This is a genomic window from Shewanella sp. ULN5, from assembly GCF_030731885.1.
Lineage (GTDB): Bacteria > Pseudomonadota > Gammaproteobacteria > Enterobacterales > Shewanellaceae > Shewanella > Shewanella holmiensis.
In genome coordinates this window covers 57,672-115,342 of record NZ_JAPJEE010000011.1, presented here as the reverse complement: position 1 = coordinate 115,342, position 57,671 = coordinate 57,672, and the positions used below count along the sequence as shown (strand labels likewise).

Sequence of the window (57,671 nt, the reverse complement as noted above, 5' to 3'; positions counted from 1 at the left end):
CTCACCTTGCTCACTACGTTGATAATATTGATCGACCACAGCAGTTGCCGCATCAACTAACGCATGTAGTTTGGCTTCCTTTTCGGCGATCAGTACATTATCTATACGGCTAAGGGCAAATAGAAACATTAAAATGGTTGCCACAATGCTGAGTACTAACATTCCGAGTAATCGTTTCGAAATGCTCATTTTTCGTAATAGAAGGTTTATAGCGTTCATATAACCACCTGACAGGATTAAAAAAATAAAGTAAAGTATTTTTTACCTTAAAAAGTTGTGACACTCTAGAGACTATATCGTTAAAACAAAACTCACCTTTAGTCTGATGTGTTGAACTGTTTAGTTATTATTATCTTTCTAAATTTGGGTCAATTCCGACAGTTTGTCAAATGTAAAACACAATAAATCAGTATGTTAGATAACTCTAAAGTGGTATAAGTACCATTGATGAACAAGTGTATTCGAGGTGTTTTATATCACCTTTAAACTAAACGTATTAAAGGAACATTCATGCACAGAACCAACATCGTTATCACAGGTGCAAGTTCAGGTCTTGGTCTTGGTATGGCAAAACAATTTGCGCTAAAAAACCATAATCTGGCTTTATGTGCCCGTCGTGTCGAACAACTAACGTTACTCAAAGAAGAATTACTATTAATCAACCCAAATATAAAAGTGCATATTTATCAGCTGGATGTAAATGACCATGAGGCAGTTTTTTCTGTATTTAAACAATGTCAAAAACAAATGGGATCAATTGATAGGATTATTGTCAACGCAGGCATTGGCAAAGGCGCATCAATTGGAACAGGTTTTTTTAAAGCGAACTTAGCTACTGCTCAAACCAACTTTATTGCCGCCATTGCCCAATGCGAAGCTGCAATGGAAATATTTAGACAGCAAAACAGTGGTCATCTAGTGACAATATCATCAATCAGTGCCGTTAGAGGGTTTAGACGAGCAATGACCGTTTATGCAGCAACCAAAGCTGGACTCACCTCTTTATCTGAGGGGATAAGAATTGATGTGATGCACACACCAATCAAAGTGACCTGCGTTCATCCAGGTTTTATTCGAACGGAAATAAACGAAAACGTCAAAACAGTTCCTTTCAGGGTAGATTTAGAAACTGGCTGTAAAGCTATTGTTAAGGCCATCGACAAAGAAAAAGGTAATGTGTATGTCCCAAGTTACCCTTGGGCTTTTTTACACTGGATACTTCGGGTTTCGCCTTTACGCTTGATCAGAAAAATGAGTTAACCGCTTTCTTCAAGGCTGTAATTGCAAAAAACCAAACATTACTATTTGGTTTTTTTGAGATGATTTTACCGCTTTTAAGACATTATCTTTTATAGAAAAAACCAACAACATAAGCAAGCGCTAAGCGGCGACGACTTGCTTAGCCTTACGTAATGGATGTAAGCGGTTATGCATCACTTTAATGGTATCAAATTGATTGAGTGTCTTGGTATCAGATAAAGCACAAGACTTAGATAGAAGCATCACAGTAGCGGCTTGTAGACTGTCTTCAACCACTAAAACTAACACACCTACACCATTGCAATTAAGTTGAAATAATTTACCTGTGCTGCAAAATACACATTCATCACTGGCACTGAAAAACCATGATTTTGGCATTTGAGGTTTAAGTAAGAAATGTGCAGCTGTAGCATTGAGTGCTGTTTGAACCACCCCTGCATCGGAAATGTGTAACACCTTAGGTAAAATTTCAAGCAAGCGAATATAATATTTAGCGTGTTCAACACTAAATTCTGTCATTCCTAACGCATCAGGAATAAGTAGCTTTGTCTTATATGGGGTTAAGAACTCCATCTCGGAACCTAACGATATACTTAGCTGCTGATATCTTGTGTTAAATTCCCAATGCCAGTCCTTATTTGGCATTAATAACATGATGCAATTTCACCTAAAAATTGAATACTTTTTGATAATAGATGATATTTCGTTCAATATCAAAATTATTTTATAAATTTTTATCTATATTTCATCATGTTAGAATCATGTGCGATCGCTATGTTGCGATCGCGGCATGATTTTTGATCAGTAATTTGACAAATCAGTCGTTATTTTGAACGATAAGCAGAAACGATCTCTGACACTAATTTTGGTCCTTGGTAAATAAAACCACTATAAATCTGCACCAGCGTTGATCCTGCAGCAAATTTATCATTTGCATCCTGTGCAGAATTGATCCCACCCACACCAATGATCGGGATCTGGCCATTTAAATAACCCGCTAAGGTTTTGATCACTTTTGTAGAAAGATCGGTTAATGGCTTACCACTTAACCCACCCATCTCTTCTGCATGTTCAAGCCCTGCTACTGCATCACGACTTAACGTGGTGTTAGTCGCTATCACACCATCAAATTGATTTTTAATCAGTGAATCAGCAATAGACTTAATTTCTTCATCAGTTAAATCTGGCGCAATTTTCAATGCAACTGGCACATACTTACCATACTTTGCCGCTAATTCAGTTTGCTTAGCTTTAATTGACCCCAGTAAATCATCTAATAATTCACCGTACTGTAAGGTACGTAAACCCGGGGTGTTAGGTGATGAAATATTCACTGCAATATAAGCACTGTACTGATATACCTTATCCATACAAATTAAATAATCGTCTTTACCCTGCTCTACTGGAGTGTCTTTGTTTTTACCTATATTAACGCCCACTAAGATATCAGACTTTTTTGCCATCAAATTACGGACTAAATTATCAACACCTTTATTGTTGAAGCCCATTCGGTTGATGATGCCTTGTGCAGGCTTTAGACGAAATAATCGTGGTTGGTCGTTACCAGGCTGTGGACGAGGTGTGACTGTGCCAACTTCAACATGACCAAAACCCATTGCATGAAAAGCATCAATAGACTCGCCGTCTTTATCTAATCCTGCCGCTAATCCAACGGGATTTGGAAAGGTAATCCCCATACATTCTACTGGTACTTGGGCAACATTTTGACGATAAAAGCAATTAAGCGGCGTATTGCCAGTCATTTTTAAACTGCCAATAGCGACGTTATGAGCCAGCTCAGGGTCAATCTGAAACATGACTTTTTGTGCGAGTTTGTAAAACATGTTTTCTCCTTGGCCTAAAAAAAGCCCCGGCAATCGCCAGGGCTAGTTCGTATTATAAAGAATTACTTCTGACCTTCGCAATGCAAAATCAGTAAGTTAAGTTCACGTAAGGCGACTGAGAACTTAGCAAATTCATGTGTTTGAGATACTTTAAAGTCAGCTAACATATGATACCAACGCTGGAGTAAAGTTTTATTACTCTTTATCCACTCATTAATCACAGTGTCCGCATCACAGGTATCACTACAAGTACGCAGTACCGCTGAACTAAGCGCACGTTGTTGCCAATCCAATTCTTCACGGAATGCCGCACGTGCTAATGCTTGCCAATGGTTAGCGACTGGTTGAGCACTAATTTGCTCTAAGAACCAGTGCAGTTCAACTTTTGCACCTAACTTAAAGTAAGTTTCAGAGACTAAATCTACTGATTTATTCTCAATTTCAGCAATTTGAGCAATATCTAACGCAGAGAATAATGTACTCATTTTAGCAACGACTTTAGCGACAGCCATTGGTACATTTTCTTTGGTTAAAGAATTAATCTCTGCTGAAATCGCTTTCACTTCAGCGGCAATCATATATTGATCAACGTTGTCTTTGAGCTTTTCAAACACAGGCTTAAAGAATTCAACTGTTTGTTCAATGTTATGACTACGGTTACGATGACGAATAAACCAACGGCAAGCACGGCGCATATTACGGCGTAATTGATGTAGCATCTCACCTTGAACGATTGCTGGAATAATCCCGTTCAAATCGGTTATTGATTTAGTTAACTCATCTAAACCAAATACTTCACGTGCCATAGTGTAACAAATGGCAGCTTCAGCAACTGAGGCACCAGTCTCATCTTGCATACGTTGAACAAAATTGAAGCCCATGTCATTGACTAATTCATTCGCCAGTGAAGTTGCAATAATTTCTCCACGTAGTGGATGATTTACCATCTTATCTGCATATTTGGCTTGTAATTTCTTAGGGAAGTAAGCCACCAATAATTTACTTAAGAAACTGTCTTCAGTAATTTCTGGTGTCACTAACTGCTCTTTCAATACCATTTTTGCGTAAGCAACCAAAACCGATAGCTCTGGACGTGTTAATGCACGGCCATTTGCAAGACGTTCTGCGAGATCATCATCCGTTGGTAAGAACTCTAATGCACGATCTAACTTACCGTCTTTTTCAAGATAATGAATGAAGCGTATTTGCTCTTTTAACTGAGATACACCATGTACTTGAGTCACAGAAATCGTACGCGTTTGGTCTTTACAGTCTTGAAGTACAATTTCGCTCACTTCATCAGTCATTTCTTCAAGTACACGGTTACGTTGTTTCACGGTTAACTCACCGGCAGCAACTAATGTATTTAAGAAAATCTTAATGTTTACTTCGTTATCTGAACAGTCAACACCCCCCACGTTATCGACGAAGTCAGTATTCATGCGACCGCCATTGGCTGCATATTCAATACGACCAAGTTGGGTACAACCTAAGTTACCACCCTCACCGATAATTTTCGCGCGAACTTCGTTTCCGTTTACACGCAGTGCATCGTTGGCACGGTCGCCCACTTCAACATGAGATTCTTTGCTTGATTTAACGTAAGTGCCAATACCGCCATTCCATAACAGGTCGACAGGCATTTTCAATAATTCTTTTAACAACTCAATCGGATTCATGGTGTCTTTATCTGTAGACAACATGGCTTTGATTTCAGGAGTTAATTTTAATGATTTAGCCGAACGTAAGAAGATCCCACCGCCCTTGGAGATTAACTTGGCGTTATAATCTTCCCAACTAGAACGTGGTAATTCAAATAAACGTTTACGTTCAATGTAGCTTTCAGCAACATTTGGATTTGGGTCGATAAAGATATGCATGTGGTTAAAAGCAGCCACTAGCTTGGTGTGTTCTGATAACAACATACCGTTACCAAAAACATCACCCGCCATATCACCTATACCTAAACAGGTAAAATCAGTGGTTTGACAATCAACACCAATTTCGCGGAAATGACGCTTAACCGATTCCCAGCCGCCTTTAGCAGTAATACCCATTTTCTTATGGTCATAACCATTACTACCACCAGAAGCGAACGCATCACCTAACCAGAAATCATATTCAATTGCGATTGAGTTAGCGATATCTGAGAAAGTCGCTGTACCTTTGTCAGCAGCAACAACTAGATATGGATCATCTTCATCGTGACGAACAACATCAACCGGTGGCACAACTTCGCCATTTTTAATGTTGTCAGAAATGTCTAACAAACCACGAATGAATAAACGGTAACACTCTTGACCTTCAGTGAAGAATGCCTCACGACCGCCCTCTGTTGGCAACTGTTTACACACAAAGCCACCTTTTGCACCTACAGGTACAATTACGGTGTTTTTAACTTGTTGTGCTTTAACTAAACCTAACACTTCAGTACGGAAATCTTCACGTCTATCAGACCAACGTAAACCACCTCGAGCAACTTTACCGCCACGTAAATGAACACCTTCAACTCTTGGCGAGTAAACAAAGATTTCGAATTTTGGCAGTGGCTTTGGCATTTCTGGAATTAAATTCGGTGCAAATTTAAATGACGTATAAGCTTTATTATTACCATTGGCATCAGTTTGATAGAAGTTGGTACGCAAGGTTGCGTTAATTAAATCTAAATAACGACGAATAATACGATCATCATCAAGACTTGAAACATCATCAAGCTGCTTGTTTACTTGCTCTAAAAACTTGCTTAGTGTGCGAGTTTTTAATTTAGGGTTAAACTTGCGAATAAACATCTTCACAAGTAAATCGGCAATTTTCGGATAACGACTGAAGGTTTCTTCAATATAAGACTGGCTAAAGGTTGCATCGATTTGACGCATATATTTAGCATATGCACGTAAAATTGATACTTCACGACCGTTTAATCCAGTTGAAAGCACCATGCGGTTGAAGCCATCGTCTTCCAGCTTTTTCTGCCACACAAGTGATAATGCCGTTTGGAAACGTTCTTGGCTATCAGCTAGGTTTTCGATTGCAGCACCCTGGACTGTCATTAAGAAGTCAAGGATCCAGAAGGTGTGCCCATCGCCAGTTTTAACTTCATAAGGACGCTCATTAATCACGCGTAAACCAAAGTTTTCAAGCATTGGTAATACATCAGATAAATGAATAGGCTCATCTTTATGGAACAGTTTCAAACGTACTTTGTTGTCATTCAGCGCTGTTTCTTGCGGTTGATAGAACAACATACCCAATTTGTGATCGTCGTCTAATGCTTCAAGGTGCTGAAGATCAACTACAGCAGAACTGGGTAATACATCATCTTTGTAACTTTGTGGAAAGGCGTTCGAGTAACGTTTAGTTAAGCCTGTACCAGCTTGTTCGCCTAAGGCATTGTTTAATGCCGAATGTAATTTATCATCCCATGAGCGAGCAGCTTCTATAAGGTTGTGTTCAATAGCGGCCACATCTACATCCATATTATTGTTGTCGACTTTGATAATGTAATGCGTGCGAGCCAAAGTAGACTCTGAGAAATATGTTGTAAATTCAACATCTTCATTACTATTAAAGTGCTGGGCAAGAATTCGTTGCGTATCTTGACGGAACTTGGTGTTATAGCGGTCTTTAGACACATACACTAAACACGATAAGAAACGACCAAATCCATCTTTACGTACAAATAACTTCAACTTATCTCGGTCTTGCATCTGCAAAACACCATGAGCCATATGCGAAAGTTCTTCAACTTTTGCTTGTATTAACTCATCACGGGGCAAGTTTTCAAGAATATTCAGCAACGCTTTGTAATCGTGCGAACGTGGTGCAAGACCTGACAGGTCCAGTACACGTTGTACTTTCTCAGCAAGCAATGGAATTTCACGTGGGCTGCGATTATAAAGATTAGATGCATATAAACCGATGAAACGATCTTCACCAATGACATTGCCTTTTTTATCGAAACGTTTGATGCCGATATAATCAACATACGCTGGACGATGAACACGACTTTTTGCAGAGCTTTTAGTCAAAACCAGTAAACTTGAGTCTAATGCCTCTTTTCGTGCACTGTCTGATAGGGTCGATAGTAACAAACCTCGATCACTCGAAGCATTTTTAGAACGGCTCATTAAACCTAAGCTCGTTTCTAGATCAGGTACTAATTCCACATCACCTTCAACACGTTTTAAGTCATAGTAACGATAACCTAATAGGGTAAAGTGATGGTTATTTAAGTAAGTTAGATAATTAACTGCTTCAGCCAACTCAGCTTTATCACCTGGAAATGGACGCTTAGGTAATTGCTTAATGGTGTCAGTCAACTTCACTGACATTTTTTCCCAATCAACAACTGATGCAACAACATCGGCAAGCACTGACTGAATTTCTTTTTCAATCGCTTTTATATCAGCATCGCTACTTTGCTTATCAATTTCAATTAAGAAAACTGCGATATTATCGCTGTTTTTAGGTGCGTTATTTACAAAACTCACCTGGGTTACTGATTTTTTATCACGCACAACCGCTAATGGCGTATGCAGCATGACATGAGCGGTAATTCCCATTCTGTTTAATGCCATAGTCAAAGAGTCGACTAAAAACGGCATATCAGGTTGAATCACTTCAATCACACTGTGGCTTGACTGCCAACCATGCTTAGACTGTGTTGGATTAAAAACTCGTATATGGGTGTCAGTTGGTGCAGTTTTGTTTAAGGCATTCCAAAGACTAACTACCGCGCCATATAAATCACTGTCATTTCGGACATTGAGGTCGTCACGTGACATATGGGTGTAGAGACATTGGGCAAACTGTTCAACTTGCTTTGCTTGTGAATTAGGGATTTTTGAATGAATCAAATTGACTACATTTTCTAGTAGTACAGAAGGCATTGCATCTTTAAAGGCCATGTTGCAGATTCCTTAAGCGTCTATGGCAGCGCTTTTATCATTTTATGGATGCTTCGGCTTGTTTGGCTCAGTAATTTGGTTACTGAGATCTGCGGCAAAGTTTATTACTAAATTGCTGCTATATCGAGGAAAATTTTAGTGGTAGATCCTCTATTTATCCAGTTTCATAGCTGATATTTTGTTTAAAATGCAATTAAACGCGCCGATTTAGATTAACTATGCAAAAAAAAATGGAGAGCAATGCTCTCCATTTTAATTAAGCTGTTGTTTTTAATTTGGTTTACGCCAAAACAATGCAGAAAGTGCTGGCAGGATAATAATCGCTCCTAACATATTTACTAAAAACATAAATGTTAACAAAATTCCCATGTCCATTTGGAATTTGAGCGCTGAAAAGAACCAAGTACTCACACCAATAGCTAAAGTTAATCCAGTAAAGATTACAGCACTGCCTCGTTCAACCAATGCTTCGAAATAAGCTTGTTGTACCGCCATACCATTACTGAGTTTATTAGACATAGTGGATAAAATATAAATACCATAATCCACACCAATACCCACACCCAGTGCAATAACGGGTAAAGTACTGACCGCAAGACCAATATCAAGCATGGTCATAAGCGCTTGAGCTAAAGTTGATACAACATATAGAGGAATAATAACCGCAATCGTTGCTTTCAGAGATTTAAAGCTAATTAAACACAGGAAAAACACCGCACCATAGACATAAATCATCATAGGTAATTGCGCTTCGCTGACCGCTTCATTTGTCGCAGCCATAACCCCAACAGGACCAGATGCCAACTTAAACTGCAACTTATCGCTATTAAGTTCAGCTGCCACTTGCTTAACCTTATTAACAACAACTTCAATGGTTTCTGCCTTGTGATCTTTTAAGAAAAGATACACAGGCATCACAGAACAGTTACCGTTTAATAAACCTGAAGTAGTTGGTACTTGACCCACAGCTTGCACCAAACTAGCTGTTGTACGGGGTAAAATTTGCCATTTAGGATTACCTTCGTTAAACCCAGCATTTACCGCTTTGGCAATGGACGCCAAGCTCGCTGTCGATTCTACCCCCGGAGTATTGCCTACCATCCATTCAAATTGGTCAATTTGACTAAGCATAGAGTGATAAGTACAGGCCTCTGGCTCAGCTTCAACAATCACTGTCATCACGTCTGTGGTGATAGAAAAATGATCCGTGATAAAAAATGTATCAAGGTTATAACGTGAATCTTGATGAAGCGCGGGCGCGCCACCTTTTAAATCACCAATTTTCATTTCGGTTGCTTTCATAAAGCCCACACCATATAAAACGGCTGTGCAGCTTAAAACAATCACCGCATATTTGGGTGTCGCAAACTTAGACAAGCTACGCCAAATATTCTCAATTTTTTGCTTTTGAACAGGATCTTCTTCGGCATTAGATAAATTGGTGTAAGAGATCACCAAAGGAAGCAAAATAAGGTTAGTAAGGATAATCACCCCTACTCCTAAAGAAGCTGAAATCGCTAACTCACGTATAATACCAATATCGATTGCAAGCAAGGTTAAAAATCCTACGGTATCGGAGAGCAACGCGACACCACCAGGAACTAATAAGCTACGGAACGCTGAAGCTGCAGCTGCTTTAGTGGCTTGACCATCAATAACTCGACGTCGTACCGCATTGATCATTTGTACGCCATGACTCACGCCAATCGCAAATACCAAAAATGGCACCAAAATCGACATGGGGTCGAGACCAAAGCCAACGACGGTTAATAATCCTAATTGCCAAATCACCGCCATTAAACTGCACATTAACGGTAAAATGGTAAGCATTATTGACTTGGAGAAGAGATACACCATCACTGCGGTTATGAGGATAGCAATGAGGAAAAACAGCAATACCCCTTTAGCACCGTCTGCAACATCACCTGCCATTTTAGCAAAGCCGATAATATGGATTTTAATATTGTCGTTTTCAAACTGGCCACGAAGCTTTTCTTCGAGTTGATTAGCAAATTCAATGGTATTTAATGCTTCACCGGTATCAGGATTAAAATCCATCAACTGTGCTGATACCATCGCGGCTGAATAGTCATTAGCAATTAACCGCCCAACAATACCTGCTTTTTCAATATTATCGCGTACAACAGTTAAACCATATTCGTCAGTTCTAAAATCGGCTGGAATAACTGGACCGCCCGCAAAACCATCTTCAACCACTTCAGTAAAACGAGTTGAAGGAGAAAAAAGTGATTTAACCTGCGAACGCTCGACTCCATCGATAAAAAACAGCTCATCGTGTACTTTTTTCAAAGTGTCAAAAAATACCGGGTTAAAAATATTACCGCTGGTATCTTCAACCGCCACCATAATGCCATTGGCACCACCAAACTCTTTTTGGTGCTTAGTGTAGGTTTGCATGTAAGTGTGATTTAACGGGATATTCTTACTAAAGGCCGCATCCATTTTAAGCTGGCTGGCTTGGTATCCTAAAAATACCGTAATAAAAATAAAAGATATGATCACCCACATGCGATTGCGGAATAAGTGAGTTTCGAAACTATTGACCAGTTTTTCTAACATCTTGTCGGCCCTATTATTGTTGTTTTAATCTTAATAGTGGCTACTAAAAAAACAGTAGCTTTAAGGATGAACAAATCATCTTTTATGTTATCAAAATGAATTAGATAACATCTTATTATTGTCTTTAAACGATTTGGTGCAGTGAGTATGAACATTGATTGCCTTGGTGAAACAGTATCAACATTTACCCATAAACACGGTTACTTTGGCAATTGGAAAAGCCCTTTAGTACCCGCAAACCAAACTTCACCTTTATTATTTCTAGCCACTGAAACGATATTTTCTCCTTGACGGCGAGCAACCAACTCTGCTTTATCACCATCAACTTTCAAAATAATTCCAGCATTGCCAACAAGATATAAATCATCACCATTAACTAAAGCACCATTGATTGATGATTCAACCGGTAATTCAATTTGTTGCCAATCATTTAATAAACTAGATGCCTTAAACACATGACCGCGTAACCCCATGACATACACATCATCACCATGGGTAATGGCATTAAACATTGAACCATCATAATCAAACTCTACACGTGAGAATGTTCGCCCCATATCATCGGATACAGCGACTAATCCAAGTTCACCCACCATGAGTAAACGATCATCATCAAGGTTAATTATTCGATTAAAATGAGGTAGTAATGCGGCACGTTCAGACAAATATAACTGTTCATCTTGTTGCTTTATTTCATTTAAATATGCAACGTCTTCTTCAAATAGTAATTCTTGATGAAACTCATCTTGCCATGTTTTACCGCCATCTTCTGTACGATAAAATAAACCATAAGCCCCAATAGCCACTCCATGTTGTTCAGAGAAAAAACGGACATCTAAAAAAGGTTTTTCTAATTCGATTGACGCCATCTGTAATGACCACGTTAAACCGCCATCATTAGTGTGGATGATCGTCGCATCATGTCCAACTGCCCAACCTAATTTTTCATTCAAAAAAAACACGTTATTCAATTGGGTGACTACAGGTGTAGGAACTTGTTGCCATTGTTGCTCTAACACTAAAACATGGCCACGTTGGCCAACGGCAACTAATTTATCACCCGCTTTGGCAATATCAACTAACAATGACGATTGCGCTTGTGGTTGTATTTGTACCGTTAAGGGATCAAGTTGTGCGTTAACTGAAGCAGTATATAAACATGCACTTAATCCTATCGCGACAGCACTGCGAAGCATGCTAACCTTCATACAAACTTCCTTAGATTTAAGGGCGCTAAGCGCCCTTTTATTTAACAAATTCGACTCAAACGAATGAATTAACGAATACCAGCTCGACGCAGTGCATCAGGGGTAAAGTTAGACTCAGATAAGTTTGCATCAAAGTTATACATGCGGCCTTCGTTATCTAATCCCATCGCTAAATAACGACGTGATTGAAGATCATGGAATACTTCTAACGTACTCCATAATGTTGGCACTTCATAATAGTTAATACTATGTGCTGTACCTACGCGATATAACTCATCACGGTTATCGTACATATCTGTTAAAGACACCTGCCAAGAATCTTCATCAATGTAGAACACACGAGTCTTATAAATATGACGCATGCCATCTTTTAATGTCGCTTTGACTTCCCAAACACGGTGTTTTTCCCAACGAGCATATTCTGGATTGATATGACCAGGTTTCAGAATTTGGTCATACTTAAGTTCATTTGAGTGCAACTTATAATCATTGTAAGGAATAAAGATTTCTTTCTTACCTACCAGCTCCCAGTTATATCGAACAGGCGATCCGTTGAACATGTCAAAATCATCTGTTGTTCTTAGACCATCAGACACTGTACCGGGTGTATCGAAGGCAACGTTTGGCGCTTTACGTACACGACGCTGTCCAGTGTTATAAGTCCATGCCTGTCGAGGTAATGCCTCTTGATCCATGGTCTCTTTAACAAGCAACGCAGTACCAGCTAAACGTGCTGGTTGGGTCACAACTTGCTTAAAGTAGAACAAAGTATTGGTTTCTTTTAACTTGTCCAATGTGATTTCAGGACGAGTATACTCAAAACGAATTTCTTCAGCGTTTTCTACTAAAGTGTATGAACCACTTGAAGTTGGAGCCGCTTGGCTACGATAAGTCTCAACATCAACACCACGGTAACGCAAAATATGGTTCCAAATAACTTCTAGACCATCTTTAGGAATGGGGAATGGCACGCCAATTGTTGCACCAGAAATACCATTGCCTTGCGCAACAAGTTCAGCTGAAGTTGCATTGACTTTAATAGCATCATAAACATATTGAGGTACAGATGCGGTACGGCGGGTTTCATAAACATTCATTTGATATGTATCAGGATACAATTCAAAAAGCTTGTTTTGACCAGGCGTTAAATACTCTGCGTACTGTGCTTTATTCGCATTAGTGATTGTGAATAAAATTTTGTCGTTAGGAAAAGGATTTAAGTGATGCATGCCTTTTTCATAACCCGCAACAGGCTTAGTAATACCACCGTCCCATGCGGGAATAGAGCCGTCGGCGTTTGCAGCTTTTTCAGCACCCATTGGTGTTAAGCTTGTACCTAATTTAGCAGCATCAGCTTCTGATACTTTCGCCATCGCAACAGGTGCGCCTAGCGCCATTATCACTGCTGCCGATAATATCGTCAGTTTTTTCATTATTATTATCCTTTTAAATCGAATACTTGACGTTAAACGAGACATAATCTCGGTCTTCCATCACGTTCGTTGTTCCCACGCCACCGAAGAAGCTGTTGTAAGAAAAATCAACGCCCCAACGGTTTTGGTAATCAAAATTCACACCTAATGCTACAGATTTTTTACCTTCAGTGAATAAGAACATTGGGTCTGGCGTAATACCGTCGACATCGTGAGAGAAAATAACTCGTGGTGCCACGTTCACACCCGCAAATACGTTATTGAAATCCGCTTTAGCGACTAAACGATATCCCCAGGCGAAATCAGTTGGGAATGGATTGGTTTCAGGACCATTATGTAAAGCTTGAATAATACCAGTCATATCTGGATTACCACCAGAACGTCCGGTGCCAGGGCCATTTAAGCGTAATTCATCAAAGCCTGGCATATCATGGATCCACACACCGCCAACTTCCGCTAACATAGTAAGGTTATCAGTTCCCAAAGTAGGACCAAATAAGTGAGTTAATGTCATTTGAGCTTGAGTGGTATCTAGCTGAATAAAACCATCAACCGTTGCACCAGGTGCAACAACATCCATTTGCGAAATACCATCTAAATCTGGTCTATAATATGGAAGATTTTTATCAATATTTGCTAGCTGCTGAGGCATAGCCGCGAAAAGTAATTCAACGTCATCAATCTGCAAAGGCTCATCAACACGGTGAGCTATTTCACCCGCTACAGAGGTATCACCGACTAAAGTGTTAAAACTAAAGCCATATAATTGGATGTCTTCAGGGTAAACAATTTGTGCTTTAGTGAAGGTTTCCATGCTTAGCAGTAATTCACGGTCAATTTGACCTTGGCTTGCTGCCAACTTAGCATAATCACCACCAACTGCGGCAGCAGTGAAGTTAGACGCGGTACCACTGATTAATGGGCGGCGACTATGGTAGTTCATATAGTACAAACCAAATTCAGTTTCATTGAGTTCAGGTGAATAAAAACCTAATTTCACACCGTACTGACCATCGTCACTTGGTTTAGCTTCATCTTGAATTAAAGCCGCTTTAGTTGAATAAGCTAACATTGCCGAAGCCATCGCAGGGTTGAAACCAGTGGCTGCAGCATTTTTATAAAGCGCTTGATATTCAGAGATTAAGAAGTCTAAATTAATATCAGGGTTAGCATTAAAGCCTAACTGCGCATTTTGGTTATAACCACCAAATCCAGCGAAATCGTTAGTCGCAAAGTTAGAGCCAGGCGTTGGAACCCAAATAGGCTCCCACTGATACTGATAGAATGCTTCAACGTTGAGGTTTTCTGTTAATCCCAAAGATGCCCACACCATACCTTGCGGACGGAATGCTTCTTTAAGCTCAGCACCTGGGGCATTAAGAATGTTTAAATCGACTGGGTTTATCACACCAATACCATGCGGGATTAAGGTGCTTTCGCCCCACGAAACGACTTGATTACCAACACGAACAGACAATGGGTTTTGACCATCGTTTAAATCCCAGTTAGCGTAAACAAAAGCATCTAATAAACGTACATCTTTACATTGAACTTCTGAAGCACGGTTATCTGCACACGGGTCAAATTCTTTACCCGTAAGAGGATCGTTGAAATCATAACTACCATTATTCAATTTGCGGTCGTAAAAATACATGCCACGAACGAACAGACCGTAGTTTTCATATTTCAATGATAATTCATGAAGTCCTTTAACAATTTCAGAGGTGGTGTCACCTTGAGAGTAAAGTAAGTTACTTAAATCATTGTTGCTTGAATAAGAGCCTGGTTGAGCCCAGATTTCTGCTGAGGTGTATTTAGTGTTTGAGAACGCTGAGTAGCCTGACCAGTCAAATTGAGGCTGATTAACCTTACCAATTTGGCCTTCCCAATCACGCTCCCCAACACGCCAGCTAGCACCAACGGTCCAGGTAGAATCAAATGTACCCTCTACATCTCCCCAATTGAATGAGAAAGCGGAAACATTTGGACTCATTCCTAAACACAAAGCCGACATTACCCCCAAAGTAATGGCCGACTTGTTAAATTTTTTCTTAACAATATTCATTTTAGCTCATCTCCGTAACCTGCTGGAATCGTTGTTATAGGAATTTAAACCAACATCTTGTTAGCCCACAGGCAACACCATTGTTACAGCATTTAACCTTGTTGAGCAAGGCCAAAACAGAGAAAATATGCAATAAAATTAACGTGGTTAACCATATCGTTACAACTAAAATAGGCCAGATATTTGAATTAACGAATAAGGAATGAAAACAGATGGGAAGCAAGCGATTAAAAACATTTTATTTCAGTAGTTTATTTGAAAAAGCGATAATCACCTTCCCATAAATTTAATAAATCAAACGTTTGAAGTAATTACTCTAACTTGGTAAGCGATTTATAAGCACCTTTGCTGTCTAACTCCAATTTAAAATTGCCTTGAATGCCATTTAAAGTCAAAAAGGGCCTAAAGTACTTTGCGTTAATTTGTAAATGCCGCCCGTCAACATCAGTTAACGCGACTGAATCACTATACCCCTGATAATATGAAGAAAACTTTCTATAACTGATAAATATATTGAAATAAAACACCATAGTATCTCTTCCACAGTAGACACCGACCACGTTAAATACGTGATTAAAAAAAGGGAAGAGAAATCCTCTCCCCTTCATAGATTAACGACAACTTAGTTCAGCGCTTTATTGACCTTCTCATAAAGATCTTTAGATAAATCGGGTAAATTCTGCAAAGTCACCAATGCCTGCTTCATTAAATCTTGTCTAACTTGGTCAAATTTAGCAAATTGGATCAACGGGGTGATCATACGAGATGCAACTTGTGGATTGGATTTATTTAATTTGATCAAAATCTGCGTCAAATATGCGTATCCAGCTCCATCTTTTCGATGAAATTGATAAGTATTGCCTGCTGCAAATGCACCAATGAGCGAACGAACGCGATTAGGATTACTAAAACTAAAGCTATTATGGTGAGTAAGATGCTTTATCGAATCAATAACATCGTCTGTATTTGATAAAGCCTGTAATGTAAACCACTTATCCATAACTAACGGCGTGGTATGCCAAGTCGCCTCAAAATCGGCTAATAACTTGCTGAGGCAATCAAACTGCCCTGTCATCGCAGCTTTTAGGGCTGCTAGGCTGTCGGTCATATTGGTAGAGCAGTTAAACTGTTCAACAACCAATGTTTCATATTCTTGTGACACTGTAGAGAGTAACGATAAGGCTACGTTTTTAAATGCCCGCGCCGATGGGTTATCAATCACGGTTAATTCACGATACCTTGCAAGTAATTCGTCTTGTGTTGCCGATGCAATTTCTTCAATGACAAATTCACGTGCCATTTGCAAACCATCTAAATCTACCGATGATACTTGCTCAATTAAAGCTGAAGCCGCTGGAAAACTTAGGATTTCAGACACTAAAGCTTGATCTAACCCTGCATCAAGAATAACGCCTCTAAATGCTTCTAATACTCTTGGATCAACCGACATGACTTCTTTGGCTGAAAGCTGCGCAACATTTTCCCAAACCGACTGACTGAATAATTGCACTGACGCTTCCCAACGTGCAACTTCACTGCTAGCAAAACGCATAATATGAACAAGCTGGTCAAAGCTGAATTCATATTGAAGTTTAACTGGCGCAGAAAAGTCTTGCAGTAATGATGCAACAGGTTTTGCTGCAAATCCGTCAAACGTAAATTGTTGTGTGGCTTTCTTCACGTCTAAAACTTTATTAATTACTGAAGCGCCCTCGGCGTTTAATATCTCAATACTAAAAGGAATATGAAGTGTTTGACCTTTAACACCATGACTCTCTACCGATTGCTTGATCGTCAAGGTGTATTGCCCCGACTCAGGATTGAAATCATCTTCAACAATAACTACCGGTGTACCAGCTTGTGAATACCAACGACGGAATTGTTGTAAATCTTTGCCACTCGCCTCTTCCATTGCATTAACAAAATCATCGCAGGTTACGGCTTGACCGTCATGGCGTTCAAAGTAACACTTCATTCCCGCCTGAAAAGCTGCTTCGCCTAAAATGGTATGCATCATTCTAATGACTTCAGCTCCCTTGTTATATACGGTCACGGTATAGAAGTTATTCATCTCGATCACTGATTCAGGACGGATGGGATGTGACATTGGGCCAGAATCTTCAGCAAACTGTTGGTTTTTCATAACTTTAATGGCATGAATACGATTAACTGCACGAGAACCTAGATCTGAGCTAAATTCTTGGTCACGAAAAACGGTTAACCCTTCTTTCAAACTAAGTTGAAACCAATCTCGGCAGGTAACACGGTTTCCAGTCCAGTTATGGAAATATTCATGACCAACAACAGATTCGATGCCATGATAGTCTTCATCTGTTGCACTGGCTTTATCGGCTAAAACATATTTGGTATTGAAAACGTTTAAGCCTTTATTTTCCATTGCTCCCATATTGAAAAAATCAACGGCAACAATCATATATATATCAAGATCGTATTCAAGCCCGAAACGTTCTTCATCCCATTTCATCGACTTTTTAAGCGAAATCATTGCATGATCGGCTTTATGTAAATTGCCTTTATCCACAAAGACCTGCAAGGTTACATTGCGACCTGACATAGTGATGAAATGATCTTCAAGTAAATCAAAATCTCCAGCCACTAAAGCAAATAAATAACTTGGTTTTGGAAAAGGGTCTTGCCAGCGAACAAAGTGACGTCCAGAGCGCGGCATCTCACCTCGTTCGATTACATTTCCGTTACTTAATAGAAATGGAAACTCTGCTTTATCCGCTTCTATTCTTACCGTATAGGTGGCTAATACATCGGGGCGATCTAAAAAATAAGTGATTCGTCTAAAACCCTCAGCTTCACATTGAGTACAATATGCGCCATCGGACATATACAAACCTTCTAGACTGGTATTAGCCTCTGGATTTAATGCGGTAGTGATTTCTAATTCAAACTCTGATTCACTAGTAGCGATGACTAATTGGCTATCTGTTTGACGATATTCACACCCTTTGCCATTTAATTTTACAGAAACTAAATTAAGCTGTTCCCCATCAAGGATCAGATCTAATTGATGCTCATTGCGTCGAGAGACCTTACTTAAAGCTACAACTTTTGTATTCTCACCGTCTAAAATGACATTTAAATCAATATGATTGATAGTAAACGTTGGTGCAGTGTAATCTTTTAAATGTTTGACTTGAGCTTCAGACATTATCATCCCTTAACAATTTTAATTTTTATAACAAAAAACGCGCTAATGCGCGTTTTTAATTGAGTGTATTTAACTATTGAGTAGGCGCTTTGGCTAGCTTTTCTGCGTCAACCATATCCAACATGATAAGTGCGGTTTCATCTAAAAAAGGATCTGGGATTTTTGCATCTTTATCATCTTCAATATCATCTAATGATTTAACCACCTCAAGCCCTTCAGCAACTCGGCGCTCATTAGTTCTATCAAGTGCACGCTTATCATCATCTTCACGAGATTTAATGCGCTCACTCTCAACTAATGAAATGGTTTTATCATCATGGTGTTTTTTAAACTCCGCGATATCGTCATTAATATAGCCAAATTCAACGTCAGCACTAATACGTTGTTGATGCTTAGTTGTTAACTGGTTTACTAACTCAGGAGCGATATTGCCTAAAGTACTGTATTGCGCTACAGGAACTTTGTCCCAAGGCAACGCATTTTTCTCTTCAGACTCACCATACTCACCTGGCTCTAACGCACTTGGATAAAGAATGTCAGGGGTAACACCTTTTAACTGTGTGCTGCCACCGTTAATCCGATAAAACTTTGCAATCGTATATTGAACATGGCCGATTGGCTTCTCATACATATCATAAATACGACCTAAGCTCTTATGCTGCTGTACTGTCCCCTTACCAAAGGTAGGCTCTCCCACAATTAAAGCTCGTTCGTAATCTTGTAATGCTGCAGCAAAAATTTCAGATGCTGAAGCACTGTAACGGTCAACCATCACTGTTAACGGGCCATCATAAGCACTCTTACCGTCATTATCTCTGTTTTGGTTAACTCTACCGTTAGCATCACGAATTTGAACAACGGGTCCCATGTCGATAAATAAACCCGTCAGTAAGGTCGCTTCGGTTAATGCTCCGCCACCATTACCACGTAAATCGATTATGACACCTTCAACTTGTTGCTCTTTTAACTTGGTCAGCTCTTTGGCGACATCTTCAGATAGGTTCATATAAAAACCAGGGATCTGAATCACGCCCACTTTGCGATTGGCAAATTCGCCTTCTTTTGGCTCAACCACTTTAGAGGTTGCTGCGCGATCTTCTAAGCGGATTTTATCGCGTACAATTGTGACATTAAAAGGTTGAGCATTTGCGCCACCTTTTTTAGGCAATATTTGCAGTACAACTTCACTGCCCTTTGGCCCTTTGATCAGTTCAACAACATCATCTAATCGCCAGCCAATAACATCGACTATTTCTTTATCTTTTTGGCCTACGCCAACAATTTTATCTTCAGGAGATAATTTCTCACTTAATGCTGCAGGGCCGCCAGCAACCAAGCTTTTGATGACGGTATAGTCATCATCCATTTGTAATACCGCACCTATACCTTCAAGGCTAAGGTTCATCTCCATTTGGAAACGTTCTGCATTACGAGGAGATAAGTAGCTAGTATGAGGCTCAACCGTTCTAGCAAACGAATTCATAACGGTCTGGAATACATCTTCGCTGTGAGTTTGACTCAAACGTTTGATGGCATTGTTGTAACGCTTAGTTAGGATATCAACAATCTCATCCCATTTTTTACCCGTAAGCTTAAGATTTAGGGCATCGTATTTGACTCTTTGACGCCATAACTCATTTAACTCTTCACCATCTTTAGGCCATGCGGCCTCTTTACGATCAAATTCGTAAGCATCACCCTGCTGGGTAAAATCAAACTCTTGTTCAAGTAAAGTTAACGCGTAAGCAAAACGTTCATATCGACGAGCTTGCAATACATCAAACATTTTATAAGCTGGAGAAATATCACCCGATTTGACCATATCATCAAACTGATCTTTATATTGTTCAAAACCATTGATATCAGCTTGGGTCAAAACGTTACGGCGATAATCAAGTTGCTCTAAAAACCGTGCATAGATTTGTTCAGAGAAAGCGTCATCTAAATCAAAACGATGGTAATGGGCGCGAGTAAATAAGTTAGTGACTCGTTTACTGGCAACTTGATGTTGAGGTTCCTGGGCTAGTTTGGGTAACTCGCTGATTTGAATCGTTGGTGAAATTGCCCATGCAGAGAATCCTGCTAATGCACAAGCAATTGAAGCGGCCAATGTGAGTTTTCGCATCAACAAGTTACTCCTTTAAAATTTATAATAGTATGTGGTCTACACGTACTTTGATGCTCAAACCAGAATCTAACTGGACGTGTACATCTTCTTTTTTAATGTCGGTAATCGTGCCAGCCACTGGAGAAGCACCTAATTTAACGTTGACACGTTGATTAGTTGATAAATCTGCCATTTTTGCAGGAACCAAATTCACGACTGGTGCTGCAACTACTGCAGGCTTTTCTTTCTTAACCACTGGACGAGGCTTAGAAGCCGCATTTTTAACTGGTTTCTTAGCCGCTGCTTTTGGCGCTTGCGCTTGGCGCTTTGCTTTGGCTTTGTCTTGGCTTTCTTTCAACGTAGATTGAGCATGATCAATATGCTCTTGCTCTAACTCACCGCAATCGTTGCCATCTAAATCGACACGTTGCACGCCAGCTTTAACACCCTTTAGGTATCTCCAGCTGCTGGTGTAACGACGTAAAGCTACACGAAGTTGTGTTTTACTGACTTTAGAATCATCAGCTAACCGTTCAGCCAAATCTTGAAATAAACCAATTTTTAATGGCTTTGTGTCGCCTTCCGCAATGAAACATGCAGGAAAGGTTTCATATAAATACGCTAAAATTGCGTTGGTGTCGGTCAACTTGTCTGTTGATTCCATTTTTACTTCCACGTTAAATAAGGGGACTAAAGTTGGCAAAAGGTTATTTGGCCAATAGTCGTTCATCTTTTGCTAAGTATTTCAGTATATCTGACACTTAACCTATAAATTAGCACTAACAACTGCATTGCTAAAGCCTTGGAAACAAAGCTTAACAAATTTGCAGCGGTTTAGACTAGTCTCTCTTTGGGACTATTACAAAATAGCACTCCATCGTCATAGGCTATTATAAAGCTCGCTGCGGCGATTGCGACAATCATTTACCTCATATTGCTTGGATTTTAACCAAATAAGCAATTTTCAAACTGTTTTACTAATAATTCAATCCCTACTTGATCATCTTCATCGAAACGATTGAGCAATGGACTGTCGATGTCGAGCACGGCGATCACCTGACCATTTTGTCTTACTGGCACAACAATTTCAGAGTTACTCGCTGCATCACAGGCTATATGCCCGTCAAATTGATGTACATCTGCCACTCTTTGAGTGGTATTTAATGCCGCGGCAGTACCACAAACGCCTTTACCAAATTCAATTCTGGTACAGGCGACCTTACCTTGAAATGGCCCAAGAACTAATCGTCCATTCTTGACAATATAAAAACCTGCCCAGTTTAAGTCGGCTAAATTATCATTGATCAATGCAGAAAAATTGGCCATTGCTGCAATTAAATCATCTTCATCAGCCAGCAAAGCTTCAGTCTGGCGAATGAGAGTATCGTAAAACCCTGCTTTCATTTATATTCCTTGAACCTAAAATCATGTCATTCTTTAAAGCACACAGACTACCAGTAGTTGTCGCTAAAAAAAATTAATCTTGTTTAACAGTCTTCTTTTTAGGCTTTGGCTCAACGATGGATTTAGGTTTCACCACCCCTTTTAGTAAATTCCCAAGCTCGTCTTTGTTTGTCGCAAGGTAAAATGCTAACTGTTCGCAAGTGTTTTCATCTAAATTAAGCTCAGAAGCTGACAGGAAAGGCACTAAACTGTCTACAACATCAAGCATTTTATCGTAGGCATCGGCTTCTTTCTTTGATGTAAATGTCATCTTCTCAACCCCTTCTCTTACCACGACAAACTGGGTAATCACTGCCATGAACACATCTCCACTGTTTTTATATACAGTGCAAAGATTGACATAAATAAAGGGTTAGACGCAATAGCAAATTGACTTGTTTTAACATTTACATCGATATTATTAATATATGTTGGCATTTTCGTATAATATAAAGCGCTTATTGATGATGGATAGCCTTAATAAAAACCATAATGCCTGAACCCAAATCATTTAAAGCGGTGATACTTTGCCGTTCCTGTGACTTTGTCATTAGAAAACGGGCTTTGCCTTCTAATGTAAGAGCACTGTGCCCAAGATGTGATACAGCCTTGTATGACACACCTTATTGTTCCTTAAATGGTCTACTCGCCTTATGCATTACCGCGCTTATTGTTTTTTTTCCCGCTAATTTATTACCAGTTCTCGAAATCAATTTTCTTGGTAGTGTGCGCACAACCACTGTTTACCAAACAGCTGTTGAAGTTTGGGGGCAAGGTTATTGGGTCGTAGGTTTGGCCGTACTCGCGTCTGCGGTTATCGCACCAGCGTTATTGATATTGTCAATTTTACTACAAGTGTTAATCATCAAATTGAATTTGAATTCATCTTTTTGGCAAAACGTTTATCGTCGTTTGCTCAAAAATCATGGCCTGTTATCACAAATGACCATGTTAGAAATTTATGTGATCAGTTTTCTTGTCTCCGCGTTTCAATTATCCGATTTCTCTGATGTCTATTTTGGCATGGGCACCTTAAGTTTCACCTTGCTTTTTTTAGCAATTCTTTTTTTGCAGCGCGAATACAACCTCGAACATATGTGGAGTTATGTCCATGTCGAAAAATGATAATGTGTTACCCGAGTTGCTTGTTCAAGTTGACAATGCTAATGACGAACCTGTTAATACAACACCACAAGGGCTTAAAATGGGTCTTTGTCTTTGTGCAACGTGCAAAAAAGTTAACGCATTAACTGAACAAAACTGTAGTCGTTGTCACTCGCCATTAAGCGCAAGGAATTATGCTAGCATCCAACAGAGCTGGGCCTTGCTGGTTACTGCGACAATTTTATTGATATTGGCGAATATTTACCCAATCACCTTATTAACAAATCGTGGTGTTGTTACCAATGACACTATCTTTAGTGGCATTTCACATCTAGTTAAATCTGGCATGTTCCCTATTGCCATCATCGTATTTACCGCCAGCATTCTTGTCCCTTGGCTAAAAATATTTGGCTTAGGACTGTATTTATGTGCGATTAGTTTTAATATTCCAATTTCTAAACGCAAAATGATGGTTGGTTTTCACATTATTGAATGGATAGGACGCTGGTCAATGTTAGATTTATTTGTCATCTCTTTGACGGTCGCATTGGTTAATATGGGGCAGTTGCTAGATGCAAAACCGGCTCCAGCAGCAACTGCATTTGCATTAGTTATTTTACTCACTCAACTCGCAGCAAAAGTGTTAGACACTCGCTTACTATGGGACCGTTTGGAAACGCATAATGACTCAAATTGAATCTCCAAAAGTTGTAAAGAAAAAACTTTTCTCACCCATCTGGTTATTGCCGATTGTTGCGTTAATGCTAGGTGCTTGGTTAGGCATAAAAAGCATTCAAGAATCTGGTGTAGAAATAAGTATTCATTTCCCTAGTGCGACGGGTATTGATGTAGGTAAAACCTTAATTAAATACCAAGGGTTAACGGTGGGTAAAGTCACTGATGTTAGCCTGGATAAAGATTTGAATGGCGTCAATGTTAAAGTGGTTATGGATTACCGCGCTGATCCTTTTTTGAATGAAAACACCCAATTTTGGCTGGTTAAACCTAAAGCGAGTATCACGGGTGTTGAAGGCTTAGAAACATTGTTTTCAGGTAATTATATCGCCATACAACCTGGCGATGGTAAATCTCGCTATAATTTTGAAGCCCAAAGAGAAGCCCCAGCTATCACCCCAGGCAGCGAAGGAATTGTGATTGAGTTACACGCGGATAAATTAGGGTCAATTGACGTAGGCTCATCGATTTTTTATCGTCAAATCCCCGTAGGAAGCGTTGTAGGTTATCGATTGTCCGGCAGTGAAAATGTCATCATCAGTGCCTTTATACAAGAACAATACGCACACCTTGTTCATGCTGACTCGCACTTTTGGAATGTCTCTGGTTTAAAAATTGATGCCTCTTTAGCCGGGGTCAAAATTAATACTGAAAGTCTGGCTTCAATTCTGGCAGGCGGGATCAGCTTTAATACTGGAACTGAAATCGAACAAGCGGAAAACGGCGATGTATTCACTTTATATGCAGATGAAGAACAAGCTAATGGCGGATTAGTATTCAATTTGCATCTAGATCAAGCTGAAGAGATTAGCAACAATGCCAGTTTGATGTATCGCGGAGTGGAAGTAGGTAAAGTTGAAAAAGTATCATTAACAGAGGCGGGAGTGTCGTTGCAGGCATCGCTTGAACAACAATATCATTCGTTACTGGCATCAGATAGTCGTTTTTGGATTTCTGGCGCCGATGTATCACTAAAAGGAATAAAGAATTTATCACGATTAGTTACGGGTAATGTTATTAATATACTTCCGGGAACCGCTACCGATGCATTACCTACAAGTTTCTTATTAGAACAAACACCACCCGATTTATTAACTCAACAAAAACTGTCTCTAACCTTATTGTCTGACTCACACACTGGTATGTCTATTGGTGCTCAAGTTAGATATAAGCAGTTGCCGATCGGCACCGTCATTTCAAGCCGCTTAAGTGATGATTTCTCTGCGGTACAATATCAAGTCGAAATATTCCCTGAATTTAAATCTCTTGTCACTCAAGGAAGCTATTTCATCAGTGAACAAGCGATTAAATTAGATGCCTCTCTTGACAGTATTAAGTTTGAAACCCGCGATGTCGCAACGCTATTAGAAGGCGCGGTGACCTTGGTTCCAAGCAAATCTAAAAGCTTAGCCAAAACAGGTAGCCAATTTAACATTTATGACAGTATTGAAACCGCCCAGAAGCTATTTACTGAACAACAAAAAATCAAGTTAGTGTTAAACAGTCAAGATGGTGCAGGCTTAAGCGAAGGGGCACCCATTTACTACAAAAAAATGCAAATTGGTCGAATTGCAAAAATTCAGTGGCAAGCCGCAACTGATCTCTTTTCACTCAATTTAGCGATCGATAAACAATTCGAACAGTTGTTGCAACCGAAAACCGTTTTTTGGCGTAATGATGCCATGTCCGTTAACGCCAGTTTAGCTGGTGTTAAAATAGATGTTGCACCACTTGCTGGAGCCATTAAAGGCAGTATTTCGTTAGGGTTTATCGATGATGAAATTTTTAAATCGGTCAATATAAGCAGTTTGTCGTCACAAACTGGCATCACCATTAATGATCAGCTTTATGATAACCAGCATTTGGCCTTAACCCAGGCTAAACCGATAACAATCACCTTACCTGCAAGTGCAAAAATAGAAGCTAACTCCCCTATCCGCTTCCGCGGACATAAAATAGGTGAAGTGAAACAAGTTAAGCTGGCAAAAGATTTATCAAATCAAATAGCCAGTGCGTATTTGTATGGTGAATATGCAACACATTTTAGTAAACAAAATACCGAATACTTTGTCGTTGATGCTCAAGTCTCTTTAGCGGGCATTCGAGATGTAGATACCCTAATCACTGGTGCTTATATTAGTGTATTACCTGGAGATGCTGAATCAACAAATAACCAGTTTGAAGCAAAACTTGCCGCTCGTTATGATGCAAATACCCCTAAAGATGCACTCACTTTCACCCTGATTGACAAACAATTAGGATCAATCAAAGTCGGTACACCAATATTTTTCAGAGGGATTGCTATTGGTCAAATTGATGGATACAACCTGTCAAAAACGGGTCAGCAAGTATTGATGTTTGCACATATCCGCTCTGAATATTCACACTTAGTGAATACCAGTAGCCAATTTTGGGATGCCTCAGGAATTAAACTGGAAGTGGGTATTTTCTCAGGAGCACAGATTGAAACAGGCTCGTTGGAAACCTTATTATCTGGTGGGATATCAGTAATAACAAAAGACATCACTTCAAATATCAATGGCATAAGCCCATCAAGTGAGTTTAAGTTACAAAACCGCATGAAACCAGAATGGGAAGAATGGAAACCCGCACAGCAATAATCAATGCTTAGATTGACTATTAATAATAAAAAGCGAAGTAAATAATTTACTTCGCTTTTTATGTAGTTGAACATCCAATCTGACATAATGTCAGATAGCGCAAAAAATGTCTTAACCAACACACACCTAGAGATTAAGCTTTAAACATTATAAATTTGTTGAGGATATATCTCTTGAACTGATTCTAGTCACAATTAAAATAAACTTAAAATTGGATAGACCAGATCAGCCAATTTTACTGATATACTCGTTAGAAAATTACAATAAGCACTTCATTTAATTGTGCTAATGCCATGTGAGTGACTATGAAACTGCTTAAACCGCTTTTCGATAATAATCGTCGTTGGGCACAACGCATAAATCAAGAAGACCCATCATTTTTTGAAAAACTCGCAAAACAGCAAAATCCCGAATACCTATGGATTGGTTGCTCAGATAGCCGCGTACCCTCAAACCAAATAATCGATTTAATGCCTGGTGAAGTGTTTGTACACCGAAATATTGCCAACATGGTCATCCACACTGACTTGAATTGCTTATCCGTTTTACAGTATGCAATCGATGTACTCAAAGTAAAGCACATCATGGTCGTCGGACACTATGGCTGCGGTGGTGTGAAAGCTGCGATGCAAAATCAGCGTCTTGGGCTCATTGATAACTGGTTAGGACATCTGCGTGACATTTATCGTATGCATCAGTCAGAGCTAGTTAACCTTGATGAGCAAGCTAAATTTAATCGCTTATGTGAATTAAACGTTATCGAGCAGGTGGCTAACGTCACTTCATCTCCAATATTGCAAGAAGCTTGGGAAAGAGGTCAAAATGTTTCCATCCATGGTTGGATTTATGGTATCGATAATGGCCTGTTAACCGATTTAGATGTAACTATTGATCGTGAAACGGCGATGAATACAGCGCAATAACCCCATCAATAAAGATGAAATTACAAAACCCTAATACATTTAGGGTTTTGCTTTAACTAACGTAAATAGCATTATAAATCGACAATTGACCACTTACCTGTATAATCCGCGCCCTAAATACTCTTTCATATCAGTCTTATTCTCACAACGCTAAACCTAGCCACTTGTCGATAAATATTCTGTACCACTCATTTGGAAACTTGCTTTGATTTCTACCGCAAATATTACTATGCAATTTGGTCCTGAACCATTGTTTGAAAACATCTCTGCTCAGTTTGGACACGGCAATCGTTATGGCTTAATCGGTGCCAATGGATGTGGTAAATCTACCTTCATGAAAATCCTCAGTGGCGAACTTGCCCCAACTTCTGGCAATGTTTCCATTTCACCAGGCTTAAAAGTCGGTACGCTAAGCCAAGATCAATTTGCGTTTGAACAATATAGCGTGGTTGATGCGGTGATTATGGGTGATGTTAAGCTTTGGAAAGTAAAGCAAGAGCGTGATTTCATCTATAACAAAGCTGAAATGACTGATGAAGACGGTATGCGTGTAGGCGATCTAGAAAGCCAGTTTGCAGAAATGGATGGATATACTGCTGAAAGCCGTGCGGGTGAGATTTTATTAGAAGCGGGTATTGAAGAGTCGTTTCACTTTGGTTTAATGCAACAAGTTGCACCAGGTTGGAAGCTACGTGTGTTACTTGCTCAAGCCCTATTTGCTAACCCAGACATCTTATTATTGGATGAACCCACCAACAACTTAGACATCCATACCATTAGTTGGCTGGCAACAGAGTTAAATAAACGCAAATGTACCATGATCATCATTTCCCATGATCGTCATTTTTTAAACTCTGTTTGTACCCATATGGCCGATATTGATTATGGTGAACTGCGGATTTACCCTGGTAACTATGAGTATTTTCTTGAGCAATCAAGTTTGCTGCGTGAACAACTACTTGCGGGTAACGCGAAGAAAAGTGCTGAAATAGACGAATTGCAAGACTTCGTTAATCGTTTTGGTGCCAATGCATCAAAAGCAAAACAAGCCAGCTCTCGAGCCAAAAAGATGGATAAAATTAAACTAGATGAAGTGAAATCATCAAGTCGGATAACACCATCAATTCGCTTTACAGAAAGCAAAAAATTACATCGCCAAGCACTTGTTCTGGAAGAGTTAGGCCATGGTTTTGATGAAGTGTTATTCGAACATGGCAACCTCATTCTAGAAGCTGGATCAAAACTTGCCATTATTGGTGAAAACGGTGTAGGTAAAACTACCCTACTACGTTGTTTAGTCAATGAAATAGCCCATAACCAAGGTCGTATTAAATGGTCGGAAAATGCCGCTATTGGATACTGCCCACAAGACAGTAGCGCAGATTTTGATAACGACATGACTCTGTTTGATTGGATGTCATTATGGCGCACGCCAAAGCATAACGATTTAATGGTCCGCGGTATGTTAGGTCGTTTATTATTTACTGAAGACGATGCGAACAAAAAAGTGCGTAACTGCTCAGGTGGTGAAAAAAACCGTCTACTGTTTGGCAAATTGATGATGATGGACATTAACGTCTTGGTTATGGATGAGCCAACCAACCATATGGATATGGAAGCGATTGAAGCCCTCAATCAAGCGCTAAAACTATTTGAAGGCACCTTAATATTTGTTAGCCACGATAGAGAGTTTGTCTCCTCCCTTGCGACCCGTATTATTGACGTCAAAGATAAAAAATTGATCAATTTCCAAGGTACCTTTGATGAATACCTTGCTAGCCAAAATCCGCTTACAAATTAGATAGTCATTTTATTTAAAATGTCAGTCGACAATTTTACTGACTACACTCATGAAAAAGGCCTGATACATTTATTGTATCAGGCCTTTTTTATGAGTGTATCTTAGCAAAGCCATTGAAAAACAAGCACTGCTACTGGCAAAGCTTATGATGTAATAAATTTTATGCTGCTTATCAATACATCAAGAAAGAACCCCAAAACGGTGCCTCGACATACTCTGTCAAGAAAACCAATCTAAGATGGTGTAAGAGCTCATGAGCGCTGTAGACGTTTAATGTTAGGCTTCAATCATCTTGTTATTGTTAAGATAAAGGCGACACCACTGTGACTAAACCACTACTGAATGATGTTATCTAAGATTGTCGGAGAAAATTTTAAGAGATGTTTGAGGTTGATGCTTGGTCAACTCAAATTTTAAACATAAAAAAGCCCCAACTAAGTTGAGGCTGCTTTATCCATCACTCATTTAACTTGATGTTAAATAGAGCTTAATAATGGTACCCGAGGCCAGACTTGAACTGGCACGCTTATTCAGCGAGGGATTTTAAATCCCTTGTGTCTACCGATTCCACCACTCGGGCAAACTTTTGTTTTAAACTGTAAATTACAATTCAAACTCAATTTGGAGCGACATATCGGGTTCGAACCGATGACCTATACCTTGGCAAGGTATCGCTCTACCAACTGAGCTAATGTCGCTGAATCTTTAGTGCATGTAGAGTTGCTTTGCATTAACTGCATAAGTTCCCCTGAGTGCGGGTTCGCATTTTACCGTTTCTAACTTAAGAGTCAATCAATAAAATAAAAAAATTATCTTAAACCAGTTTAACTGCTGCATAAATGTTCATGATGCTTTAATTCATGATATTGATAAGCCATACAAATAATAAAAGCACCCACAGGTGCTTTTATTCAAAGGCCCAAATTATGGCTTATTTTGGCAATGATAGCGTTGTTAACCCCAGCATCTTTTGCATCACGCCAACAACTTGACAGCTATATCCAAACTCGTTGTCATACCAAACATATAAAATGGCACGTTTACCGTCAGCAATAGTCGCTTGAGAATCAATTACCCCAGCGTAACGCGAACCGACTAAATCGCTCGAAACAATTTCCGTCGACTCAGTAAAGTCGATTTGATTTTGTAACTCAGATAACAAAGCGACGTCTTTCAGGTACTCGTTAAGCTCATCACGATTTGTTTCAGCATTTAAATTAACGCTGATAATTGCCATTGACACATTTGGCGTTGGCACGCGAATAGCGTTACCCGTTAACTTACCCGCAAGCACTGGCAGCGCTTTAGCAACCGCTTTGGCAGCACCGGTTTCTGTGATAACCATGTTCAATGGCGCACTTCTACCGCGACGGTCTGCACTGTGATAGTTATCGATTAAGTTTTGATCATTGGTATAAGAGTGAATAGTTTCAACATGTCCATTCTCAATACCATACTTATCATTAACCGCTTTTAGTACCGGAGTGATCGCGTTTGTCGTGCAGCTTGCCGCTGAAACAATTAAATCTTCCGCAAGAATGTCGTCCTCGTTGACGCCATATACCACATTCTTGATTGCGCCTTTAGCAGGTGCGGTTAATAACACTTTTGAGGCACCCGGACTTTTTAAGTGTAAGCCTAAACCGTCTTCATCTTTCCAGATACCAGTATTATCGACCACCAAAGCATCTTTAATACCATACTTAGTGTAATCAACTTGATCAGGTGAGTTAGCATAAATAATTTGAATATAAGTCCCGTTGGCAATGATGGCGTTGTTTTCTTCATCAACTTCAACTGAACCATTAAATGGACCATGAACAGAATCTCGGCGTAATAAACTAGCACGCTTCTCTAAATCACCTTTTTTACCACCGCGCAGCACGATGGCACGTAAACATAATTTGTTGCTTTTACCTGTTCTTTCTATTAACAAACGCGCAAGTAAACGGCCAATACGGCCAAAGCCATATAACACCACATCACGTGCTGGCATGTCATCACCGTGGTTAATGCCTTGTGCTAATTGGTTTGCCATATACGCTTCAATTTGGCTAGCATCGGTATGTTCACGCCAGTAATTAACCGCCAATTTACCGATATCAACTTTACAATGCTTAACAGCAAGCTTGCTTAGTGCTTGGATAAATGGGAAGCTTTCACGTAGTCGTAATTTTTCACCCACATGACGACGAACCAAACGGTGCGACTTAATAATTTCAATAGTCGATGCGTTTAATAATGGCTTACCGTATACCACAACCTCAACACCTTGGTTACGATATAATTTACCAAGTAGAGGTTGCATCGCCTCTGCCATTTCAAAACGTTCTTGCCAACTTTGTAGATGTTTATCTGCGCTCATGTAGGGTTCCTTTATCTCACTTTTCTTTAATATATTTTTAGAAAGGTTTGAGTAACAAAAAGAAAAGACCAATAATTAGTGTATTGTGGGGAATATCCCCGCTAGGTCGGCGACATTGTAATGAAATTGGCTGCATTTCGCCAGTAACAAATTTTCGCTAAATATGTAATTTTATTAGACAAATACCCCAAAGGAGCTCATTTTGAAGCAAAATCTAGTAATAATTACATCATTTAGTTTTATAAGCGCTTTTTTAGGGCTTTTAGGCTGCGAAAATGACCGAAATAGCGACGTAATTTGTAAAAATAATCCTGAACTTTGTGCAGATTTACATCAAGATAGTTGGTGCAGATTTGAAAAAGGTGATCTTGTTCGTCACAGATTAGTGCTCAAACAAACAGAAACACATTCAGGACAACAGCTTTTTCAACAACTTATTTATCTTGAAAACTACAGTAACTGTATTGAGCTTGCAGCAGGCGTTCAGCACATTTTAAATCCTGAACGCACGCAAGATAGAGAACGAGCTTATGCTGTCAGCACCCAAACGTTAAATGAGCTGCAAGAATACACCAAAGATAATCCTGATATTTATCTCGCATATTACCGTTGGTTAAGGTTTAACGACAAAGCTTCACAGGATATTGTATTAGCTGCATACCAAGCAGGTAATGTCGCTGAACCACAAATACTAAGCCAATTAGCTGCATACTATGTAAGAGTCTCCCCTCTCGAAGCCAAACGTATCTACCGAGATTTATTTACCAAAACGAGTTTTGATAAATTCAATTCTGACTGGTTACTTGGTCTAGCAAGTGTTTTTCAGCAGCAACAAAATTTTGAATACGTTTATCTGTTTACTAAAGCAAATACGTTAATCACTGAAAATCAGGTAGATCAAAAACAACTTTTTGGTTTAATCGGTGGAAATCAAGCCTTAGCGCAGCAATTAGATATGCAAGCGCAAACCTTGATATCCGATTTGAAAAGTGGCGATTTTGCCAACTCAGCAAGCGTAATCTTGCTCAATGAACCCGATAACGCCCAATAATAACTTTCACTTTGTTGCTCATAAAAACCACAAAAACCATAAAATGGAAATAAATTACGAAATTTTTGAGTCTAAAAGCACTTTTATAAGCGATTTAGCTTGACGAACCCCACCAATTTGGTAATTTTACAACCAGGCGATTTATGTGCCACCAAATTTATTTTTAACTGAGGGATATGAGATGACTATCCGTGTTGCTATTAACGGCTATGGCCGTATCGGTCGTAATGTATTACGTGCTTTATATGAAAGCGAAAAAAACTACCCTATCGAAATCGTTGCTTTAAACGATTTGGGTGATGCTTCAATTAACGCGCATTTAACCAAGTATGATTCTGTTCATGGTCGTTTCAACGCTAAAGTTGATCATGACGATGAAGCTATCTATGTTAACGGTGATAAAATTCTAACGTTCCAAGAACGCGATCCATCTAAGTTACCTTGGGCTGAATTAAACGTTGATGTTGTATTTGAATGTACTGGTATTTTCACTTCTAAAGAGTCTGTACAGCCACATTTAAATGCGGGCGCAAAGAAAGTGATTATCTCTGCACCAGGTAAGAATGTTGACGCGACTGTAGTATATGGCGTGAACAACGACGTATTAACTGCAGACATGACTGTGATTTCAAATGCTTCATGTACAACAAACTGTTTAGCCCCTTTTGCTAAGCCTTTAAATGATGAAATTGGTATTGAATCTGGTTTAATGACCACCATTCATGCTTATACCAACGATCAACGTTTATCAGATGTATACCACACTGACTTGCGTCGCGCTCGTGCTGCTGCAATGTCAATGATCCCAACTAAAACCGGTGCTGCGGCAGCCGTGGGTTTAGTGGTTCCTGAGTTGCAAGGTAAATTTGACGGCCTAGCTGTACGTGTACCAACGGTAAACGTTTCTTTAGTTGATTTAACCTTCTTAGCGTCTCGTGACACGACTGTTGAAGAAATCAATGAAATTGTGACTCGTGCATCTAAGCAAGCACCTATGTCAGAAGTACTGGCCATTAATGAAGAACCATTAGTGTCTATCGACTTTAACCACAATGCATTCTCTTCAAACTTCGATGCAACGCAAACACGTGTTAATGGTCGTCTTGTGAAAGTAATGTCATGGTATGACAACGAATGGGGTTTCAGTAACCGCATGCTAGATAACGCTGTAGCGTTGATGAACGCTAAGTAATCGTCTAATCGATTCGTTCTCTAAAAGCCTCGCAAAATGCGGGGCTTTTTGTTTGGGCTCGATTTCAATTTATCCATGTGTCTATTTAATATTTTGAATTAGCATCACGATTCACACTTAAATAAACGAGTATTATTTCACTATTGTTGACATTAAAACTCAAGAATTGCCTACATCTTGCAATCATCATATTTTTCATTCCACCTTAAGGCCTGCTAATGATTTCAAAATTACCTCGTTGGGTAGAGTTTGGTTCATTTATTCTTGCTTTAGTGGCTGGAATCGTTAATGCGGTTGGGCTATTAGGTTTTCAACATCAATCAATTTCTCACATCTCCGGCACTGCAACCATGCTAGGTACCGGTATTATTGGTGCTAATCTATTTGATGTCGTTCACCTGGCGCTTGTGTTACTGAGCTTTGTTATAGGCTCAGCCATTTCAGGATATTTTCTGCGGGGCGGCTCGTTAATTTTAGGCCGGAACTATAGTGGATTATTAATACTTGAAGCGATATTTCTATTTAGCGCAGTATATTTTCTGTCTGCCGATTCAGTACAAGGGCATTATTTAGCTTCTGCCGCTTGCGGTCTACAAAATGCACTGGCAACTACGTACAGCGGTGCCGTTGTGCGAACGACGCATGTTACAGGGATATTTACTGATTTAGGTATTATGCTAGGCGCCAAGTTAAGAGGTGAAGCCTTTGATAAAAGAAAAGCTTTGCTATTTATATTGATCATTACCGGGTTTATTTCAGGCGGAGTGTTTGGTGCTTTGTTATTTACTCTCTTTAAGTTTAACGCGCTGTTTGTGCCAGCAAGTATCTGTGTAATGTTGGCAATAAGCTATTCGGTATATCTGTCGCAGTTAAAACGCTGACAATTCAAAATATTAACCCAATATTTTCTTTTACATACAAAAAAGCCGACAATTGTCGGCTTTTTCTTCAAGAATAATACTTAAGCATTACCCTTTACTTTCATGTTTAACGCTTTAGCAAAATCCAACATGCGCGTTAGTGGAATAAGTGCTTTAATCCGTAATGCATCGTCTACAAAAATTTCATGGTTGCTTTTATCTGTGTCAGATAATGATGCTTCAATGGCTTGTAAACCGTTCATCGCCATCCAAGGGCAATGAGCACAACTTTTACACGTTGCGCCATTCCCACCTGTTGGAGCTTCTATTAAAGTTTTACCTGGTGCTGCCTGTTGCATTTTGTAGAAAATACCACGATCGGTGGCAACGATGAAAGTTTGGTTATCCATCGTTTGCGCCGCTTTAATCAATTGACTGGTTGAGCCAACAGCATCTGCCATCTCAACGACGCTTGCTGGTGATTCGGGATGCACTAAAATCGCCGCATCAGGGTGTAACTTTTTCAACTCAAGTAATGCTTTAGATTTAAATTCATCATGCACAATACAATCGCCCTGCCACATCAGCATTTCTGCTCCGGTTTGCTTAGCGATGTACGAACCTAAGTGACGGTCAGGACCCCAAATAATTTTTTTACCCTCTGAATCCAGATGCTCAACAATTTCAAGGGCAATACTTGAGGTAACAACCCAATCAGCACGAGCCTTAACCGCAGCAGAGGTATTGGCATATACCACAACGGTGTGATCTGGGTGCGCATCACAGAATTCACTGAATTGATCAATAGGGCAACCTAAATCGAGTGAGCAAGTTGCTTCTAGGGTTGGCATCAATATGGTTTTCTCAGGGCTGAGAATTTTTGCCGTTTCTCCCATAAACTTTACCCCTGCCACAATTAACGTTTTAGCAGGATGATCACGACCAAATCGGGCCATTTCTAATGAATCAGAAACGCAGCCACCGGTTTCTTCAGCTAAAGCTTGAATTTCAGGATCGGTATAATAATGCGCTACCAATACCGCATTGTGCTCAATCAATAATTGTTTAATACGGGCCTTATAATCCTGCTTTTGTACATCAGACAAAACAGCCGGTTTAGGCGGAAAAGGATAATCAATCGTTTTAATTTGGGGTGCCGACAAGCTCATAACGGTTCCAATGGTGTGCATCTTTGGGCGAATTATACGAAAACTCACTCAAAAACAAAAGGACGCATTCAGCGTCCTTTATAAATTAAACATATTTACTGTGTTAACAAGCTTATCGCATTGCCATCATCATTTCTTGTGGTTGTTCTAAATAGTATTTCCACAGATTACAAAAACGGGCAATGGTGCCGCCATCAATCACTCGATGGTCACCAGACCAACTCACTTGCATGATCTTACGTGCTTCAACCTCACCTTTTTGGTTGAATCGCGGCAAGGTTTGTAATTTACCTAATGCGACAATAGCCACTTCAGGTTTATTAATAATTGGCGTTGCGACAGTGCCACCTAATGCACCGATATTTGAAATTGAAATTGTGCCTTCTTTCAAATCTGCTGGAGATACCCGACCACTTCTGGCATCTGCAGTCAATCGAGTGATTTCAGCAGCAACCTCTAAAATCGATTTTAAATGCACATCTTTCACATTAGGGACTAATAAGCCCACTTTTGAATCTACGGCCATGCCTATATTATGGCGTGACTTGTAAGTGATTTCAGTACAGTCAGCATTCACTTGGCTATTAAGTATTGGAAACTCGTTCAATGCCAGCGACATTGCCTTCATAAAGAAAGGCATCATAGTAAGTTTAACTTCATCAGTTGAATAACGCTGTTTCATGCTTTCACGTAAAGCAACCAGTTCTGTTAAATCAAACTCTTCACAATAGGTAAAATGAGGAATTGTCGAAACTGACTCCACCATCATTCTTGCCATAACCGCTTTAACACCTTTTATGGGTTCAACGCGATCCGCACCTTTTGCAACAGGCGATGCAATACTTGTTGAAGCAACAGCACAGCTTACAGCAGGTGTTGTTACAGCTACGTTGACCGCTGCGCCTTTTTGGTGACGTTCTACATCTTCTTTGTATACGCGGCCATGTTTACCAGAACCTTGCACCTCAGCAATGTTGATGTCTAATGTTCTAGCTAAACGGCGAACAGCAGGGCTGGCTATCGCTTTACCTTGAACGACAGGCTCAGTAGAAACGGCTGAGCTAGCGGCTTGATTAACAACTTGCTGTGTAGATAGAGTTACAGGATCAGCTACAATCACATCACTTTCGACTTCAATTGCAAACAATGGCGAATGAACTTTAGCAAGCTGGCCTTTGCGATAATAGTGCTTCACAATTTTACCGGCCTTCATAGCAGGTATTTGTACTAACGCTTTATCTGTCATCACATCGGCAATCGGTTGATCTTCAACAACCATTTCACCTTCGGCCACGAGCCAATCCACAAGCTCACATTCAACAATGCCTTCACCGATATCCGGTAAAAGAAAATCTTCAACCAGCGTACCTGAAACAACCGCTGCCGGTGTCACTTGTTCAGCAGCCACCGCATTCACGGCGGTATCACTGGTATCTGAAGCGCTATCATCAGCCACTTTAACCGCGTACAAAGGCGCATGAACGATTGCGATTTCGCCTTTGGCGTAATAAAGCTTAGTGATCACACCGGCATAAGGCGCCGGAATTTGCACTAGTGCTTTGTCTGTCATCACATCGGCAATAGGCTGATCTTCGACGACTGTGTCGCCTTCAGCAACTAACCAGTCTACCAACTCGCATTCAACAACGCCTTCGCCGATATCGGGTAAAATAAAATCTTTAATCATGACCACTCCTAAAATGCCATTGTTGCTTTGATGGCTTCAAATGTTTTCAGCTCATCTGGCATATATTCTTTTTCATGAATGAGTGGGTATGGTGTATCTAAACCACAAACTCGATTGATGGGTGATTCTAGATGCAAGAAACACTCTTGTTGAATCGTGGCTGCAATCTCCCCCGCAAAGCCACCAGTTAGCGGCGCTTCATGGTTGATAACCAGACGACCCGTTTTCTTAACTGACTTTGCAACAGTATCAATATCCCAAGGAGATAAAGTACGTAAGTCAATTATTTCACAGGAGATACCTTCTTTCTCAGCCATCACACAGGCTTTTTCAACAATTTCCATCTGTGCGCCCCAAGCAAGCACGGTAATATCAGTCCCTTGCTTGACAACATCTGCTTTACCTAACTCAATTTGATAATCGCCTTCTGGCACTTCGCCCACTGATGCACGATATAATCGCTTCGGTTCAAAGAAAATAACTGGATTAGGGTCACGGATTGCTGCCAGTAATAACCCTTTGGCTTGTTCAGGATTACGCGGCACAACCACTTTTAAACCCGGTGTTTGGGTAAAATAAGCTTCTGGAGATTGCGAATGATAATGACCACCAGCAATACCACCGCCATAAGGGGTGCGGAACGTTAATCCGCCAACATTAAATTCATTACCACTACGGTAACGGAATTTAGCGGTTTCATTGACGATTTGATCAAACGCAGGGAAGATATAATCCGCAAATTGAATTTCAGCAACGGGCGTCATGCCATGTGATGCTAAACCATTGGCAAATCCGGCAATACCTTGTTCAGTAAGCGGCGTATTAAAACAGCGGTCGCGACCAAACTGCTCTTGTAAGCCTGAAGTTGCACGGAAAACACCGCCAAAATGGCCAACATCTTCCCCGAAAACTACCATGCGCTCATCCGCTTTCATGGCAATTGATAACGCCTCATTGATGGCGTGTAACATATTCATTTGAGCCACGGCTTATAATCTCCCTGCACTTTTCGGATAGGCTTTAGGATATTTGTTGATGTGTTCTTTTAAGTCTTTCAGCTGTTTTTTAAGTACGGCTGTTGGCTTGTCTAACACATCTTCAATAATTTCATCCAATCGAGGTACAGGTAACTTTTCAGCTACTTTAACCGCGGCAAGTACTTCTTCACGATACTGTTCATGGGTTTTAACGTCATCAGCTTCGTTTAACCAACCTTTGTTGATTAACCATAATTTGAAGCGTTTAACCGGATCATGTTGCTGCCATTTAGCTTCTTCATCTTTAGAGCGGTAACCTGAAGGATCATCAGACGATGAATGGGCTCCTAAACGGTAGGTCATGGCTTCAATCAACACTGGAGCATTGTTTTCCAATGCGTATGCTCTGGCTTGTTGAGTTGCGGCTAAAACAGCCAGCATATCATTGCCGTCAACACGAATGGTGTGCATACCATAACCGACTCCACGACTGGCAATGCCATTACCCGCATATTGCTCTTCAGTAGGCGTTGAAATGGCATAGCCGTTATTACGACAAAAGAAAATCACGGGCGCTTTAAGTACTGCGGCCATGTTCAAACCGGCATGAAAATCGCCTTCAGAGGCTGCGCCTTCACCAAAATAACAAATGGTCACATTGCGCTCACCCTTGAGCTTTTGCCCATAAGCAACACCAGTAGCTTGTGGAATTTGCGTCGCAAGAGGAGATGAAATGGTATGGTAATTTAGTGCTTTGCTACCGTAATGGATCGGCATTTGACGACCTTTACCAAGATCTTTTTCATTACTGAACATCTGGTTCATAAACTGTTCAGTGGTGAAGCCTCGGTAACGTAAAGCCGCATGCTCACGGTATTGCGCTAAAATCACATCACCTTTATCTAACGCGGCAGTACTACCAATAATGGCGGCTTCTTCACCGGTACAGGTCATATAAAAGCTAATACGGCCCTGACGCTGTGCCCCTAACATCCGCTCATCTAATACTCGAGTAAATACGCAAGTGTCATAAATTTTTGCGGCTAGGTCTTGGTCAATAACCGGTAACACAGCATTTTCATATGTTGTGCCGTCTGCCTGTAAAACCCGCAGAATAGGAATGTGCAATGACGCCTTGTCAAGAAAGCTGACACGATGCACTGTTTCGTTGCTCAGTGTTGCGTTGCTCATAATGTGCTCTTGTTCTTGTGAAGTGCTACCTCAAGGGTAGCAGTCTAATTATAATTCGCCGACAAACATTACGTTAACGTAAACTTCCATACAATAGTTTACTGGACCGCGTTATCAAATCTTAATCGACAAGCTTGTATATTTTGCTTTACGCCTTGCTAAACCACCTACTGTACATCTTCATCAGGTGCAGGTACTAAACACAACACAGTGCGCTGACCTATCGGTACCTTAGCATTAGGGAACACAATCGCTTCTAGCTGATGCTCTACCTTAATCTCTTGACCCGCTTCAGTGGCTAATGGTTCACCTTGCTTGAATTGACTGAAATTAGGTGCGTCATTGGCAAAACTAAATGCAAAGTCTTCGGCAGTTTTATTTATAGAACGTGACACTTTATATAAATTCAATTGCGAAGATTGATAAGGTGCAACGGCCAGGACCTCTTCAGTGATCAGGTTTGTGAGCATACGTTTTGTGTCTTCAAAACGGCTCATATCATTTTCACCAAATGGCATGACTTTGCCTAACTCAACCGTGAAGGCATCGGCTTTGAATTGCTCTGATGAATAATAGCTGAATGTGGTAGTCGGTTCATGATGAAATAAAATGGTATCTACGCCACATGCGGCTAAAAACATCATTTGTTCGCCACTATAACTTCTGCCTGGACGATAAGGATAAATTGCAAACTTTTCATGTTTAGACGATCGGATTGCGGTATGTAAATCATAATGAATCCGCTGAGCACCTGCCTGGCCTTGATTGAAAAAATCTGCCACATACAGTTCTAACGCTTTTGCTCTTACTCGTTCAGCATTGACTAAACCTTGTCCATTAGAGTGAGCACCACTGAATAAACGGTTCATGTTTTCTTCAATAAAACGGGTTTTATTTAATATGGCTGGCGGATTACCTATCAGAAACAATACGCGGTGTTGGGTAATCAGGGTTTCGCTGAGTAACGATTTGATTAATTGGTTACAAATTTCGATTGGCGCGGTTTCATTGCCGTGGATCGCACATGAAAGCACAATATCTTTAGGCGCTTTGGCTGCTGTTTTTAATGGCGTGAAAACAATCACTCCAGTATCAAGTATGTCAACTTGAGTATGATTTCCTAAATGAAAGTGATATTGCTGTGGCAGAGAAAGCGGGCTTTCTAAAGTAAAAGCTAAAAAATCTCGGGTTTCCATAAGCGGTGAAGTCAATTTACGCTCCTTGCTGTTGTTATTATTTGGGGTATTTGCTTGTTTTTCCTTAGGTGAATTCTATCACATACGCAAACAAATTAAATTGATCCCCTAAAAAGTCCTTTTGGTAAGATTCAACGCTTGCATATATTGTCAAACTTAATCACAATTACGGCCATCTAGACTTCTATAATGTAAAAGGTGTGTCATGGCGTTAGCAACATTTGGTGCAGGTTGTTTCTGGGGTGTCGAATATTTCTTCCGTGAAATAAATGGCGTGAATAACGCAACATGTGGCTATATGGGCGGAAAAGATAGCGCAACCACTTACAAAGAAGTGAAGTCAGGTACTACTGGCCATGCCGAAGTTGTCCAAGTAGAGTTTGATGAAAACGTTGTCAGCTATGATGATCTTTTGGATGTTTTTTGGAAAAATCACAATCCAACACAGCTAAACATGCAAGGTGGCGATATTGGCACTCAATATCGGAGTACTATTTTCTTCCATGACAAGCAACAAAAAGCTCAGGCTGAAGCATCCAAGCTCGCGTTTGCCAGAAGCGGTCGATGGGGAACACGTCATATTGTCACTGAAATAGTGCCTTTACAAACCTTCCACATCGCTGAAGACTATCATCAGAACTATCTTGAGAAAAATAATCTGCCTTCTTGTCACCTTACTTATTAAATCTGTGGTGGTGTCAGAAATATTTTTCGACTGACACCATTTATTGACACACTAGATTAGCCCAATCGGTTATCAATCTTGCTTGTGCCCTTTACCCGCTTTGGTAAATTCCCTACAATCTTAGCCAATTGCATCATGCATCTAATCGGAGAATTAAAATGAGTGAAGCTCGTCATAGTAACCTATTAATTTTAGGTTCTGGCCCAGCTGGTTATACAGCAGCGGTATATGCTGCACGTGCCAACCTAAAACCTGTAATGATTACGGGTATGCAGCAAGGTGGTCAATTAACCACGACAACCGAAGTAGAAAACTGGCCAGGCGATGCCGAAGACTTAACCGGTCCAGCATTAATGGAACGTATGCAAAAGCATGCAGAGAAATTTGATACTGAAATTCTTTTTGATCACATTAACGAAGTGACCTTAACTGAACGTCCATTTCGTTTAAAGGGTGATAATGGCGAATACACATGTGATGCATTAATTATTGCCACAGGTGCGTCAGCTAAATATTTAGGGTTACCATCAGAAGAAGCTTTCATGGGCCGTGGCGTTTCAGCTTGTGCAACTTGTGACGGTTTTTTCTATCGCAATCAAAAAGTGGCCGTTATTGGTGGCGGTAACACTGCTGTTGAAGAAGCGCTTTACCTAAGCAATATCGCTTCTGAAGTACACCTTATTCACCGTCGTGACTCTTTCCGCTCTGAGAAAATCTTAATCGACCGCCTAATGGATAAAGTTGCCAATGGCAATATTATTCTGCATTTAGACCAAACGCTTGAAGAGGTGGTGGGTAACCAAATGGGCGTGACTGGACTGAAAAAGAAAAGCACCAAAGATGGCTCTATTACTGATTTAGAGGTTGCTGGCGTATTCGTTGCTATTGGTCATAGCCCAAATACAGGTATTTTTGAAGGCCAACTAGAAATGAACCACGGTTACTTAAAAGTAAATAGCGGTTTACAAGGCAATGCGACTCAAACCAGTATTGAAGGTATTTATGCTTGTGGCGATGTAATGGATCAACATTACCGTCAAGCGATTACCTCAGCCGGTACAGGTTGTATGGCTGCGCTGGATGCTGAACGTTATCTTGATGCAAAAAAGTAATTTGAATTACTTTTGTTAATTAAAATGCCAATCAATTGATTGGCATTTTTTTAAAATAACAATCAACACACTCAACACAGAACCCTATTAATTAGCCTGAAAATGTCACTTCAGGCAAAAAAAAAGATATATTAAACAAACCCAATAGCAATATTTGTCTGCTTAAAATCAAACTTTAAGCTGGTAAAACACTACTTGTTGGTTCTCTGGTAAGTCTGGATGTGGTGCTTTTTTCACAAAAGACATTCCCAATTTAGCCATAATGTTAATTGAAGCTACATTTTCTTCATCTGCAATGGCACTTAACGCACTCACTTCAGGATGACTTGCGACAAAATCTGCGATCGCTTTAGCAGCCTCAGTGCCAATACCCTGCCCCCACGCAATCTGCTTAAAACGCCAACCTAATTCAATATCATCAAAATGAGGGGTACTGGTAAAAAAATACATAGGTCTGACTAAGATCCAGCCAAGGTATTGTCCCGCTAATGTTTCTGGGATCTCTTTATCCGCTTTAGCATACACCTTCCATAAGCCATATCCCTTAAGCGGATCATGATAACGTTTTAGACGGGGCATGAAATATTGCTCAATTTGCTCCATGGTGCTTTTATGGCCGCCATTGATGAAACGCATCACAGCTTCATCCTGATCAAGCTCGAACAGTAAAGCTTGTTCATCAAGCGTCATTTGTGTCAGCTGTAGCCGAGTTGTTTCTATGATGCGAGGCTCTGCCATAGCTGCTAATCCTAGTGTTGATGATCTTCTACTTCGTAAGCACAGTATAAATGTAAATACTTTGCATACCTTTGACACACAAGTTTACACATTGAAATAACACCAAAACAACATTTAGATTAATATAAGCTTAAATTACGCCATGGTTGGATGACATCTCATGGCAAAAATAATTGCTAACACAAAGATAAATAAGAGGAAGTGTCGTGGCGACGAGAAAACAAATCATATTACCCATAGTCGTTTTAGGACTAGGCGTTGGTGCATTAGTCGGTATATCGGCATTAAAAAAGCCTCCTGAAGAAAAGCCTGCATTAGATAGCACTCCATTAGTCTCAGTTGAAGTCATTGAATACCAACCGATGACATTCAGTGTATCCTCTTATGGTGTAGTGCAGCCCAAATATAATACCGACCTGGTGTCACAAGTGAATGGTGAAATTACTTATTTATCAGATACCTTTGTTAAAGGTGGTTTTGTGAAGGCTGGTGAAATACTGGCTAAAATTGATGCTAGTGATTACGAGTCAGACCTTCTTGATGCCCAAGCCAGTATTGCTTCTGCCCAAGCATCATTAGTGCAAGAGCGCGCAAATGCTAAAGTGGCAGAAAAAGAATGGGCTGAAATCAGTAACGGTACCCCTACCGCTTTAAGTTTACGTAAGCCACAGTTAGCCCAAGAAATCGCTCGCCTCAAAAGTGCTGAAGCAGGACTTCACCGCGCTGAAAGAAACCTTGAAAGAACCATTATCCGCGCGCCCTACGATTCATTAGTCTCTAGCCGAGAAGTTGGTTTAGGTTCATACGTTAGCAAAGGATCACCTATTGGTGGACTATTAAGTACTGATGTCGCCGAAGTTCGTCTGCCTTTAGCCGATAAAGAAATTCAATATTTAGACTCCAAAGGCTTAAATGCAACTGTTGCCTTAGTGGGTAGCTTTGCCGGGAACAAGCAAGCATGGCAAGGCAAGATTGTTCGCAGTGAAGGTGTGGTTGATAGTAAAAGCCGGATGACCTATTTAGTGGCAGAAGTGATTGACCCATATGGTTTGAAATCAGATCAGCGCGAGCTACGCTTTGGTACTTATGTAACGGCAAACATTAACGGAGCCAACGCTGGCGAAGTTGCCATTGTTCCACGACACCTCATTGTTAATGGCCAAGTGGCCATCATGGATAATGAACAAAAATTACGTTACAAAGACGTCACTATGTTACGCCAAGAAGGCTCAAAAGTTGTGATATCTGAAGGACTTGAAGACGGTATGCAACTTATCACATCCGCACTCGACTATCCTGTCGAAGGTATGAAACTTGCTCTTCCTGCGGATAAGTTACTTCAAAAAGAACCGCAAACCGACAGCGAATCGCAGACAGAACTCGCTATGGGTGATGAGGAGTAAACATGGAAGATACAAATAAGGGATTGATTGCCTGGTTTGCACGTAACTCAGTTGCTGCTAACTTATTAATGATCATCATTTTACTGGGTGGGCTATTAACCGCAAACTCCATTAGAAAACAGTTTTTCCCCGCGGTAGAAATAAACTGGATTGAATTTAGTGCAGTGTATTCAGGTACTGCGCCGCAAGAAGTAGAAGAAGGTATTACGGTTAAAATTGAGCAAGCACTTGAGCGTGTTCAAGGGTTAAAGCGAATTATCACTTACTCTAACCGCAATATGGCTAATGGTTATTTTCAAATTGAAGACGAATATGACCCACAAGTCGTTTTAGAAGAAGTTAAATCAGAAATTGATTCTATTTCAACCTTTCCTGCTGGAATGGAACCACCGAAAGTTGAGCGCATTAAAATTCGTCAAGAAGTCATGTATCTAAGTTTATATGGTGACTTATCACAACGTCAGTTAAAAGACTTAGGTGAGCGTATTCATGATGAAATGATGCAACTTCCAGGGGTTAATATTACCGAATATTACGGCGGTTTAGCTTATGAAATCAGCGTTGAAGTCAGTAAAGATCGCTTACGTGAATTTGGTTTAACCTTTAATGATGTGGCTGAAGCGGTTCGCGGGTATTCCCGCAACATGTCAGCAGGCCAGATAAAAGCAGAAAACGGCTATATCAACCTCAGGGTAGAAAACCAAGCTTATGTCGGTTATGAATTTGAAGATTTACCTTTATTAACCCTTGAGGATGGCACCACAATTCTTGTTGGCGATATTGCCACCGTCACTGATGGCTTTGAAGACGGTATCCAATATTCAAAATTTAATGGTAAAAACTCAGTCACATTCTTTATTGGTGCGGCACGCAACCAAAGTATTACTGATGTGGCTAAAACAATCCGCGATTATGTAGATAAAAAACAAAAAGTATTGCCTCAAGGTGTTCAACTTGAACCTTGGGTTGATATGACCTATTACCTTGAAGGCCGTTTAGATTTAATGCTTGATAGCATGAAATCTGGTGCAGTCTTAGTATTTTTAATGCTTGCGCTGTTTCTTCGGGTGCGCTTAGCTTTCTGGGTAATGATGGGCTTACCAGTGTGTTTTCTTGGTACCCTGCTGTTCATGCCGTTATCGTTCATCGATGTCACCATTAATGTGATCAGTTTATTCGCTTTCATTCTGGTATTGGGTATCGTTGTTGATGATGCCATTGTGATGGGCGAAAGCGCGCATACTGAAAGCCAAGAGCATGGACAAAGCGTAGAAAGCGTTATTAGGGGTGTACAAAAAGTAGCGATGCCAGCAACATTTGGCGTATTAACCACCATTGCGGCTTTCCTACCTATTACCTTAGACGATGGCCCGTCAAGCGCATTTGGTCAAGCCATTGGTTTTGTCGTTATTTTGTGTTTAGTTTTCTCACTTATCGAATCTAAATTGATCCTGCCGGCCCATTTAGCCCACATGAAACGCCCTAAGGTCGTTCAGCCTGGCTCTAAAAATCCGCTCGATTGGTTACGTAATGGGGTTAATTTTGTTCAAGCACGTGTTGATAAAGGCTTGAGTTGGTTTATAGAAAATATATACCGCCCTAGCTTACAACTAGCCGTTAAATACCGCTATACCGTGATAATGCTATTTATAAGCTTCATTTTAATCTGTGCAGGGCTATATGCTGGTGGACTGGTACGATTTATTGGCCAACCAAAAATCCCCCATGATTTTCCACGTGTTAAAATTGAAATGAACGTCGATGCATCAGAAAAGTCAACTCTTGAAGCGGCATTAGCTATCGAAGCGACCTTATATAGCGTTGACAAAGAACTGGTTGAAAAATATGGCCAAGGTATGATCGCTGAAATGCAAGTCGACCTGCGAGGCCGCACCAGCGCAGAAGTAATGACCAAATTAGTTGACCCAGAGCTACGCCCGATGAACACCTTCGAGGTTGCTGAGTTATGGCGTCAAAAGATGCCACAAATTCCTGGGGTTAAATCTTTCACTATTCAAGACAGTTTATTTGGTGGTGGCCTTGAAGACGGTGACATTAGTTTCCGTTTGGAAGGTAAAGATGAAACGCAATTAGTGGCAGCGTCATTAGCTTTGAAAGAGAAGCTAAACTCACTCAAAGGTGTCAGCGATGTTAATGATAGTCGCCAATCCAGTGCTAAGGAAGTGCAGTTCCAACTTAAACCGCTAGCACACAGTTTAGGACTGACTTTAGCTAACATTGCAGGGCAAGTGGGTAATAGTTTTTATGGATTAGAAGCACAGCGTATTATCCGGAACGGCGAAGAAATCAAAGTGATGTTACGCTACCCTGAAGAGCAGCGTAACTCGATTGCCTTAGTGCAAGATGTGTTGATAAAAACAAGCCTGGGTGCTGAACTGCCTTTATCTGAAGTAGCTGAAATATCAGTCGTTCAGGGGGTAAACAGTATTCGCCGCGAAAATGGCAATCGTACCATCAATGTTTGGGCATCCGTTGATGCAGATCAAGCAGAGCCATTTAAGCTTGCTAAAGATATCCGCGACAATTTTATGCCAGAATTGTTGGCTAAATACCCTAGGGTGCGTAGTGAAGTATCTGGCAGTATTCAGGAGCAGTTAGACAGTGCTGACACGCAAATGCGAGATTTTATTATCTCGCTACTTGTGATATACAGCCTGCTGGCGATTCCGTTGAAATCATACCTTCAACCAATAATGATCATGTCGGTGATCCCTTTCGGTGTCATTGGCTCAGTTCTTGGTCATATCTTGTTAGGTATTGATTTAAGCGCATTATCAATGTTCGGTATCATTGCCGCAGCAGGTGTGGTGGTAAACGATAGTCTGGTGATGGTGGATTATGTCAATAAATCACGCTTACAAGGTGTGGCGATAAAAGAAGCTGTGTTAAATGCTGGTTGCCGTCGTTTTCGAGCGATTATGTTGACATCGTTAACGACCTTTATCGGACTTGTACCCATTATGGCCGAAACCAGCATGCAGGCTCAAATGGTTATTCCTATGGCGGTTTCGCTTGCTTTTGGTGTGTTGTTTGCAACCGTAGTCACGTTATGCCTTATCCCCTGTTTGTACATTGCCATTGAGGATAGCAAAACCATGATGCGTAAAATGATTGCGATATACATTCCAGAAAAAACGCATCCTGCAACCTGATATATGGGTTAATCAACGCAAAACTTTCAATACAAATGCCAGCAAATGCTGGCATTTCTTATGTTTGAATCTACATAACCTGAGGTCTGGTTATATAACGTTCACTTTATAGTGCATTAAAGTAAGCTTTAATCGCTTTTAATCGCACCGTTGCCCCTCCAATAATGTCCATAAAACCTAACGCTGGATGAGGTTTTTCTGCCGATATCCACGCAGAACCCGTGGCGCCAATCGGTACGTTATAGCCTTCAGGTTCGATAAACTCAATCACCACAGTACGACCATGAGATCCCATATTATTGCCCACATGTTGCCTAACATGCTGAGTACCACTCATCGGGTTAATCATAGCTTCACCTGTCCCTGATGTAATGCTGTGAACTCTTCCTCTGAAAATTTCACCTGGATAAGCATCGACATAAAACTCAGCAAATTGTCCTTGTTTGATATAACGATATGCTTGATCAGCGATACGCATTTCTAAGAACTTTTTGCTGGTGTCATACAAATGCATATTACCTAGACGCGTACCCTCTGTGACATTCGTAATGGATAACTGTCCATCATATTGGGCGCGAATTTCACGACGCTTGTCTTGCCATTTAGCAGAGTCAATTTGAGCATCATAGGACTGCATTTGTGCGTCATGGGATTGCATTTGTGCATCAAGTGCCAACAACTCAGCTTGCATAGCCGATATTTGCGCTGTGTTAGCATCAATATGCGACATAAGATTATCTTTATCTTGCTGACTTGAAAAATCATTCAACTTAGTCAAACGCGCTAAATTTCGCTTGTCGTTATCAACACTAAAGACTAAAGCATTTATCTTTTCATTACCGGCATTGCGTTGAGCAATAACCGCATTTTTTTGGCCGATTACTGCATCTTTCTGAGCTTGAAGTGCTTTAATTTGCTCGGTGCTGTCCACTGACACTAAGGTGTAAATGAGATCGCCCTTTTTGACCATCTGATTGTGTGTAACATAAATATTTTCAACTTCTTGGCCAATTAATGGGCTTAACACCGCATGGGGAGCTTTTACGGTAGAGCTATCGGTTAAATCCGCAGGTGACCAGAATCTATGTCCCGTGAATAATGCAAATGCGATAAACATTCCGACACCAATTGAGCGCACCGCATTTTTTAAATTCCATTCAATCACGCCTAGCTTGACTAATAACCAGATAACTAATACATAAGGCAGCATAATTTCTTTCATGACTGATTACCTTTTATTCCATCATTGATGATTTTTGAAATACGGTTTGATACCAGATCCCAGCGAGCAAACGCGATAATGATGGCCAAAACCCACCAGGTTTTATCGATGAACAAACCGCATAACGACAAGGCAAAAACAATTTGTGTATGTGCGCTAGACATAGCTTCTGCTTTATGGACAGCAACCTCATGTAATTGCCAAAACAGGTATAAAACGTAAACCACTATGGCAAGGGTAATGACAAAAATAATACCCATAAAGAACTCAGAATCGAGAAGTGCAAGAATAGAGGGATATCCTCCTGAAAAATAAGACTCTGGGATCTCTTTTCCATGAACAGCCGCTAATAATGAAAATCCTTTGCTGATCAAAATTACTCCGCCCAAGGTGATTAATCCCTTTATGAATTTCATAAAGAGTTGGCCCTTGGTCGGTTTTACAACCGTGACTTGCTGCATAATATTCTCCACTATGCCTATTGATTACCAGTGGAATACTAAATGAAAATTGAAGTACAAATGGAATATGGGTTATTCCTGTTATAAGATGTGTCTTTAGATTAAGTGAATCATGCGTATTGAGTATCAACACGCTACGAGTGATTGAATAGCATCATAATTTTAATAACCTCTAGACTCACTTTTTACTACAGCTATAATGAGTTTCTAGCCTAAATAACTAAAATGGATGTGTATGGATCTCAATGCATTAAATGTATTTGTGACTTTATTTAAAACGGGTTCAACATTGCGAGCGGCTGCAAAGCTTAATCGTTCACAATCTTTTGTATCTAAAATACTGGCACAATTAAGAGAAGACTTAGGCGATCCATTATTTATCCGCACAGCCAATGGCTTACAACCTACTTCCTATGCCATCCAAATTGCCCCCAAATTACAAAATGCCATAGAACAAATTTCGGTAGCATTAGAGCCGGAATCTTTTAGTCCAGCTAAATTAGAATTTATCTCTATCCATATCTCTGAGCCCTTATTAGTTATGATAGCCAAGCCGCTAATCAATAAAATTCGGGCGGAAACCAATGCGATAGTGGAGCTTAGACAATGGCGCAAAGAAAGTAACAACCAGCTCATAGACGGTAACGTTGATATTGGCATACAAGCCTTAAAAGAACGCCCACAAGAGCTCTATCAGAAAAAAATTGCCTGTGGCGCGGCAAAGTTGATTGGCAATCAATCTGGTGAGTACGTCAAGTTGATGATCGACGATTACAACGAAAACCTGAATTTATTTCGAACTGTGATTGATGAAAAATTAAATGCCACAATTTTAGTGGATAATTATGCGGTACTCAGTCAACTCATGGATCAACATTTTACCTATAGTTTTCAATTACCCAATAAACAGCATACTGACAATAAAATTGGAGTCGACATTGCCATGATATGTCACTCAGCAAAACGCTATAACCCCAAAACCGTTTGGCTATCAGATATTTGTGAGTCGGTAATCAAGGATGCGATTAACCAATAACGCATAGTTTAATCATTGCATTAAAAATTTTAGAGGTGAAGTCAATGAGTCAGCGTAGTATTGTTTCATTATTTAAACCCACCTCAGTAGCGGTGATCGGCGCTTCAGATAATCCAACGCGAGCTGGCCGAGCCATCATGCGAAACCTACTTTCAGGTGGTTTTTCTGGGCCAATTATGCCCGTCACCCCTAAATATACTGCGGTGATGGGCGTATTAGCTTATCCCAATATTGAAGCATTACCCGTCAAACCAGATTTAGCCATAATCTGTACCGCTGACCATCGAGTCCCCTCTATCATTGAGCGCTTAGCACAATTTGGCTGCAAAGCCGCAATCATCATGGCCAGTGGCATGGCCGATACCTTTGATGATAACGGAGTCAGTTTACTTGCCCTAACCCAACAACATGCAAAACGCTACGGCATGCGGATTTTAGGTCCGAACAGTTTAGGTATGATATTGCCGACTATCGGATTGAATGCCAGTCTGGCTCATGCCAGTGCGAAAGCAGGTAAAGTCGCATTCGTGTCACAATCAGCAGCCATTTGCACTACAGTGCTCGATTGGGCCAATAATAAAGATATTGGTTTTTCTTCATTCATATCCCTTGGCGATGCTTCAGATATCGATTTTGATGAGCTATTAGACTATCTTGGCCGAGACAGTAAAACCTCTGCCATCATGTTGTACATTGATTCCATTAACGACAAGCGCCGATTTCTGTCTGCCGCAAGGGCTGCTTCACGCAATAAGCCGATATTTGTGATCAAATCAGGCCGAAGCCATGAAGGTGCTAGAGCCGCCATGATCCACACAGGTGGAGTGCGAGGTAACGATGCCGTATTTGAAGCAGCATTTCGTCGTGCTGGTATGCTGCGGGTAAATGACCTAATTGAATTATTTGCCGCGGTAGAAAGTCTTGCCCATGCCAGCGCACTAAAAGGTGAACGTTTGGCCATTATGAGCAACGGCGGTGGACCTGCAGTATTAGCCGCCGATGAGTTAATCATCAAAGGCGGTAAATTGGCACAATTATCCCCTGACTTACTTAATGATTTAAATCAGTATTTACCCAGCACTTGGTCAAAACAAAACCCCATAGATATGGTGGGTGATGCTAATGCTAAACGCTATGCCGACACATTAAAACGTCTGATGGATGAAGATAATATCGATGCAATTTTGATTTTACATTCACCATCGATTTTGCAACAAAGCGAACAAATTGCCCAAGGTATCATCGACACTTACTCACAACATCCTCGAAAAAACAGACTCAATATTTTGACCAACTGGAGTGGTGAAGACTCAGCCTATGTGGCGCGTAAAAAATTTAATCAGGCCAGCATTCCGACATACCGGACACCAGAGGGAGCTGTGCGGGCATTTATGCACATGGTTGAATACCGCCGCAATCAAAAATTACTACAAGAAGTACCGCAATCGATACCAGATAACATCCCAACTGACAGCGCGACAGCAAGGCAATTGTTGCAAGCCTATCAAAATGAAAATCAGTTGGTGCTTGGTACATATCAGGTCAGTAATATCTTAAAAGCCTATGGCTTAAACACGATTAATACTTGGTTTGTAACCGATGTAGCCGATGCGGTATCTGTAGCGGATAACGCCGGTTACCCCGTAGCCTTAAAAGTACAATCTCCTGACTTACAATATAAATCTGATGTTCATGGTGTCATGCTTAACTTAACCAGTTCAGAAGAGGTTAACCAAGCCGCACACTCAATTATTGATAGAGTGCATCAAGTAAACCCCAATGCACGGATTGAGGGCTTAGTAATACAGAAAATGGCGTTAACAGCAGGAACCCAAGAAATTCGCGTCTCTGTGATCAACGATCCGGTGTTTGGTCCGGCAATTTGTTTAGGTGAAAGTGGCACCCAATGGGATCCCACACAAGATGCATCTGTAGCCCTTCCTCCACTGAATATGACCTTGGCACGGTATATGGTTATTCAGGCGCTTAAAACCAATAAACTTCGCGACCGTCACCTGCCCCTTGGGCTGAATATGAACGCGCTATGTGTCATGTTGACTCAAATTTCTCATCTGATTATTGATTGCCCTGAAATCGCCGAAATCGATTTTAATCCCGTACTTGCTGCAGGCGAAAATATTACCTTGCTTGATGTTGACGTGCGATTACATCCAACAGGGCACGATAGTAGTAACCGTCTTGCCATCTTACCCTACCCAAAAGAGCTAGAAGAAACCTTGATCTTAAAAAATGGCTTAGAGGTAATGTTAAGACCGATATTGCCTGAAGATGAGCCCAAACACATGGACTTTGATAACGCATTATCAGAAGAAGATAGATACAAACGCTACTTTGGCGTGCGCTCTAAAATGACCCATGAAGAAATGGCAGTATTAACCCAGATTGATTATTCTCGTGAAATGGCGTTTATTGCGACAACAAAACTTGCAGATGGGCAAGAGCTAACCTTAGGTGCGGTAAGAGCATCCACAGATCCTGATAATACTGAAGCTGAATTTGCTATGGCAGTGCGAACTGATTACCAAGGTATTGGTTTAGGTAAACGGCTACTTGAAAAACTCATTCATTATTATCGTGGTAACAACACCCCTGTGCTTACTGGGTTTACCATGTTTGAAAACCGTAACATGGCTAATTTAGCCAAGTCATTGGGCTTTGAGGTGACATTTGATATGGAAGAACACCTGATTAAAATGCACATGGCGTTTGACCGTAAGAACAATCCGACTGAGTAAACTGACAATTGCATATGATTCAAGATAACCAACAATATTATGATCAATTATTTACAGGGTTATCGCTGAGCGAAACAACGCAAGCATCAATTGAATTTGAACAGTGTGATTTTAATGGTTGTGACTTTTCAGCTACCACATTCAGTCATTGTAAGTTCATTAACTGTTGTTTTACTCAATGTAATTTAAGCTTACTCAAAAGTAATTATTCACAATTTTTAGAGGTGCGCTTTATTGATTGTAAGATGATAGGAATTGATTGGACTAAAGCACATTGGCCTAAATTTACCGTTAATCCCGAGTTATCATTCACACGTTGCATATTAAACGATAGCTCCTTTTTCGGTTTAACCTTACATGAACTGATTCTTGAAGAGTGTAAAGTACAGGAGGTCGATTTTAGAAGTGGCGACTTTGTTAACTCATCCATGACCTCGAGTGATTTTCATAACAGTCTATTTATGCGAACAAACCTACAAAAAGTTGATTTTACTGACTCAGCCAACTTTAATATAAATGTTAATGAAAACAATCTCACTAAGGCTAAATTTTCCCGCTACGAAGCGCTCAGCTTATTAGAAAGTTTAGGTATAGAGCTTGTTGATTAAATTAGGTCTTTATTGAACAGGTTTAAACAGCAACAGCTAATTTAATCTCGCAAAAATAAAGGTCGTCTTAATCACAAGCTGAATCGATACTAGGTTGTTACCCCACAGTTTTCGTCTTGCATCATACTAAAGTGCTTTCACGCAGGATTAACTGCCATATCAATAAAGCCTAACACCAAAGAAGCGTTAAGTTGTCAACTTACGCTCCTTTCTATCTTGTCACGCCCTGCTCTTCCGCTGATGCATTAAACACTATTGATAGACATTTCGCTCACTGGGTAAATCAGTTAAATATTGCAAAAATTCAACTTCATAGCCGTTCGGGTCAATAAAATACACGCTTTTGGCATGAGGCTCATTCCCGCCCCAAATTCTTACCTCAAAGCCCGCCGCATTTAAGCGCCCAATCAAAGCATCTAAATTATTTACCACATAAGCAAAGTGGGCAACCCCAAGTGCATTTGAGGTTAACTCTCGCACTTTGCCAGTGCCTGAATCATTAAATGACAAGTATTGATTATCATCCCCAAAATGCAGCCATTTACGCTTTACACCATACCATGTGGACTCACCGCCACCTCTTACTCGCCAATGGGGCATAGCGGCGCGGTAAAATACTAATGTTTGATCTAAATCTTTTACCACGATATTTAAATGCTCTAAGTACATATTCATTCCCTTTTTAATTCATGTTTTTACTCTCCGGATACAGCATAAAACCTCAAGTTAACTTGAGGTAAAGTGTTTTTTGATTTATTTTTATAAAAATAATAAGGATTATTATGCTTAACGAATATGATCTATCGGTAGGACAAGTGGCTAAACGCTGTGGCGTTAAGGTATCGACATTACACTTTTATGAACAAAAGGGATTAATCACATCTTTGCGTAATCAAGGTAATCAGCGTCGTTACCAACGTGATGTGTTAAGAAGGATCTCAGTCATTAAAGCCGCACAACAGTTTGGTATTAGTTTGCAAGACATTCAGCAGGCATTTAGTCACCTTCCTAATCAACGTACGCCCAATAAAGATGATTGGAGCAAACTATCGCAAACCTGGAAAACACAACTCAACGCCCAAATTAATGCTTTAGAAGATTTAAGAGACTCGCTTGAAGGCTGTATCGGTTGTGGTTGTTTATCCATGTCAAGTTGCCCGCTATATAACCCTAATGACACCTTAGCAACGAATGGGGATGGCGCAGTATTATTGGTCAAGCCTACATGAAAAAGGGTTTAGTCTTGTGACTAAACCCTGATGAAAATAATCATCTAATGGGGGAAGATTGAGAACAATGAAACAAGCTTACTCTGTGATGAGTCGAGCTCGTGTAATTTCAATTTTACGTGCTTTCATTGCTTCTGGAATTTCACGTTCCAAATCAATATTCAACAACCCATTCTCTAACTCTGCACCAATGACTTTAACATGATCGGCCAGCTGAAAGGTGCGCTCAAAGCCGCGCTCTGCAATGCCCTGATGTAAATATTTACGTTCATCTTTTTGGTTTGCTTTACTACCTTTAACCAAAAGTTTTTCACCTTCACTGGTGATATCAAGCTCAGTCATACTAAAACCGGCTACGGCCATTGTAATACGGTAACGGTTTTCACCTAATAATTCGATATTGTATGGCGGGTAGCCATTGTTACCATTATTGGCTGCAGCATGTTCAGCCAATTGCGCTAATCGGTCAAAACCAATAGCACTGCGGTAAAGAGGAGTTAAATCTGGAGAAATAGAAAAATTACGCATAATCATATCCTTGTCTAAAGCAATATGTAAAAACATTAAGCCATTATTGGCAAGAGTACATTGCCCTTTCGGCGCAATGGGTTGCAAAATGTTAAAACCTCAATTGAGCATTTTTAGTGTGTCATCTTGCTACAAGTTAGATATGTGGGTACCAATATTGAATTCAAGGGTAATCATTAAAAAATTCAATAAAAAAGAACAACCCATTGAAAAATGGATTGTTCTTAGAGTGTAATTAGCTATTAATGACTAAATTAGTTTAATTCACAGCCTAAAACGCTATTAGAGTTAGTGTAGATAATGTCGCCTACTGGCGCATAGTCTGCAGCAACAATCATACCTTTATCTTTAAAGTAGGTATAAAGTACTTCTGCATCCACATAACCGGTTTGAACTGACTCAAGTTTAGGATATCCATCACCACCTGCTGCGTTATAGCTTGGTACCGTAAAGGTATAGCTGCTATCTGCTGCAAAGGTTTCGCCATTGATTTCGCTAATATCAACCGTGCTAGCCGCGCAATCTACTGTCATTTTCACACCAGTAATTTGTGCATAAGCACCTGAACCACGTTGGAACGTAGCAACCGTCGATAAATAATCTGCAACCTCTGCACCGGTTAAGGTATTCAAGGTCACCATGTTACCAAATGGCTGTACGGTTAATACGTCACGGTAAGAAATATCACCGGCATCAATTGATGCGCGTACGCCACCCGAATTCATTACTGAAAAATCAGCATTAACTTTAGTACGCTGTGCTTCAGCAATTAAACGACCAAGGTTAGTTTGTTCACCACGAACAATACTTCTATCACCTTCTAAACGCGCATCTGTTTCAGCAATGACTTCACTTAATTGGCCTTGACCACGATCTTGATAATATTTCAGTAATTGCTTCAAATCTGCATCCGGGACAATTTCTTCACCGATATACACTTTGGTTTTATTACCTGCCGCGTCTTCTACGGTTTTCTTCAGGTTTACAGGGATGAGTTTATAGCTTGCTAGGTTTAATTTACCATTGAAGTATTCAAAATCAGCACGGCCTACATATTTACCCCATTCATGGGCTTGCATGATGTAAGTGCCATTTTGCATATCAGGCAAACATTCATCTCCTGGTTTGAAATCAGCGTATTCATTGCTGCCTGGTTCCATACACACCGGATTTTGTGAATGACCACCAATGACCGCGTGTAAATCGCCTTCATTTAGTGCACGAGCCATAGCAACATCGCCAGGAGCATTACTGCCATGCTTACCATCTTCGTAATGGCCCATATGCGTGGTAGCAAAAATTAAGTCAGCTTCATTGTTGGCTTTGATTTCGGCAATCACTTTAGCCACTTCGGTTTTAGGATCCGTAAATACGATATCGCTGATAAATTCAGGATTGCCTAATTTAGCTGTATCTTCAGTTGTTAAACCAATAACAGCAATACGCACGCCATTAATGTTAAATACTTTGTATGGTTCAAAGTAACGAGTGGTGCCATCAGCATGATAAATATTGGCTGCAAGCATTGGGAACTTAGCAATAGAACGTTGTGAGTCAAGTACTGCTAATGGATTATCAAACTCATGGTTACCCACGGCCATTGCATCGTAACGGATTTCATTCATACCGATAAAGTCAGGAATTGCATCCTGTAAATCAGACTCAGGTACACCCGTATTGATATCGCCACCTGATAACAAAATACTCTCGCCACCATTAGCACTCACCTCTGCACGAATTTGATCGATTAAGGCCTTACGAGCTGCCATGCCATATTCGCCGTCTTTGTTTTCCCAAAAACGACCATGGTTATCATTGGT

At 40.3% G+C, this 57,671-nt stretch carries 43 protein-coding genes and 2 tRNA genes (2 of these 45 cut by a window edge); 17 read left to right on the top strand and 28 right to left on the bottom strand.

Features of this window, described 5'->3' with window-relative positions:
* On the bottom strand, positions 1-219 hold the start of the coding sequence (locus ORI98_RS12065; RefSeq protein WP_306135368.1) for a methyl-accepting chemotaxis protein. The gene continues 1,428 nt to the left of window position 1, outside the view; 219 of the gene's 1,647 nt are visible here — the first part of the coding sequence; it begins with the start codon at positions 217-219; the stop codon falls past the left edge of the window.
* 291 nt (positions 220-510) lie between these two features.
* Here ORI98_RS12065 and ORI98_RS12060 point away from each other — a divergent pair, with 291 nt between their 5' ends.
* Positions 511-1,260, top strand: coding sequence for an SDR family oxidoreductase (locus ORI98_RS12060; protein WP_261296668.1), 750 nt, complete (start codon positions 511-513; stop codon positions 1,258-1,260).
* A gap of 120 nt (positions 1,261-1,380) precedes the next feature.
* On the opposite strand, the gene ORI98_RS12055 is transcribed toward ORI98_RS12060, so the two are convergent.
* The 13 genes from ORI98_RS12055 to ORI98_RS11995 all read right to left on the bottom strand — a co-directional run bounded on the left by ORI98_RS12055 (position 1,381) and on the right by ORI98_RS11995 (position 22,347).
* Positions 1,381-1,914: a cell division protein ZapC gene (locus ORI98_RS12055; RefSeq protein ID WP_306135367.1), complete on the bottom strand. Its 534-nt coding sequence runs from the start codon at positions 1,912-1,914 to the stop codon at positions 1,381-1,383.
* Between the two features lie 170 nt (positions 1,915-2,084).
* Entirely contained in the window at positions 2,085-3,104 is a 1,020-nt protein-coding gene (pyrD, locus tag ORI98_RS12050) for a quinone-dependent dihydroorotate dehydrogenase (protein ID WP_306135366.1), read from the bottom strand.
* Positions 3,105-3,166: 62 nt separating this feature from the next.
* Positions 3,167-8,011 (bottom strand): NAD-glutamate dehydrogenase, encoded by a 4,845-nt coding sequence (locus ORI98_RS12045; RefSeq protein WP_306135365.1) that lies wholly within the window; start codon positions 8,009-8,011, stop codon positions 3,167-3,169.
* A 270-nt stretch (positions 8,012-8,281) separates the two neighbouring features.
* Positions 8,282-10,591, bottom strand: coding sequence for an RND family transporter (locus ORI98_RS12040; RefSeq protein ID WP_306135364.1), 2,310 nt, complete (start codon positions 10,589-10,591; stop codon positions 8,282-8,284).
* 200 nt (positions 10,592-10,791) lie between these two features.
* Complete coding sequence (locus tag ORI98_RS12035; RefSeq protein ID WP_306135363.1) at positions 10,792-11,799, bottom strand: YCF48-related protein; 1,008 nt, start codon at positions 11,797-11,799, stop codon at positions 10,792-10,794.
* A gap of 68 nt (positions 11,800-11,867) precedes the next feature.
* Positions 11,868-13,232, bottom strand: a complete 1,365-nt coding sequence (locus tag ORI98_RS12030) for a DUF1329 domain-containing protein (RefSeq protein ID WP_261296674.1) — start codon at positions 13,230-13,232, stop codon at positions 11,868-11,870.
* A gap of 13 nt (positions 13,233-13,245) precedes the next feature.
* Positions 13,246-15,297, bottom strand: coding sequence for a DUF1302 domain-containing protein (locus ORI98_RS12025; protein ID WP_306135362.1), 2,052 nt, complete (start codon positions 15,295-15,297; stop codon positions 13,246-13,248).
* Between the two features lie 311 nt (positions 15,298-15,608).
* Positions 15,609-15,827 (bottom strand): DUF2835 family protein, encoded by a 219-nt coding sequence (locus ORI98_RS12020; RefSeq protein ID WP_306135361.1) that lies wholly within the window; start codon positions 15,825-15,827, stop codon positions 15,609-15,611.
* 92 nt (positions 15,828-15,919) lie between these two features.
* A complete protein-coding gene (gene pepN / locus ORI98_RS12015) occupies positions 15,920-18,478 on the bottom strand; it encodes an aminopeptidase N (RefSeq protein WP_306135360.1) in 2,559 nt (852 codons plus the stop codon).
* A 73-nt stretch (positions 18,479-18,551) separates the two neighbouring features.
* Positions 18,552-20,603: a carboxy terminal-processing peptidase gene (gene prc / locus ORI98_RS12010; RefSeq protein WP_306135359.1), complete on the bottom strand. Its 2,052-nt coding sequence runs from the start codon at positions 20,601-20,603 to the stop codon at positions 18,552-18,554.
* Between the two features lie 22 nt (positions 20,604-20,625).
* Positions 20,626-21,249 (bottom strand): RNA chaperone ProQ, encoded by a 624-nt coding sequence (proQ, locus tag ORI98_RS12005; RefSeq protein WP_306135358.1) that lies wholly within the window; start codon positions 21,247-21,249, stop codon positions 20,626-20,628.
* Between the two features lie 281 nt (positions 21,250-21,530).
* Entirely contained in the window at positions 21,531-21,989 is a 459-nt protein-coding gene (locus ORI98_RS12000) for a GAF domain-containing protein (protein WP_261296680.1), read from the bottom strand.
* Positions 21,990-22,062: 73 nt separating this feature from the next.
* Positions 22,063-22,347: a YebG family protein gene (locus tag ORI98_RS11995; protein ID WP_261296681.1), complete on the bottom strand. Its 285-nt coding sequence runs from the start codon at positions 22,345-22,347 to the stop codon at positions 22,063-22,065.
* A 173-nt stretch (positions 22,348-22,520) separates the two neighbouring features.
* On the opposite strand from ORI98_RS11995, the gene ORI98_RS11990 reads away from it, so the two are divergent.
* The 5 genes from ORI98_RS11990 to ORI98_RS11970 all read left to right on the top strand — a co-directional run bounded on the left by ORI98_RS11990 (position 22,521) and on the right by ORI98_RS11970 (position 29,212).
* Entirely contained in the window at positions 22,521-23,153 is a 633-nt protein-coding gene (locus tag ORI98_RS11990) for a paraquat-inducible protein A (protein ID WP_261296682.1), read from the top strand.
* Between the two features lie 79 nt (positions 23,154-23,232).
* Entirely contained in the window at positions 23,233-23,829 is a 597-nt protein-coding gene (locus ORI98_RS11985; RefSeq protein ID WP_261296937.1) for a paraquat-inducible protein A, read from the top strand.
* Positions 23,816-26,488 carry a PqiB family protein gene (locus tag ORI98_RS11980; RefSeq protein WP_306135357.1) on the top strand — a complete coding sequence of 891 codons (2,673 nt, stop codon included), beginning with the start codon at positions 23,816-23,818 and terminating at the stop codon, positions 26,486-26,488. The genes ORI98_RS11985 and ORI98_RS11980 overlap by 14 nt, the downstream gene beginning before the upstream one ends.
* A 305-nt stretch (positions 26,489-26,793) precedes the next feature.
* Positions 26,794-27,411 (top strand): carbonate dehydratase, encoded by a 618-nt coding sequence (gene can / locus ORI98_RS11975; RefSeq protein ID WP_306135356.1) that lies wholly within the window; start codon positions 26,794-26,796, stop codon positions 27,409-27,411.
* A gap of 205 nt (positions 27,412-27,616) precedes the next feature.
* A complete protein-coding gene (locus ORI98_RS11970; protein ID WP_261296685.1) occupies positions 27,617-29,212 on the top strand; it encodes an ABC-F family ATPase in 1,596 nt (531 codons plus the stop codon).
* 494 nt (positions 29,213-29,706) lie between these two features.
* Here the strand turns inward: ORI98_RS11970 and ORI98_RS11965 are convergent.
* From ORI98_RS11965 to ORI98_RS11955, 3 genes are all read right to left on the bottom strand, one after another.
* A tRNA-Leu gene (locus ORI98_RS11965) sits at positions 29,707-29,792 on the bottom strand.
* A gap of 42 nt (positions 29,793-29,834) precedes the next feature.
* A tRNA-Gly gene (locus ORI98_RS11960) sits at positions 29,835-29,910 on the bottom strand.
* Between the two features lie 233 nt (positions 29,911-30,143).
* On the bottom strand, positions 30,144-31,577 hold the full coding sequence (locus ORI98_RS11955) for a glyceraldehyde-3-phosphate dehydrogenase (protein WP_306135355.1): 1,434 nt from the start codon (positions 31,575-31,577) through the stop codon (positions 30,144-30,146).
* Positions 31,578-31,779: 202 nt separating this feature from the next.
* Here ORI98_RS11955 and ORI98_RS11950 point away from each other — a divergent pair, with 202 nt between their 5' ends.
* The 3 genes from ORI98_RS11950 to ORI98_RS11940 all read left to right on the top strand — a co-directional run bounded on the left by ORI98_RS11950 (position 31,780) and on the right by ORI98_RS11940 (position 34,701).
* A complete protein-coding gene (locus ORI98_RS11950) occupies positions 31,780-32,628 on the top strand; it encodes a DUF2989 domain-containing protein (RefSeq protein WP_306135354.1) in 849 nt (282 codons plus the stop codon).
* 181 nt (positions 32,629-32,809) lie between these two features.
* Positions 32,810-33,820, top strand: coding sequence for a type I glyceraldehyde-3-phosphate dehydrogenase (gap, locus tag ORI98_RS11945; protein ID WP_261296688.1), 1,011 nt, complete (start codon positions 32,810-32,812; stop codon positions 33,818-33,820).
* A gap of 218 nt (positions 33,821-34,038) precedes the next feature.
* A complete protein-coding gene (locus tag ORI98_RS11940) occupies positions 34,039-34,701 on the top strand; it encodes a YoaK family protein (RefSeq protein WP_306135353.1) in 663 nt (220 codons plus the stop codon).
* Positions 34,702-34,781: 80 nt separating this feature from the next.
* On the opposite strand, the gene nadA is transcribed toward ORI98_RS11940, so the two are convergent.
* The 5 genes from nadA to astE form a co-directional block, all read right to left on the bottom strand.
* Complete coding sequence (nadA, locus tag ORI98_RS11935; protein ID WP_306135352.1) at positions 34,782-35,849, bottom strand: quinolinate synthase NadA; 1,068 nt, start codon at positions 35,847-35,849, stop codon at positions 34,782-34,784.
* 112 nt (positions 35,850-35,961) lie between these two features.
* Positions 35,962-37,536, bottom strand: coding sequence for a dihydrolipoyllysine-residue acetyltransferase (locus ORI98_RS11930; protein ID WP_306135351.1), 1,575 nt, complete (start codon positions 37,534-37,536; stop codon positions 35,962-35,964).
* 8 nt (positions 37,537-37,544) lie between these two features.
* Positions 37,545-38,522 (bottom strand): alpha-ketoacid dehydrogenase subunit beta, encoded by a 978-nt coding sequence (locus ORI98_RS11925; RefSeq protein WP_261296692.1) that lies wholly within the window; start codon positions 38,520-38,522, stop codon positions 37,545-37,547.
* Between the two features lie 3 nt (positions 38,523-38,525).
* Positions 38,526-39,704, bottom strand: coding sequence for a thiamine pyrophosphate-dependent dehydrogenase E1 component subunit alpha (locus ORI98_RS11920; RefSeq protein ID WP_261296693.1), 1,179 nt, complete (start codon positions 39,702-39,704; stop codon positions 38,526-38,528).
* Between the two features lie 167 nt (positions 39,705-39,871).
* A complete protein-coding gene (astE, locus tag ORI98_RS11915) occupies positions 39,872-40,915 on the bottom strand; it encodes a succinylglutamate desuccinylase (protein WP_306135350.1) in 1,044 nt (347 codons plus the stop codon).
* Positions 40,916-41,105: 190 nt separating this feature from the next.
* Here astE and msrA point away from each other — a divergent pair, with 190 nt between their 5' ends.
* Both msrA and trxB read left to right on the top strand, forming a co-directional pair.
* Complete coding sequence (gene msrA, locus ORI98_RS11910) at positions 41,106-41,585, top strand: peptide-methionine (S)-S-oxide reductase MsrA (protein WP_261296695.1); 480 nt, start codon at positions 41,106-41,108, stop codon at positions 41,583-41,585.
* 158 nt (positions 41,586-41,743) lie between these two features.
* The gene (gene trxB, locus ORI98_RS11905; protein ID WP_261296696.1) at positions 41,744-42,697 is read left to right on the top strand and encodes a thioredoxin-disulfide reductase; all 954 of its coding nucleotides are present in this window, start codon (positions 41,744-41,746) and stop codon (positions 42,695-42,697) included.
* A gap of 168 nt (positions 42,698-42,865) precedes the next feature.
* Here the strand turns inward: trxB and ORI98_RS11900 are convergent, their stop codons facing one another.
* The gene (locus ORI98_RS11900) at positions 42,866-43,435 is read right to left on the bottom strand and encodes a GNAT family N-acetyltransferase (protein WP_306135349.1); all 570 of its coding nucleotides are present in this window, start codon (positions 43,433-43,435) and stop codon (positions 42,866-42,868) included.
* Positions 43,436-43,641: 206 nt separating this feature from the next.
* Between ORI98_RS11900 and ORI98_RS11895 the strand changes: the two genes are divergently transcribed.
* Both ORI98_RS11895 and ORI98_RS11890 read left to right on the top strand, forming a co-directional pair.
* Complete coding sequence (locus ORI98_RS11895; protein ID WP_306135348.1) at positions 43,642-44,838, top strand: efflux RND transporter periplasmic adaptor subunit; 1,197 nt, start codon at positions 43,642-43,644, stop codon at positions 44,836-44,838.
* Positions 44,839-44,840: 2 nt separating this feature from the next.
* Entirely contained in the window at positions 44,841-48,011 is a 3,171-nt protein-coding gene (locus ORI98_RS11890) for an efflux RND transporter permease subunit (protein WP_306135347.1), read from the top strand.
* A 106-nt stretch (positions 48,012-48,117) separates the two neighbouring features.
* Here the strand turns inward: ORI98_RS11890 and ORI98_RS11885 are convergent, their stop codons facing one another.
* On the bottom strand, positions 48,118-49,233 hold the full coding sequence (locus ORI98_RS11885) for an HlyD family secretion protein (RefSeq protein ID WP_306135346.1): 1,116 nt from the start codon (positions 49,231-49,233) through the stop codon (positions 48,118-48,120).
* Complete coding sequence (locus tag ORI98_RS11880; RefSeq protein ID WP_306135345.1) at positions 49,230-49,694, bottom strand: magnesium transporter; 465 nt, start codon at positions 49,692-49,694, stop codon at positions 49,230-49,232. Before ORI98_RS11880 ends, ORI98_RS11885 begins: the two co-directional genes overlap by 4 nt.
* A 235-nt stretch (positions 49,695-49,929) precedes the next feature.
* Here ORI98_RS11880 and ORI98_RS11875 point away from each other — a divergent pair, with 235 nt between their 5' ends.
* From ORI98_RS11875 to ORI98_RS11865, 3 genes are read left to right on the top strand one after another with little or no spacing between them, the layout of a single operon-like run.
* Positions 49,930-50,730, top strand: coding sequence for a LysR family transcriptional regulator (locus ORI98_RS11875; protein ID WP_229778177.1), 801 nt, complete (start codon positions 49,930-49,932; stop codon positions 50,728-50,730).
* Between the two features lie 44 nt (positions 50,731-50,774).
* Positions 50,775-53,486 carry a bifunctional acetate--CoA ligase family protein/GNAT family N-acetyltransferase gene (locus ORI98_RS11870; RefSeq protein WP_306135344.1) on the top strand — a complete coding sequence of 904 codons (2,712 nt, stop codon included), beginning with the start codon at positions 50,775-50,777 and terminating at the stop codon, positions 53,484-53,486.
* Positions 53,487-53,500: 14 nt separating this feature from the next.
* Complete coding sequence (locus ORI98_RS11865) at positions 53,501-54,094, top strand: pentapeptide repeat-containing protein (RefSeq protein WP_306135343.1); 594 nt, start codon at positions 53,501-53,503, stop codon at positions 54,092-54,094.
* A 252-nt stretch (positions 54,095-54,346) separates the two neighbouring features.
* Here ORI98_RS11865 and ORI98_RS11860 read toward each other — a convergent pair whose 3' ends face one another.
* Positions 54,347-54,763: a VOC family protein gene (locus tag ORI98_RS11860; protein WP_261296705.1), complete on the bottom strand. Its 417-nt coding sequence runs from the start codon at positions 54,761-54,763 to the stop codon at positions 54,347-54,349.
* Positions 54,764-54,876: 113 nt separating this feature from the next.
* Between ORI98_RS11860 and soxR the strand changes: the two genes are divergently transcribed.
* Positions 54,877-55,323 carry a redox-sensitive transcriptional activator SoxR gene (gene soxR / locus ORI98_RS11855; protein ID WP_306135342.1) on the top strand — a complete coding sequence of 149 codons (447 nt, stop codon included), beginning with the start codon at positions 54,877-54,879 and terminating at the stop codon, positions 55,321-55,323.
* Positions 55,324-55,401: 78 nt separating this feature from the next.
* On the opposite strand, the gene ORI98_RS11850 is transcribed toward soxR, so the two are convergent.
* Positions 55,402-55,851, bottom strand: coding sequence for an Hsp20 family protein (locus tag ORI98_RS11850; RefSeq protein ID WP_261296707.1), 450 nt, complete (start codon positions 55,849-55,851; stop codon positions 55,402-55,404).
* A 254-nt stretch (positions 55,852-56,105) separates the two neighbouring features.
* On the bottom strand, positions 56,106-57,671 hold the 3' portion of the coding sequence (ushA, locus tag ORI98_RS11845; RefSeq protein ID WP_306135341.1) for a bifunctional UDP-sugar hydrolase/5'-nucleotidase UshA. 141 nt of this gene lie beyond the right edge of the window; only the last 1,566 of its 1,707 coding nucleotides appear in the window; its start codon lies off the right edge, out of view — the gene reads right to left on this strand; the stop codon is at positions 56,106-56,108.

Bases quoted from the DNA above. Each gene is read 5' to 3' on its own strand.
- ORI98_RS12060 (WP_261296668.1), top strand. From the start codon at position 511: ATGCACAGAACCAACATCGTTATCACAGGTGCAAGTTCAGGTCTTGGT.
- ORI98_RS12055 (WP_306135367.1), bottom strand. From the start codon at position 1,914: ATGTTATTAATGCCAAATAAGGACTGGCATTGGGAATTTAACACAAGA.
- pyrD (WP_306135366.1), bottom strand. From the start codon at position 3,104: ATGTTTTACAAACTCGCACAAAAAGTCATGTTTCAGATTGACCCTGAG.
- ORI98_RS12045 (WP_306135365.1), bottom strand. From the start codon at position 8,011: ATGGCCTTTAAAGATGCAATGCCTTCTGTACTACTAGAAAATGTAGTC.
- ORI98_RS12040 (WP_306135364.1), bottom strand. From the start codon at position 10,591: ATGTTAGAAAAACTGGTCAATAGTTTCGAAACTCACTTATTCCGCAAT.
- ORI98_RS12035 (WP_306135363.1), bottom strand. From the start codon at position 11,799: ATGAAGGTTAGCATGCTTCGCAGTGCTGTCGCGATAGGATTAAGTGCA.
- ORI98_RS12030 (WP_261296674.1), bottom strand. From the start codon at position 13,232: ATGAAAAAACTGACGATATTATCGGCAGCAGTGATAATGGCGCTAGGC.
- ORI98_RS12025 (WP_306135362.1), bottom strand. From the start codon at position 15,297: ATGAATATTGTTAAGAAAAAATTTAACAAGTCGGCCATTACTTTGGGG.
- ORI98_RS12020 (WP_306135361.1), bottom strand. From the start codon at position 15,827: ATGGTGTTTTATTTCAATATATTTATCAGTTATAGAAAGTTTTCTTCA.
- pepN (WP_306135360.1), bottom strand. From the start codon at position 18,478: ATGTCTGAAGCTCAAGTCAAACATTTAAAAGATTACACTGCACCAACG.
- prc (WP_306135359.1), bottom strand. From the start codon at position 20,603: ATGCGAAAACTCACATTGGCCGCTTCAATTGCTTGTGCATTAGCAGGA.
- proQ (WP_306135358.1), bottom strand. From the start codon at position 21,249: ATGGAATCAACAGACAAGTTGACCGACACCAACGCAATTTTAGCGTAT.
- ORI98_RS12000 (WP_261296680.1), bottom strand. From the start codon at position 21,989: ATGAAAGCAGGGTTTTACGATACTCTCATTCGCCAGACTGAAGCTTTG.
- ORI98_RS11995 (WP_261296681.1), bottom strand. From the start codon at position 22,347: ATGGCAGTGATTACCCAGTTTGTCGTGGTAAGAGAAGGGGTTGAGAAG.
- ORI98_RS11990 (WP_261296682.1), top strand. From the start codon at position 22,521: ATGCCTGAACCCAAATCATTTAAAGCGGTGATACTTTGCCGTTCCTGT.
- ORI98_RS11985 (WP_261296937.1), top strand. From the start codon at position 23,233: ATGGGTCTTTGTCTTTGTGCAACGTGCAAAAAAGTTAACGCATTAACT.
- ORI98_RS11980 (WP_306135357.1), top strand. From the start codon at position 23,816: ATGACTCAAATTGAATCTCCAAAAGTTGTAAAGAAAAAACTTTTCTCA.
- can (WP_306135356.1), top strand. From the start codon at position 26,794: ATGAAACTGCTTAAACCGCTTTTCGATAATAATCGTCGTTGGGCACAA.
- ORI98_RS11955 (WP_306135355.1), bottom strand. From the start codon at position 31,577: ATGAGCGCAGATAAACATCTACAAAGTTGGCAAGAACGTTTTGAAATG.
- gap (WP_261296688.1), top strand. From the start codon at position 32,810: ATGACTATCCGTGTTGCTATTAACGGCTATGGCCGTATCGGTCGTAAT.
- ORI98_RS11940 (WP_306135353.1), top strand. From the start codon at position 34,039: ATGATTTCAAAATTACCTCGTTGGGTAGAGTTTGGTTCATTTATTCTT.
- nadA (WP_306135352.1), bottom strand. From the start codon at position 35,849: ATGAGCTTGTCGGCACCCCAAATTAAAACGATTGATTATCCTTTTCCG.
- ORI98_RS11930 (WP_306135351.1), bottom strand. From the start codon at position 37,536: ATGATTAAAGATTTTATTTTACCCGATATCGGCGAAGGCGTTGTTGAA.
- ORI98_RS11920 (WP_261296693.1), bottom strand. From the start codon at position 39,704: ATGAGCAACGCAACACTGAGCAACGAAACAGTGCATCGTGTCAGCTTT.
- msrA (WP_261296695.1), top strand. From the start codon at position 41,106: ATGGCGTTAGCAACATTTGGTGCAGGTTGTTTCTGGGGTGTCGAATAT.
- trxB (WP_261296696.1), top strand. From the start codon at position 41,744: ATGAGTGAAGCTCGTCATAGTAACCTATTAATTTTAGGTTCTGGCCCA.
- ORI98_RS11900 (WP_306135349.1), bottom strand. From the start codon at position 43,435: ATGGCAGAGCCTCGCATCATAGAAACAACTCGGCTACAGCTGACACAA.
- ORI98_RS11890 (WP_306135347.1), top strand. From the start codon at position 44,841: ATGGAAGATACAAATAAGGGATTGATTGCCTGGTTTGCACGTAACTCA.
- ORI98_RS11885 (WP_306135346.1), bottom strand. From the start codon at position 49,233: ATGAAAGAAATTATGCTGCCTTATGTATTAGTTATCTGGTTATTAGTC.
- ORI98_RS11880 (WP_306135345.1), bottom strand. From the start codon at position 49,694: ATGCAGCAAGTCACGGTTGTAAAACCGACCAAGGGCCAACTCTTTATG.
- ORI98_RS11875 (WP_229778177.1), top strand. From the start codon at position 49,930: ATGGATCTCAATGCATTAAATGTATTTGTGACTTTATTTAAAACGGGT.
- ORI98_RS11870 (WP_306135344.1), top strand. From the start codon at position 50,775: ATGAGTCAGCGTAGTATTGTTTCATTATTTAAACCCACCTCAGTAGCG.
- ORI98_RS11865 (WP_306135343.1), top strand. From the start codon at position 53,501: ATGATTCAAGATAACCAACAATATTATGATCAATTATTTACAGGGTTA.
- ORI98_RS11860 (WP_261296705.1), bottom strand. From the start codon at position 54,763: ATGTACTTAGAGCATTTAAATATCGTGGTAAAAGATTTAGATCAAACA.
- soxR (WP_306135342.1), top strand. From the start codon at position 54,877: ATGCTTAACGAATATGATCTATCGGTAGGACAAGTGGCTAAACGCTGT.
- ORI98_RS11850 (WP_261296707.1), bottom strand. From the start codon at position 55,851: ATGCGTAATTTTTCTATTTCTCCAGATTTAACTCCTCTTTACCGCAGT.